The following is a 57,671-nucleotide window of genomic DNA, read 5'->3' on the forward strand; positions in this document are numbered from 1 at the left end:
AAGAAATCAGTGGTGTAGATATTTTCATAAATGAAAGCAATACACCTGCGTTAACCACTACTACAGGGAGCTTCAGTGTGCAATCCGACAGTATCATCTATAAATTAAAGTTTTTAAGAAAAAATTATGCTTTGGAAAGCGTAAATATTACTGCTGAAAATTCAAACAACATATTCGTTAAACTTTCTCAGGAAAAAGTGGAAAGCATTCAGGAAGTTGTCATTCACAACGAGAAACCAAAATATAAGAATAAAAAGGAAAATCCGGCATATGCAATTATGCAGGAAGTCTGGAAAAGAAAAAGAAATAACGGTTTAGATAAATTCGATACATATACTTATAAAGAATATGAGAAAATTCAGTTTGATGCCAACAATCTGGACAGTGCCTTTATGAAGAAAAAAATCTTCAATAAGCTGGATTTCATCTTTGATTATGCAGATTCTACCGCTACGGCTAATGGAAAAGTGGCACTCCCGATATTTCTAAATGAAGCAATCTATGAAAATTACGGGGAAAACAAACCTTCAAAAAGAACAAAAAAACTTTTAATTGCCCAAAAGACATCCGGTTTTCAGGATAACCAGATTGTTACCCTGACTGCCAAAAACCTATATCGGGATATTAATATTTATGATAACACTTTAAATTATTTCGACATTGGTTTTCCAAGCCCTGTGGGAACGGATGGCTTCAGCACATATGATTATAACCTGATTGATACAATTGATGTACGTGGAGAAAAAGCTTATCAAATCAGATATCAGCCCAAAAGAACTGAGGTCTTAGCATTTCAGGGATACCTTTATATTGATACAGACAGCTATGCCGTTTTGGGAGCAACCTTAAAATCGACTCAAAAGATAAACATAAATTTCATTAACAGTGTTTCCACAGAATTGGAATATGACAATCCCGACGACCAGACTTTTTTACCTAAAAAATTCGTCACAGCGATAGAAATGACGCCTTTTTCTAAAAAGAAAACATCAAAAAGTATTATTGCCAGAAGATCTGTTGATTATTCTAATTATGAATTTAATAAACCTCTCGCAGCTTCAGTTTTTACCCGAAAAAAAGAAGAGTATGAAGATAATTTTGCAGATAAAGATGACGCATATTGGCTAAAAGCAAGACCCGATTCATTATCAAAAAGCGAACAGGGTGTTTATGATATGCTTGAAAAACTTCAGCAGACTCCAAAATTTAATCGGATTGTAAAGATTTATGAAACGCTAGGCTCAGGATATTACAATATTACAAAAGGGATAGATCTAGGCCCCATATTTTCAATTTACGGAAAGAATGAAGTAGAAGGAGACAGAATAAGATTAGGAGCAAGAACCTACTTCACACGAAACGATCCCTGGAGAGTACAATTTTATACCGCTTATGGTTTCAAAGACCAGCAGGTTAAATACGGTGTGGAAGGTAAATATATGTTTAACAGAGTTAACCGGTTTACCGTAGGAGCCGGAAACAGAAGAGATATATTACAACTAGGGGTACAGCTTACTAATGACGACGGAATCATGTCCCGCACTTTTGCATCATCTACTGTTTTTGCAAGAGGAGAAAACGCTTCCTTAAGCTCCGTGAATCAAACCAATGTCTTTACTTCCATCGAACCTTGGAAAAACTTCCAGATAAGATTAGACGGAACAATGCAAAGTATTAAGTCCGCAAATCCTGATGGGTTTAATTTAATGTATTATAGAAACAGCGAACTAAGAAAAACACTTAATGACTCACATTTAACGTTCAGTTTAATCGCAAGACCGGGCGCAAAATTTTCGCAAACCGGAGTTGACAGGTACGAGCATGGAACTTTAGCGCCAACAATTGTTTTAAAATACACACGAGGGATTGAGGGTTTATTTAATGCCGATTACAATTATAACAAACTGCAATTTATGTTCTACAAACCTGTTTTGATTGGAAGCTGGGGTAAAACATTAATCAATTTTGAAGCCGGCAAGAATTTTGACACCGTTCCATTGGCTTTACAAAATATTATTCCCGGAAATCAATCTTATGGTTTGGCAGAAAACACCTTTGCACAGCTTAACTATTACGAATTTGTTGCAGATACTTACACAACTCTGCATTTAGAACATCATTTTAACGGGAAAATTCTTTCTTTTATTCCATTAATCAAAAAACTAAAATTAAGGGAAGTAGCATTCATTAGAGGAGCTTACGGAACATTAAGCGATGCTTCTAAAAATATTAATGTTGACAGATTAAAATATTCAGCTCCAAGTGATCATGTTTACTTTGAATACGGTTTTGGAATTGAAAATATAGGTTTCGGAAACCTAAGAATTTTCAGAGTCGATTTTAATTGGAGAGGAAATTATCTTGACAGACCGGACATTTCAGCTTTTGGTGTAAAAGCCGGATTCCAGGTTGGTTTTTAATGTTTAAATCAGATAGAATTTAATTCGTTAAACATAAAATAATAACCCCGGCGGAAACTGGGGTTACTTTTTTTATAAACATCTTAAATATTATTGCAACCACCGCAAATAGGCACTAAAGTTTGTGGAGACAGGCAGACCGGCCGGCTTTCTGCTGGCAGACTGCAGTACCAGTCACATGATATAGCATCACACTTAAATCCTCCTTTTAAAGTCTTAAGTTCATTTCTTGAGAGTTTCTTTAAATTTTTCATATAAGTTTTAATTTGATGTATAATTAAAACGCAGAAAAATCAGGAATATTATTTTTAGCATAAAACAAAAAAAATCCTCAACAAAATGCTGAGGATTTAATTTTTATAAAACGCTTATATTATTATGCGTTTGGCTCTACAGATACGAAAGATCTGTTGTTTGCTTTCTTTCTGAAAACCACTTTACCGTCTACTAATGCAAACAAAGTGTGATCCTTACCGATTCCCACGTTTTCACCCGGGTGGTGTTGAGTACCTCTCTGTCTGATGATGATGTTTCCGGCAATAGCGTCTTGACCTCCGAAAATCTTCACCCCTAATCTTTTAGAGTGAGATTCTCTACCGTTTTTGGAACTACCAACTCCTTTCTTATGTGCCATTTTATTTTAAGGTTTTTTGGTTTAAAATTATTCTGCGCTTTCAGCGTCAGCTTTTTTTGTTGTTTTTTTAGCAGGTTTTTCTGCTTTTTTACCTCCGTCAAATCCTGTAATACCAGTAATTTGAATTTGAGTTAAAGATTGTCTGTGACCGTTTTTCACTTGGTAACCTTTTCTTCTTTTCTTTTTGAAGATGATTACTTTATCAGCTTTTACGTGGTCAAGAATCTCTGCTTCTACAGTGATTCCGCTTACAGCTGGGGCGCCTACAGTGATTGCTCCGTTTACAGTAAGAAGTACTTTATCGAAAGAAACTTTTCCTCCTTTATCTCCTTTTAAACGGTTTACAAACAACTTCTGGTCTTGCTCAACTTTGTATTGAAGCCCTGCTATTTCTACAATTGCAAACATTGTCTATAAATTTTTAGTTATTTCAGGGTGCAAATATAAGAATAATTTCTAATTACTTTACAATCAAACCCAAGTTTTTGTTTAAAAAATTTTTCTGTATGCTTTGAATAATTTTTCACCATAAGGTGATGATATATATCAGATTATTTTATACCTTCGTTTTACCAAAATATTTTATATGAAAAAAAACTTTAATTTCTGCTTATTAGCAGGAGCATTTGCTGCATTCACATTAGCAGCATGTAACGATGACAGAATAGAAGAACCTGTTTTGCCGGAAGCTCAGACAGACAATCTTAAACTTGACCAGCCAAATGATCTGGAGAAAGTTTGTTATTATGTAGATCAATATTGGAGCTCAGCATCGGTATTGAAAACTACATTAAAAACAACAGCCGACACCAACTTTATGAATGCGCAAATGACGAAAATTGCCAGTCTTTGGGGAAGAAGCAATCCGACATTACGCTTCGTAGATGATGCATCTAATCCGAATTCTACTTATAATGCTATTTCCTACTCTACAGGGAAAATATATTATGGGTATGCAATTTATTATGATGCAAAAGCAAAAGGAGGAGATATTGTAAATGCAATGATTTTAGCCCACGAATATGGCCATCAGCTGCAGTATATTTTCGGATTACCTACTGTAAGTGAGTCGACAGCAAGACCGAATGAGTTGGAAGCTGACGGTTTCGCAGGATATTATTTAAGAAGACCCAATGGATATAACCAGACTACATTTGCTCAGATTGCTTCAGCGTATGAGTTTGCACAAAGTATTGGAGATTATCAGACAACAAGCTCAGGACATCATGGAACGCCCCCTCAGAGAAGATCTGCAGTACGTTTAGGGTTCCTTTTAGGTCAATATGATCTTACAGCTTCAGCGTTTGATTATAACTTTTTCTATTATTATCAGGGAGTTTTGAACGGAACTTATAAAATGGCAAAAAATACACAATATCCGGAACTTGACGCTTATATGAGTCAGTATATGGATGAATTGAGAAAAATTCAGACGGGTGAGATTTCTGCTGAAGAGTTCAAAGAACTTAAGTAAACATTCATTTTTAGCATATTACTAAAAAGAGGTAAGCAATGTCTTACCTCTTTTGCTTTTTAGCCAAAAATTCCTAAAGTTTATTTACTTTTGAATCATCATACATAAATAATGAACAGAGATCTCTACATCGATTTTGCAAAAGGATTGGCAACGCTTTCCATCATATTTATTCATACTGCCTTCTGGTCCGGACAATTTTATATCCCTGCGGAAGTCAGAGTCTTTTCTTTGGTTTTTGATGTAGCTTTATTTTATGCTTTAAGCGGAACCACTTCTGGTTCAAATATTGAAAAAACCTTTTACAGACTTTTGAAGCTACAAATCACCTACATGATTTTTGTAACTTTTTTATTTTTCCTTGATTACTTTTTTAAGGTTTTTGGGTTAAGTTTTTTCTCTTTAGAATGGTTACAGAAATTTTATTCAACATTTGGGTCAAAATACGCCACAACGGGTATCTCTACAATACCGCAATGGCAAAATCTGGGCAATTGGTATCTGCATCAATACACCAATGCTGATACTTTTCCTGTGGTAATGGGCAGTTTTTGGTATCTGAAAGTCTATTTTATTTTAACGGTTTTCGGAGTTTTAATTTTAAGATTTTTTCCAAAGCATATCAATTGGTTTATCGGTCTCTGTATTACTCTAACGTTGATATTTAATATTTTTCCTTGGTTCTATCCTACAGGACAAGTTGGTTACGTAGCATTTTATATGGCCATTTTCCTAATCGCTAATAGAATGAGAGGTAAAAAAATCCCTGCCAAAATAATTCCGGTTCTTTACGGATTGGTTGCAGCAGCCTTAATCTGGATGTTTTGGTATTACGGAAATGAAATTTTCTTTAAAATCAATAAAAATAAATTTCCGCCGAAGATTCCTTATATAATATGGACATTATTTTCACTGGTTACTTTATTTGTTTTTTATAACAGATTAAAAATCATAAAAGAAAATTTCGTGACTCACATTGGAAAAAATGCCATATTTTTTTATTTTGCACAGGGAATAAGCTCTTCTTTAGTCTATTTTTTAGTTGTTCCATTAAAAGAAAATATGCCCTGGTGGATTTTGATGTTTTTAATTTATGGTATTAATATCGTTTTAGCATTCCTTATTTCGGCAGGGTTGAAGAAAGTTGATACTTTAGGATGGAATATTTTAGAATTTTTGAGAAAGAAAACAGCTTCTTAAATAAAATAATAGGTCTTATCGCAATTTATTTTAATTTTACAAAAAATTACAAACATGTTTAAGTTGAAACTTCCTACCGATCCTAGGTGGGCAAATATTGCAGAAGAAAACATTGGAGAAATTTTGACAGATCACGCTTGGTGTGAGCAAAAAGCTGCTACAAACGCTATCGGATTGATTACCATGCTTCCGGAATACCCTGAAATCGTGACTGAGCTTTTGGCAATCGCACAGGAGGAACTTGATCATTTTAATCAGGTTCATGAGATCATCAAGAAAAGAGGGTACACTTTTGGACGTACCAGAAAAGATGATTACGTAAATGAACTTGTAAACTTTATCCAAAAAGGAGGAAACAGGGACGATCTGATTGTTGATAAAATGCTTTTCGCTGCTATGATTGAAGCCAGAAGCTGTGAAAGATTTAAAGTTCTTACTGAAAACATCAAAGACGAAGAGCTTAAAGTTTTCTATAGAGAATTAATGATTTCTGAAGCCAATCATTATACAACTTTTATCGGTTTTGCAAGACAATTGGGAGACGAAGAAAAAGTAAACAAACGTTGGGAAGAATGGCTTGAATATGAAGCAAGCATCATAAAGTCTTACGGAAACAAAGAAACAATACACGGTTAAAAAATATCTATAAAAACACAGTGAAAAAACTGACTTTTGAGAATATGGCCAATTTCTTTCTGAAAAACTTTTTTCAGGGATTGGTAATTATTGGTCCTATCGGGCTTACTATTTTTGTAATATGGTATATTATTACTTCTATTGATAACATCATTCCCTCTGTTGCAAAAGAAATTCCAGGGTTAGTTTTTATTTCAACTATTTTAATTACAGCACTTTTAGGATTTTTAGGAAATAAATTTGTAGTCGGGAGATTCTTTTTTGACACAATGGATAGTTTATTGGAAAAAACTCCGGGTGTAAAACATATTTATACTCCAACAAAAGATGTAATGTCTTCATTTGTAGGAGATAAGAAAAAATTCAATGATCCTGTTTGGGTTAAAACAAACGAAAATCCAGAAATATGGAGAATCGGATTTTTAACTCAGAAAGAAATGGCGGATGTGGATAAACACAATTATGTTGCAGTTTATCTTCCTCATTCCTATGCTATTTCAGGTTGGGTAATTGTTACTGAAGAAAAAAACATCAAATCTGTAGTAGGAATGACAGCTGCCTCTGCAATGAAATTTGCCGTAAGTGGTGGTGTTGCAGGTTTCCACTCTGATGATAATATATTTAAAGCTCCTGAATAGCGAAACGTTATTTCTTTAAATATAATTGATGAATTTGAATTTATTTCAAATAGAATTTTTCTTTAAACAATCTAATAAATAATATCATGAATTTACCGTACGCGGAGCCTTTCCGTATTAAAATGGTGGAAGAAATCCGTCAATCAACAAGAGAAGAAAGAGAGCTTTGGCTAAAACAGGCTAACTATAATTTGTTTAACCTAAAATCTTCACAGGTTTTCATCGATTTGCTAACGGACTCAGGTACAGGTGCAATGTCTGACAGACAATGGGGCGCTTTGATGACAGGTGACGAAAGTTATGCCGGCTCACGCTCATTCGAACAATTGCAAAATACTGTTGAGAAAATCACAGGCTTCAAATATTTATTACCTACTCACCAAGGCAGGGCTGCTGAAAACGTTTTATTTTCAGTATTGGTAAAAGAAGGGGATGTAGTTCCGGGGAACTCTCACTTTGACACAACAAAAGGACATATCGAGTTCAGAAAAGCCCACGCTATCGACTGTACAGTTGATGAAGCTTTTGATATCAATGATCTTCATCCTTTCAAAGGAAATATCAATCTGGAAAAACTTGAGGAAGTTTATAAGAGCCATCCTAAAGAAAGCATCCCTTTCTGCTTGATTACCATTACTTGTAACTCTTCAGGAGGACAGCCCGTTTCTTTGGAAAACATGAAAGCTGTAAAAGAGCTTTCTGATAAATATGGAGTTCCTGTATTTTTTGACTCTGCGAGATTTGCAGAAAATGCTTATTTCATCAAAAAAAGAGAAGCAGGACAGGAAAGCAGAAGCATCAAAGAAATCTGTAAAGAAATTTTCTCTTACGGGGATGGTATGACAATGAGTTCCAAGAAGGATGGTTTGGTAAATATAGGAGGATTTATTGCTTTAAACAGTGAAGAAATTTACAGAAAAGCATCTAGCTTCACGATTATCTACGAAGGTTTTATTACTTATGGAGGTATGGCTGGGAGAGATATGGCAGCTTTGGCGGTGGGCCTTGATGAAGCCACTGAATTTGCTTATTTGGAAAGCAGAATTTCTCAGGTTGAATATCTTGGAAACAAATTAATTGAATATGGAATTCCTGTTCAAAAACCAATCGGAGGGCATGCTGTTTTCATTGATTCATTGAACTTTTTACCAAAAGTTTCTCGTGAAGAATATCCTGCACAGACTTTAGGTCTTGAGATTTATAAAGAAGCGGGAATCAGAACTGTTGAAATCGGGACTTTATTGGCAGACAGAGATCCTGAAACAAGAGAAAACCGTTATCCTAAGTTAGAATTGGTACGTTTAGCTATTCCTAGAAGAACATATACAAACAACCATATGGATTATATTGCTGCTGCAATTAAAAACGTATATGAAAGACGTGACGAAATAGCAAAAGGCTACAAAATCACATGGGAACCAGATTTGTTAAGACACTTCACAGTACAATTGGAGGAAGCATAAAAATAAAGCGGTTCGGGCTCAAAACAAAGTTTTGAGCCCGAACCATTAATATATAAAAGACTTATTTTTTAGAAATTTTATATAATTTTCCACTGTCGGTTACTGCATATAGACTGCCATCACTTCCATTCAGCACATCACGAAAACGTTCCTTCTGATCTTCTAAAAGACGTTCCTCCCCCACTACTTTATTATCTTTCATGACAATTCTATTGATATGTTCACCACTAAGACAACCGATAATCAAATTCCCTTTCCATTCATCAATATTTCCCGTGTAAAAAGTTACTCCGCTTGGCGATATTACAGGATCCCAATAATAAACAGGCTGTTCTGTCCCTACTTTTTGAGTTGTTCCGTTATTTATTTTTTCACCGGAATACTCAATTCCGTATGTAACATCACCCCAACCGTAATTCTTTCCGGGCTGAATCAAATTAATTTCATCACCTCCTCTTGGCCCCATTTCCACGTCCCAGAGATTTCCGGTGGGATCAATAGCTAAACCTTGAGGATTTCTGATTCCATATGCGTAAATTTCAGGTTTAAAACCAGCTTTGCCGATGAACGGATTTCCAGGAGCAGGTTTTCCTTCTTTAGTAATTTTAAGAATCTTGCCTAAATAATTATCTGTTTTTTGAGCATAAACTCTTGTTTCCTTATCGGATCTTTCTCCTGTACTTACAAAAAGATTCCCATCTTTGTCAAAAGCTAGTCTGCTTCCGTAATGCTTATCCCCGTCATATGTGGGAGTTGCCCTAAAAATTACCTGTACCTCAGAAATATTCTTCAAATCCTGTGAAAGTTTTCCTTTTGCAACTGCAGTATGATTTCCTTTCTCATAAGGCTCTGAAAAACTGAAATAGATAATATTGTTGGTTTTAAAATCCGGATCAAGTGCCACATCAAGCATTCCGCCCTGCCCTTTTGAATCTACTTTTGGAAAACCTTCGATTTTAGAAACCTGTTTTCCATCATGTGTGACAACATTCATATAGCCTTTTTTATCTGTAATTAAGAATTTTCCATCCGGTAGATTAATAATTCCCCAAGGTCTTCCCAAATCTTTATTTAATACCTCAACATTATATGATGTGGAGGTTTTTACAGCTTTAATTCTTGTCTGCCCAGCAAAGGCAGGTTTATAATCTGAGTTCGGTTTCCCTCTTTCCACACTTCCGTCATTGCCTATTTTTTGCGCATTGACATTATTCTTTTTACATGAAGATAAAATGAGAAGTAAACTTAAAATCGGAACATAAAATTTATTGAATTTCATAGTATTATGATTTGGTGGTTTATCAATTGAATGGAAAAATAATGCCATAAAATTTGGAGATTTAAATTTTTATTTTAGCAGATCAAGAAGTTTTAAAACAAGATTTTAATATAAAAGGTTACCAGGAATTAATTCTTAGTGAAATTATTTCAAGCCAAAACTATTACCTTACCCATACATTCAATTTCAACAACATCAAAAAAACGATTTATTATGATGAACAGAAAAAGATCAAAACTTATTGGGATCAAAAAAGCAGTCAGTGTTCCAATATTGATTATTGCTTTCGGATTATTTATCCAAAAAACGTATGCAGGCGAGAGCAATTTAGCAACAATAAAAATTATTAAGATTATAAAAAGCACAAACAAATGAAACCTCTCGAGGAATTTTTCAGGAAAACAAGAACTTTGATAAAACAACGGAGGTAAAATACACAAGTGATGAAAAAGAAATTTTTAGACACTCTTAGTCCAAAAAGTAAACAACCCACCAAAGAAGTTCAAACAGAACCTTTAAGATCTGAAATTAATTACGTTATTGATGAATCCGGAAATGTTACTGATATAGCAGTAAAAGGTAATAATGAAAACTTCAATAATGAGATAAAAGCTGCTTTTTTAAGAGCAAATGATGGAGTAAAATGGAAGCCGTCAACTAAAAACGGAGCAGTTATAAGCTATACAATGCGACTTTCAATGACCATGAGCTTTCAGTAGATTTTATGAATAAATTTAACAAGAGTCCGATTCAGGACTCTTTTTTATTTCATAAATTTGATATATGAATTTCAAACTTCAATCAGAATATAAACCAACCGGAGACCAGCCCACTGCCATAAAAAAACTTACCGAAGGAATCGAAATCGGTGAGAAATATCAGACATTATTGGGTGTGACAGGCTCCGGAAAAACATTTACCGTAGCAAATGTGGTTCAGAATGTTCAGAGACCGACTTTAGTTTTAGCTCATAATAAAACGTTGGCGGCACAGCTTTTTATGGAATTTAAAGAATTTTTTCCTGAAAATGCTGTTGAATATTTTGTAAGTTATTATGACTATTATCAACCTGAAGCCTATATCGCTACGACAGGAACCTATATAGAAAAAGATCTAAGTATCAATGAGGAAGTGGAAAAACTCCGTCTTTCCGCAACAGCGAGTTTACTTTCCGGAAGAAGAGATGTTTTGATAGTTGCATCAGTTTCATGCATTTACGGTATCGGGAACCCAAATGAATTCCATAAATCATTAATTTCTATCGCCATTGGCGAAAAAGTAACAAGAACCGCACTCCTTCACTCATTAGTTAGTGCATTGTATGCCAGAACATTAAATGAATTCCAAAGAGGTACGTTTCGTGTAAAGGGGGATGTGATTGATGTATTCCCGGCTTATGCAGATAACGCTGTCAGAATACAGTTTTTTGGAGATGAAATTGAAAAAATTCAAAGCTTTGATCCTGTTTCAGGAAACGTTACAGCTAATTTTGACCAGATTCAGATTTATCCCGCCAATCTTTTTGTAACCTCAAAAGAAACTTTAAATGGGGCAATAAGAGAAATTCAGGACGATATGGTGAAACAGGTTGATTTCTTTAATTCAATTGAAAAACCCCTGGAAGCCAAAAGATTACAGGAAAGAACGGAACTCGACCTTGAAATGATAAAAGAACTAGGATACTGTTCGGGAATCGAGAACTATTCACGTTATCTAGACGGAAGACTTCCGGGCTCCAGGCCTTTCTGCCTGATTGATTATTTCCCCAAGGATTTTTTAATGGTTATTGATGAAAGTCACGTTACCATTCCTCAGGTTCACGCTATGTATGGAGGTGACCGAAGCAGAAAAGAAGCCTTGGTAGAGTACGGTTTCAGGCTTCCCGCCGCAATGGATAACAGACCATTAAAGTTTAATGAATTTGAAGATATGCAGAATCAGGTGATTTATGTTTCTGCAACACCCGCTGATTATGAAATGGAAAAAACCGGCGGTGACTATATTGAACAAATTATCCGCCCGACAGGACTTTTAGATCCGATTATTGAAGTAAGACCTACTTTAAATCAAATCGATGATTTAATGGAAGAAATCCGTAAAAGGTCTGATGCCGATGAAAGAGTTTTAGTGACAACATTAACCAAGAAAATGGCAGAGGAGCTGACTAAATATTTTGTCAAATTCGGTATCAGAACAAGATATATTCACTCCGATGTTGAAACTTTAGAACGTATTCAAATCATGCAGGATTTACGTCTTGGTCTTTTTGATGTTTTAATTGGAGTAAACCTTTTGAGAGAAGGTCTCGATTTACCGGAAGTTTCGTTGGTTGCTATTCTCGATGCGGATAAAGAAGGAATGCTAAGAAGCAGGAGATCAATGATTCAGACGGTAGGCCGTGCTGCAAGAAACATCAACGGAAGAGCCATCATGTATGCTGATAAAATTACAAAATCTATGCAGGCAACCCTTGACGAAACCGAATATCGTAGAGCAAAACAGATACAGTACAATGAAGAACACGGAAAAGTTCCTCAGGCTTTAAATAAAAAGATTTCTGAAAATTTAGTCGGAAGAAGCAAAGATTTTCCTGACGAAAAATATACTCAAAAGCAAATTTTACAGAAAGTTGCAGAAGCCAAAGCAACATATGCAAGTGAAGATATTGAAAAAATGATTGTCCAAAAACAAAAAGAAATGGAAGCGGCTGCAAAAAATCTCGATTTTATAAAAGCTGCACAATTAAGAGATGAAATTGCCGCTTTAAGAGATTAATTCAATTAAACAAAAAAACAATTATAAAAAATGAAAAGAGTAACAGGAATTGGAGGTATTTTTTTCAAATGCAAAGATCCAAAAGCATTGAAAGAATGGTACAAAACACACTTAGGAGTTAATGTAAATGATTATGGGGCAACTTTTGACTGGAAAGAAATGTCAGACTCAAATTCAAACGGTTCTTTAACATGGAGCCCATCTCCTGAAACAACTAAATATTTTGAGCCTTCTGCAAGGGAATTTATGATCAACTACACTGTTGATAATCTGGAGGGTTTAGTAGAAGAATTAAAAAAAGAAAGTGTAGAAATTCTGGACGAAATTGCTGTTTATGATTTCGGAAAATTTGTTCATATTCTTGATTTGGAAGGGAATAAAGTTGAGCTTTGGGAGCCTAAAATGAACTAATCAATACTTAATCAATTTGATTACAACTGTCAGATTAAGTATTGACTAATTCAGATTATTTTTCTCGCACTCCTTGTTTTGTACAAGTAAACTAAAATATCATTTCAAAAAAGAAAAAAGTTGATACTTTAAAACCTTTTTTACTACTTCTACGATAGTTTTGATGAAATATAAGATATTAAATATTCAAGCTTTTAGTAAAATATAATCTGATTTAAGCTTTAGTATTACTGCAATACCACTTAGTTATAAATATATGATACTGAATACTAGCACATTGAAATTTTGTCGTGTAATTGTAGTGCCTATAATGAACTGAACTATTAATAAATTTACAAAATAATTTTTTTTCATTCTTTCAATTATTGAAAGAACTTAGTGTTTGAAGACAGGGATATTTCACCCCTGTCTTTTTATTTTATAAATCATTAATCCATTTATTAAGGTCTGTAGAAACATCTAATCCCAATTTCTTTTTAAGCCGATACTTTGTAGTTTCAACACTTCTAAATGTCAAGTTTTTAAATTTAGCAATCTCCTTATTACTGATATTAAGTTTTATATATGCACAAAATCTTATGTCATTGTCTTTTAGATTTGCATTGTGATTAATTAATTTTTCATAAAATTCTGGATATACCTCTTTAAAATAGGAAAGAAAAAAAGGATCATCGTCTTTAGCCATTCGAATGACTTTATCAAAAGAGCTATTATTAACTTGTTTTTTTAATTTTAGAACTTTTAAAGTTTGTTCTTCAAGCAGACGGTCTTTTTTTAACTGCTTAGAAAGATTAATCCTTCGAATAAAATACACAGAAACCACAAATAAAACAATAATGCACGAAATTATAAGATACATTTTATTTTTTTCTTGCCTTTTTTCCTTCGTCTCATCTTCTGAAAGTTTGTTTACAACAATATTAATGGCAGCTTTTTCTTCTTTTTTAATGCTATCATTTAAAGCTTTAAATTTTTCAAGATATTCCTTAGACATTTTTTCATTATTCATCGCATTGTAAACACTTGAAAGTGAATCATAAGCTTTCCTGATAAGAGTTTTAGACTTTCCTTGCTTAAAAGCATCCAGAGATTTCAGGTAATAATGAAGTGCTTTTTCATGATCCCCTTTTACCACATACAGATTTCCATGACTAAATAATGTAATTCCCTTAATTAATATAAAATTTCGATCCGGAGCAAAGAGAGCCTTATTGAGGTAATACTCTGCTGAATCTAACCGGACGTTATTTTCAATGAACCTATCAGCAATTTTAGTATAGGTAATCCCGCTGGGTAGATTGACAAGAGCTTTTCTTTCAATATTTCTCAGTGAATCCGGTTTATCCAAAAAGTTAAGTTGTTTCCATGTATAAATATAGAATAAGAGATATTTTTTCTGTTTTTCTACATGAATATCCTCTGTATACTGAATAGCTTTATCAAAAAAAATGTTGGACTTATCAATCATTCCTAGTCGAGTATAATTTTTAGCGTATTCACTGTAAATTCTAGCCAAAAACAAAGGGTTATCATTAGTTCCCATTTCCGTTTTAGCTTTCTCTAAATAATCAATACTCTCCTGAAGTTTATTATACGAAAAAAGTAGAAACCCTATGTTGGTATAAGTAGTTACGATTCCATCTTTATCACCAGCCTTTTCATATTTTTTCAACGCATTGATATTAAACTCCATTGCTTTTACATACTCTCCTTTATTGTAATAATTAGCTGTCTTTTGTATTGTTTCTGGAAAAAAAGAATAATCCTGAGACTGATACTTAACAATTTGTAGCAGAAAAAATAGAATTAAGGATTTTAATGTAATATGATGAAGAAACATAAACATATTTTATTGTTCGAATTTACGAAAATCAAAAAAAAATAAACCCTGGATTAAGATAAATAATAAAAATTCATAGCAATATTTAAACTACCCAAATACTGCAACATTACTTCACATCAACTATAACTAATTGTTTTCTAGATACTTGAAACTCTGTTGTGTCATTGTAGTGCATTTATTTAATCTGTATGGTTATAATTTTGCAAACAATATGACATCGAAATACTTTTAATAATACTAGTCATTTTTAAGTATGAGATACGGTTCTGAAAACACAAGGATAAAATTTACTAATCAAACAAAACAATTACGAAATGAAAAAAAATACAATTATTTTATTTACTCTGCTAAGCTCAATATTTGCTTTTTCCCAAGTCGGTATTAATACCCCTGACCCAAAAGCAACATTTGATATTACGGCAAAAGAAGCAACAGGAACTTCCAGAAATGTGGAAGGTCTGCTTATTCCCAGAGTAGACAGAGAAAGAGCACAATCAATGTTTGGAGCTCCTGTGTCTACATTAATATATGTAAACGACATCAGTACGGGTTTACAAATGGGTACAGCCATTAATATCGATGATATCGGATATTATTATTTTGATGGAAGTTTTTGGGTAAAACTGAATACTTCATCTCTTGTCAATCCAATGGTAAATATTTATAATACTGACGGTACCCTTGAAAGTGACCGTATAGTAAAGCAGGAAGACAAGACAATCGCTTTTACAGGAACGAGAGTAAACTCATTCTCAGTAGATGGAAATACATTCTCAATAGACGCAGCCAACAACAGTGTTGGGATAGGCACAAATACGCCCACCGCAAAATTAGATATTGTAGGTAACCGATTTGGTATAAAAGCAGCATCAGGAACAGGAAGCTGGGATAATCTTTGGTTTAATGTAGATTCATACTCGCCTTCTATTAATGCATCAGGAGCAGAAAGAGGTATGCTTTTCAATGTAGGGGCTAATGCTACCGGTACTTATGGCGATGGACAAACCCTTACTACCGTTGCAGCAATGCTTCCAAACGGAAATATGGGTGTAGGAACCGCTACTCCAAATGCCAATGCAGTATTAGAATTAAATGCAACCAATAAAGGGTTTCTCCCTCCGAGACTCACAACAGCCCAAAGAAATGCCATTCCGGCAGCCACTAAACCGGCAGGGCTAATGATTTATAACACAACGACCAACTGTATGGATTTTTGGAACTCGTCTGCATGGGTATCTACCTGTGCTGCCACTGCTCCTCCTGCAGGAGCTATTACAGCAGTCACCTGTGCAAGTGCCACCAATAATGGTACTTTAACCAAGGGAATAAATAATTCAGTTACCTCTTCAATTCCTTATACAGGAGGAAACGGAGGTTCCCACGGCGGACAGACTATAGCCTCTACAGGAGTAACAGGGCTTACTGCAACACTGGCGGCAGGAAGTTTTGTCACAGGGAACGGAACACTTACCTATACGATAACAGGAACACCAAGCGCAGTAGGAAATGCAAATTTTGCCATTAATATCGGCGGCCGTACCTGTACTTTAACAAGAGCTGTCATTGCTCCGGTGGGAAGCGTATCAACTTTAAACTGTGCAGGGGCTACCCAGAACGGAACATTAACCAGTAGGGTTGCCGCATCAGGAGTATCATCCGTTGTACCTTATACAGGAGGAAACGGAGGCACTTATACAGCACAGTCCGTAGCTTCTACAGGAGTAACCGGGCTTACTGCAACCTTAGCAGCAGGAACACTGGCCAGCGGAAACGGGACACTTACTTATACCATTACGGGTACCCCAACTTCTGCAGGAACAGCAAGTTTTAACATAAATATAAATGGCAGAGCATGTGTGATTACAAGAACAGTAACGGGAGCAGCTACGCCACCGTCCGGAGCAACTGCCTGTACTACAAGTTCATTCAGTATTCCATACGCAGCGACAAGCGGAACGGTAGTTTCCGGAACAATAAATGGAGTACCAGTAAATGCAACAGTTACTTACACCAATATTGTAAATAATAACACTGCAATTTGTGGAAGTCCTCTAGGCGGAGGGTATCAGATGCGTCCCAATGCCCCAGCAGGAAGTACTGTAAGAATAAGATTTGATAAAAAAATAAGTAATCTTAAGATAAGTATACTCTTTCCTCAAAGTAGTGGAAGTACTGGATTTACCGAAACTTTCAGAAATAATAATACAGTTGTAAATCCAACAAATACATCACTGGGTAGTACTTCTTGTAGTACATTAAGGAATTATGGGGGAGTATGGTTTGATGAGGTTGAAATTAGATTTGCTAATGTAAATCCGACAGCAGGACAAATTTTCAGTTTCTGTGTAGGAGATGTTCAATAAGAAAGTAATCAAGAATTACCGTTGATTTTCAGAGATCATTATTTTCTTGATTTAATTTAGTGTTTTTAGAGCAGGGTTTTTCCCTGCTCTTTTTTAATAATTTCAAAAAATTATGAATATAATAAAAAATTATGCTATACATTTACAATGGTGATAACAGTAGCTTTTGTAGTTGGTTCAGATAATGGTGTCATACAATACAATTACATAGTCTAATTCTACATCAAATCCAATTTCCTTTTCAAATCTTGTATTACTGTTTTATTTTATAGTGTAACCTGAATTGAACTTTTGTTTTGGTATTTATGAATACCTTTTATTTGAATCATAGCTACAATGACATGTCTTTTCTTGATATTATATTCAAAAATTCAATGTCGGATTTGTTCCAACATTTAAGAAATTCAATGAAAAAAATTGAAGTTTCGAAACGTAAATACGAAGTGTAATAAAAACAAAAAACCACTGAAAAAAGCCTTTATTACTCGAAACTTATTTCAACTGTTTTCAAACGTATCAGTATCTTCGATGCTATCACAGATAATTTTATACTAGAATTTGTAAGTCTTTGTTTTAGGCTTTTCATAATCTACCACTCCTCCACGTATCGGAATCAGTAAATCCATCAATCCATTCAGTTTTATTTCATAAATGGTTGAAAGCTGCATTCCAAGCTTTCCGGGAGGCATTCCTTTTCGGTAAAACCATTCCAGGTAACTTATTGGCAAATCCGCCAAGATGGTATCTTTATATTTACCAAAAGGCATTTTTACGACACAAATTTCTTTTAATATTTCCGGGTTTATTCCTTCCACAATTTATAGTATTAAATCAACTTTATTTTCGAGTTCGTCATTTTTATCCAATTTTAAATCAGGTGGTGTATCTTCGTCAGAAAATTCATTTCTATACACTTGAATTAGTAAAAGAGTAAGAGAAATGAGAATAGGACCGAAAATTAGCCCCATAAAACCAAATAAATTCATTCCCATAATAATTCCGAAAACCGTATTTAAAGGATGTATGTCTTCTAACTTTTTCAAAAGAGTAAACCTCAAAAGATTATCTGTCAAACCTACAACAATCAGACAGTAAGCAGCTAATCCAAGCCCGTGGCCGGTATCCCCTTCGGCAATCATATAAATACAGACAGGAACGTAAACAATTGCTGCTCCTACAACAGGAATCATCGATGCGGCAGCCGTCAAAGCAAAAAGCAAAACAGGGCTTGGTGCACCAAAAATGAAATATCCTACGAGCCCCACAATACCTTGACCAAGTGCTACAACAGGAATTCCGATGGCATTGGCCATAATTAATTTTCTCATCTTTTCTCCAATTAAAGAAACATTTGATCTTTTTAAAGGAGCCGATGAGGCAAGAATTTTTTCAAAAAACCTTGGCTGAGCCAACATAAAGTAAAGAATAAAATACATAGATATAATGACTGTCAGCGTGTTGAATGTCCCGCTCAATGCTTTCGTAGAAAACTGTCCGACTGAATTTTTCAGCTTGTCCATATTTTCTTTACTCAAAATATCAAAACCTGTTTTCGAATAAATATAAGAATGTATTTTTTCCAGAAATACATTAAATTTAGCCATATAAGCCTGTGCATTTCCAAGTTTTTCTATCAATAAATCTCCAATGAAATAAAGTGGCAGAATAAGAATTATCAAACTTGCAAGCATCAAAACCAACGATGAAGCCCAAGGTTTCCATTTTTTTTCTTCCTGCAGATAAAAATTATACCTTCTGCAAACGACATAGATGGTAATCGCTCCTAAAACAGACGGTATAAAAAGAGCAAGATTAAAACAGACCAATCCTGCCAACACCAATATAATAGCAAGTAATGATACTTGCTTTATTTTCACACTGCTTATTTGTTCTTCTTTATTCATTATTTATTGTAGGTTATTTGTCTTGGTTTCCCTGAAAAGGCACAATATGTAGAGTACATTACAGCAGCAATAAACGTTCCCGTTACGAGTATTCCTATGCAACATGCAAAAAATCCGCAGAAACTCAATATTAGTCCTAAAAAAGATACACCCAAAAACGTTCCATAGTTATCTTTTGCCATATTATAAGCTTTTCCTAATGCGTCAGTCGCATTGGCATTTTCAAAAAGAAGGATAGGATATCCTAAAAGGAAAAACGGAAAAACAAAAAAGAACGGAATACCACACATAGCCAAAGCGATCCTCAAAATAACATGTGTAATTAAACTATAAATAAGAATATTTACAAAATTCTGTCGGTAACCAATAAATAAATCCGAAATTTCAATCGCCGTTTTTGTGTTGTATTTATTAAAAATGAAAATTAACCCTATGTACAAAGGTGAAAGAAGTGCTCCTAAAATACTCGAAAAGGAATAATATAAAGACAATCCCGGTGCATGGTAATACTTAAAATTTGATAAATCTCCGTCTGAATCTTTCATTTCTCCAACCATATTCCAGGAATGAAACCCTGTGATAGATTGTAAAATAGAATCTGCTATCACGTAAATGATCATTGCTACAACAGCATAAAGAATCACCCCTTTATACATTTCGAAAGCATGCGAAATAATCGCTCCCGTTTCTCTGGACGGAACAGAGCCTTGTTGGTCAAACTCGTTAAATTCAGACATGGTTTAATATTTTATGATTTTATCAAATTTACCTTTTTTTGATAAAAAATCTATTAAAAAGTCTTAAAATTTAATTTTTCTCTGAAAAAACAACCTTGTAAAGTGAATAAATCATTGCATTCCAAAACGGAAAAGTAAACAACCCTCCAATAAGAAATAGTGCAAATCCTACATATTTAAAGAAAAATGCAACGATAATACAAACCGCAATTTCAACAAAATACATTTTCAATGCTTTAAAGTTTAACGAAATAGCTTCAAATATTCTTTTATCTGTAAAAAACATCAGGGGAGCTACAAAAATTGTGACAAATACCCAGATTACAGGAAGAATTATTGTTTGGGCAACCATTAAATAGGTAAAAAACCAAAAGATATAATACCCGATATATTTAAAGAAGTTAAACCCGTTGTACCCTACAAACAAATCACCAAGAACTATTTTTTCTTTTAAATCAATTTTTCTGAAAATCTGAAAAAAACCAAGATTCAAAGGAAAAAGAAAAATCATTGTTCCCAAAATTCCGTACGTGAATTTTTGATAACTGTCTGTAGCGCTTACTTCTGCAATCTTTTTCATGTATTCATTCGTCCCGATTTTGAAAGCATCGGCCAGTTCCTTATTTACCTCCCAAATTCCGTATCTGGAAGCAAAAAAGAAAAAGCCCGTAAAAAATATGGCAAAGTAAATAATGGAAAATATCAATTGAAAAATCAGAGTCTTATTCCAGTAAAAAAAAGCCTGCTTCAGTATAAAGTCTATTCCCGGTTTCTGAGGATATTTGTTCTGCATTAAAAAAATTTAGTGCAAAAGTAAACATCAATAAGTACTTTTGTCGAATGTTTTCGATTATTCATCAAAAATTTATGAAAATGGATGAACTTTCCCGTCAGAAAGTTCCTTATTTTTTCATTATCGACTTCCTTTCAGAGAATGTAGAAATCTTTAGAGAAAATGAAATTGAAAAATCAGGTTTATTAATTGATTTTCAATGCTTTTCAAACTCAAAAAGTAAACATACTTTAAATAAAAAAATAATATGGAAATCATTTCCTGAAAGCTTAGAAAGTTTCAAATCAGGATTTGAAAAGGTTCAGAAAAATATTCGCTTGGGAAATTCTTACCTGGTAAATTATACCAGAAAAACAAAAATTGAAACTAATTTGACGCTTGAAGAAATATTTTATCATTCCAGTGCAAAATACAAGGTTTTTTATAAAGATTTTTTTGTATTTTTTTCTCCTGAAACTTTTGTGAAAATTATTAACGGAAAAATCCTGACTTACCCAATGAAAGGTACTATTGATGCCTCGTTGGAAAATGCAGCGGAAATTTTGAAGAACGATAAAAAGGAAAAAGCAGAGCACTACACTGTCGTAGATTTACTCCGAAATGATCTGAGCATGGTTGCAGACGATGTGAAAGTTGATAAATTTCAACATATCGATTTCATCAAAACACAGCAAAAGGATTTATATGCCATGAGTTCTGAAATTTCAGGTAATTTGAAGCCTGAATTTGACGGAAAAGTAGGAAGTATTATGAAAAAACTGCTTCCCGCCGGCTCTATTTTAGGAGCTCCCAAACCAAAGACACTGGAAATAATATTGGATGCAGAAGGCTATGAAAGAGGCTATTATACGGGAGTTTGCGGCTGGTTTGATGGTAAAAATCTTGACAGCTGTGTAATGATTCGTTTTATTGAAAAAGAGGGCGAAGAGCTTTATTTCAAAAGCGGAGGCGGAATCACTCACATGAGCAAGTTAGAAGACGAGTATCAGGAAATGAAAAATAAAATTTATGTCCCAATTTATTGAAAGTATTAAAGTAGAAGATCAGGAAATTTACCTGCTGGAATTTCATCAAAAACGTGTAAATCAGACTTTCGCTCATTTTGGGAGAGAAGGCTCAATTGATTTGGAAAAAATCTACGATCATTTGGACCACGATGAAGATGGGCTTTTCAAATTAAGAATCGGCTATGATTTAGATAAGAAAGTCCGTACACAAATGATTCCTTATGCTATTCCGGAAATACAAGATTTTCAATTAGTTGAAAACAATAGTTTTGATTATTCTTTTAAATTTGAAGATCGGAAAGAATTGGAAAAAATGAGGATAAAGTCTAAAGCAGAGGAAATCATTATTGTGAAAAACAATCATATTACCGATACTTCTTTTTCCAATATCCTATTTTTAAAGGGCAAAGATTGGTTCACCCCTAAAACCTATCTCTTAAATGGTGTACAAAGACAACATCTTTTGAAACAAAAGAAAATAAAAGAAACAGAAATCACATTACAAAATATTAAACAGTTTTCTCATTTTCAGCTGATTAATGCAATGAATGATTTCGATGACATGTTCATTTACCCAATAGACAGAATTATCAATCTACCGGGTAATGAAGAATATTTAGATCTGTAATTAATTTTCATTCATAAAATTGAAATAAGCCTTCAAAACATCTGCACTGTTTTTACCATAAGTATTGACTTCCAGTATTTTAGGCTGAGCATCCGGTTTGAAGAAATTTTCAAGAACTCTGTCAAGCGTCGGCTCATCTTCTACTTTTGTATAGGCAAATCCGAAATGCTTTGCTAAGTGTTCTGCATTTTTCTTGTGTTTAGTCGCGATAAATTCATCCAATGTATTTGGATTAGCATTTCCAGGTCCCGGAATAATTTTAAAAATATTTCCTTCTCCGTTATTGAAAATGATGATCCTCACAAAAGGCGGAATATATTGATTCCAAAGACCATTGACATCATAAAAAAAACTTAAATCACCTGTAATCAGCAAAGTTGGATTAGCATTTTTAATTGCAAAACCCATGGCCGTAGAAGTAGAACCGTCGATTCCGCTCGTTCCACGATTACAATAGATTTTTCTTTTACCAAAATCAAACAACTGTGCATATCTGATTGCAGAACTGTTGCTAAAGTGAATATTATAATTTTCAGGAATTGTCTGTGAAGCTTTATTAAAGAAATAGAAATCTGAAAACTCAACCATGTTTAAAAATTTATCATGTTTTGCATCTTTTTTATCTCTTAAAACATCCCAAAGATTAAAATATGGTTTAGGCTCCAGGTTTATAAACTTCAACAGTTTAGAAAAGAAAATTTCAGGTTTTACTTCAATTTTCTCAGTTAAGGCAAAATACGTATCCGGCTGCCAGACTTCATCTAAATGCCAATGCTGTTTTGGATGCGCATTTCTTAAAAATTGTTTTACTTTTTTAGATACAACGTTTTGACCGATGGTAATTAATAAATCCGGAGCGTAGGTTTTGTAGTCTTCATCTGTAAAGTTGTAAATGTATCTATCAATATGTTTGAAGAACTTTTCGTGATATAAATTTGAATTCGCTTCACTCAACACCACCACAGAATGGTTTTTAACCAATTGGGACAATTGGTTTTCCAGTTCCGGACTAAAATCTCTTGTTCCTACCAGAAGCATAATTCTTTGAGAAGTATTCCAGTCTGCAACCAAGTTTGACGGAATTTCATATTCTTTCTGTTTGATCGTTTTTTCAACCGTCGGAAAAGTTGGAAGCTCTGAAACTAACTCATAAAGAGGTTCTTCCAATGGGATATTGATATGAACAGGCCCTTGCTTTTCAATACAAAGCTCGATTGCTTTTTTAATTGTATCAAAATTGATATCCTCCGAGTTTTCCCTGCCGTCTTCTAAAAGCTGGAAATCACCATAAGAATGTTGATGAAAAAGACTATTCTGTCTAATAGTCTGCCCGTCAAAAAGATCTACATAATCCGTAGGCCTGTCTGCCGTCAAAATCAAGAGAGGAATATTAGAATAAAAGGCTTCCGTTACGGCAGGATAATAATTTGCCGCTGCCGAACCGCTTGTACAGGTAATTGCCACAGGTTTCTTCTCACAAACAGCCATTCCCATTCCAACAAAAGCAGCACTTCTTTCATCTACAATACTGAAACAGTTGAATGCATCTACCTCCGAAAAATGAATCGCTAAAGGAGCGTTTCTGGATCCCGGTGAAATAACGATATCAGAAATTCCGTACTGCTGAAGAAGATGCGCAAGTATTTGAATACTTCTCTTAGAAGAATATTTTTTCATGTCACAAATTTAGTTTATAAATGCTTAATCTTGAAACCATTCTTTCCCATAATTAATCATTTTTTTTACAATTTCAAAAAGCTCGGGAAAATTTGGTTTTAAAACCTTGGGGCATTTCGAAAAAATATTCTAAACCGATCCCTTTTGTATGCCGGAAAACTTTTTCATTTTATTATCAATCTTTTCAAAAATAATTTAAAAAATGTAATTTAGCAATTCGTAAATTTCTAAAAATGGATAAAATACCTAGTGTAGACCTGCGTGATTTCCTTTCGGGTGAACCGGAACGCAAACAGAAATTTGTAAATGAAATCGGAAAAGCTTATGAAGAAATCGGATTTGTTGCCTTAAAAGGGCATTTTCTTGATGATAAGCTAGTAAGCGAATTGTATGGAGAAGTAAAAAACTTTTTTGAACTTCCAACTGAAACGAAACAGAAATATGAGATTCCGGGAATTGGTGGGCAAAGAGGTTATGTAGGATTCGGTAAAGAAACTGCAAAAGGTTTCAAAAAAGGAGATTTGAAAGAATTTTGGCATTTCGGACAATATGTTTCGGATGATTCAAAATACAAATCTGAGTATCCTGATAACGTAACTGTTGATGAACTTCCAAAATTCAACGAAGTAGGCAAGGAAGCTTATCAGATGCTTGAAAAAACAGGGCAGTATGTTTTAAGAGCTTTAGCATTATACCTTGGTTTAGATGAATTTTATTTTGACGATAAAATCGCAGAAGGAAATTCTATTTTAAGGCCAATTCATTACCCTCCAATTACTCAAGAACCGGACGATGCGGTAAGAGCGGCTGCTCATGGAGACATTAATTTGATTACTCTTTTGATGGGTTCTCAAGGAAAAGGCCTTCAGGTTCAGAATCATAACGGAGAATGGATTGATGCCATTGCAGAACCAGACGAATTAATGATCAACGTGGGAGACATGCTATCAAGACATACCAATAACAAACTGAAATCTACAATTCACAGAGTGGTAAATCCACCAAGAGAATCGTGGGGAACATCAAGATATTCAATTCCTTTCTTCATGCATCCGGTAAGCGGAATGTCTTTAAATGCTCTTGAAAACTGTGTTGACGAAAACAATCCAAAACTATACGAAGACACTACGGCAGGAGAATTTTTGCATGAAAGACTAATAGAATTAGGCTTAATTAAAAAATAACAGCAAAATATACCACAGCCTGTTGAGTTAATAATATTTTAATTATCTTTACATTACTATCAAATTTTTAATTAAAACAATATGAAAAATTTAAAAAAACTAAGTAAAGACCAATTAAAAAGTATTTCAGGAGCAGGAATCAAACTTCCGGAACCGGAATTATGCTTGTATTATTGTAACGGAGTTGTGATTTGTGCAACTTGCAGTAAAGATTTTACATGTCCTGATGACTCAATGTAAGAAATTATCAAACAAATGATAAGAAACCGTTCCCAAAAGGAACGGTTTTTATTTTGCTGATCGGAGCAGAGCTTTAAAACATAACCTTTCTAAAATAAATCTGTAAGAGATTAAATCAGTCAAATAATCTCAACTGCTGAGCTCTTGCGCCGGTAAAGTTAGCTGTTGTCAGCTTGGGGAACTCTTTTCCCTCAAAGAATTTCTTTCTTCCTATTTTAAAAGTATTATGAATCATTTCTGCAATATTCCCTTCTCCTTTTTGTCTGTCAAAAAGTTTTTTTTCGCCAAGCTTCCCACCTCTCATAGAACGGATTAAATTTAAAACCTTCTGGGCTCTATCAGGAAAACTGGCTTCAATCCAATTTACAAAAACAGGTTCTACGGTATCATTTAGCCTCACTAAAGTATATCCAAAACTTTGAGCTCCGGCATCCGAAATTGCCTTTAAAATAGCTAGAGGTTCATCACTGTTTAGTCCGGGGATAATAGGTGCAACCATCACATGAACAGGGATTTTATTTTCTGATAAAATTTCTATGGCCTTCAGTTTATTTTTTGCAGAACTTGTCCTTGGCTCCATTTTTCTTCGCAACTCTTCATTTATTGTCGGAATACTTAAAGAAACAGAAACCAAATCCTGCTCAGCCATCGGTTTTATAATATCCAAATCTCTCAAAACCATCGCATTTTTGGTCAGGATATTAACAGGATGCCTGTAATCAAGACAAACCTGCAGCAATTTTCTTGTAATTTCAAATTGCCTTTCTGCCGGCTGATAACAATCGGTATTTCCGGAAAGTAAAATCGGAGCAGGTTTATAGCCTTTTTTTTGAAAAAATTTCTCTAATAATTCCGGTGCATTTTTCTTCACCATTATCTTTCTTTCAAAATCAATTCCTGCACTATACCCCCAATATTCATGAGTGGGCCTCGCAAAACAATATGAACATCCATGCTCACAACCCTGGTACGGATTCATAGAATATTCCATTGGTAAATCTTCACTTTTTACCTGATTTACAATTGTTTTAGGAAAAACTTCCGTGAAAGACGTCTTTACAGTTTCGAAATCTTCATCGTCGGGCTCATAGGTATACCTGTCAAAATGATTAATCACATTTCGCTGAGCCCCCTGACCTTTTATGATATTTCCGTTCTGCATTTCAAATGTAAAATTAGACTGAAATTTTTACAAAATAATAAAGTTTGGCAATAAAGTTTTCCACAAAAAAATCCAACCCCTTTATAAGCGTTGGATTAAACATAATTAATATATTTTTTTACTACTTCAGTGCATAAAACTCCACTCCGTGATATTCATCGTCGTGGTTTTTTTCATCGAAATGTCTGTGATAATCTGAATAAGTATCACTGTATTTTTTGTCTTTTTTGTATAATATTTTCTTAATGCCTATTATGCTTAACACCGCCAAAAGCCCAACTCCTCCTGCCAGTAAAACGCCAACTTCTTTTTTCATATTTTGTCCGATTTATTAGACTGTATATTGCAAAAAGCATACCTATTCTAATTTTTGCTATTATAAATTTTGTTAACATTAAACCTCATTTCATGAAATATATAATCCTAAAACATTCTATTTTTTCGTAAATTAATGGTTTAATTATTGTATTAATAAATAAAAATATTATTATGGAAAACGCAGACAACATGGATCAAATGACGACCTTAAGCCAGGTAATGACAAAGCTTTCTGAAAGAGGAATACACAGAGAATTCAGAATGAATGAAAGTTGCGAAATGAAGTTGGATAATTCCGAACAAAACTATCAGCCTGCAGATTTGACAATCCTAAAAACATATCGTTTCGAGGGCGACAGTAATCCTGATGACAATGCCGTATTGTATGTTCTAAAAGATAATGCGGGAAATATTGGTATGATCATCGATTCTTATGGAGCAGACAGCAATTATCCCGGTGAAAAGTTTGATGAATTTTTGAGAGATATCCCCGTTCAGGAAAGTGATGAATTTAATTTTTAAAATAACTAAAATAATTATAAAAAGTCCGGATTTATTCAGTTTCGGGCTTTTCTTTTTTCCTGAAAACCCCTTTTAGGAAACCTTTTTTTTCTTCTTTTGGTTTTGGATCTTCCTTTTTAGCTGTATTAGAGGTCTTTATCTCCTGTTTAAGCTCTTTTACAGATTGTTTCATATCCTTCACCGCTTCGACTGTATTCTGTACTTTTTTCTTCGTTTTATCAATATTGATTCCTATCAACGTTTTCTTCAGCCCTTGTTCGATCCCTTTCCAGAAAAGATTAAAGAAAGATTTTGTAGGATCCCGCTCAACATCTTCCACAACAACAGATTCCGGTAAATTTCCCGAATCTGATTTCACCACCAGATTTGCAATAGCTGTCAAAACGCCTTTCTTTTCATTATTATTCTTATCTAAAATGACAACTTTTAAATCTTTATGTTTAAGATTAAAAGTCCCATTAAGACCTTTGGGATTTCCTTTAAAATTAAAAAGCATTTCTTGGATTGTTCCTGTCGCAGTAACATGCAAATATGGCCGAATAAACGGATTAATTCCCTGCGCGGGAAGATTCACCGCACGCCCTGAGATATTAAATACATCATGTTGATTGGCAACATCAAAATTCCAATTAACAGACAACGGCGCCATCTTCATAAAAGAACAGTTAATTTTTATATCAACATGAGTGGACTTTTCTTTCATTTTGGCAGAATTAAGATTTTTAACGTTCATATTAAAATCACTGAACGTAAGCTTTCCCGGTCCGGCGCTTTGAGGAGTATCTTCTTCGTAAACTAAAATTGAGTTTTTCAAATCCAGGTTCTTTACATACATCGGAATTTTTATCGTCCGCAACATTCTAGAGTACAAAGGTTTTTCCTTCGGATCATCTTTTGGAATTTTACTCCTGAAAATATTGGCATCCGCAGACTGAATGACCACATTTGATGCATTGATGGATTTATTTTGAGAAAATAAATCCCAACTTCCATCAACAGTTATCTGGTTTGCCTTCAAATCATACAAATCTCTTTCAACAGGTATCATTTTGATAAACTGAGCCCTTGAAACAAGAGGCTTCATTGCAAATTGAGTAATCTGGATTTTATTTTTATCCAGCTCTAAAAGTCCTACACTCAAATTATAGAATTTGGTTTTATAAGCGAAATTTTTAGTCGTCAGAAAATAATCTTTAACCTTAATGTTGTATCCAAAATTATTAGGCTTAGAAATAGCCTTAATATCATTAACCGTTGCATTTAAATCATTAAAAACCAAAGGTTCACCACCATTATCATAGGTGACATTAGAATTTTTAAGAGAAAACTTCCCTACCAAAATAGACTGCACCTTATTTTCCTTCACTGCTTTTTTGACCTTATTTTTCTCTATCTTAAGAGTCCCGTTGGCATTATCTACCAAAACATCTTTGATATCAAGAGCTAGCTTCCTGTTTATAAATTCCCATTTATTAATATGAAAAGCCACATGATTTACCTTCAAGGCCATTGTTTTTCCGCCTAAATTTGTCTCATTAGGAACAACTGAAAGATTTCTCAGTTCTCCACTTTTTTGATTCAAAGCAAGGCTTTCAACCATAAAATTCTGATGATTTGAATATAAGATATCCCTTCCCGAAAACTGAAAACTTTTGTAACCAATGGGAATTATTTCTTCTGAAGTTTTTTTGTCAAATTTTAGCTGATTAATATTCAGGTTAAGGTTCTTAGCAAATAAAAGTTTATTTCCATCTGGTTTTAAAACCAGAACGGTTGCATTATTCAGTTTAACATCATCCAGATTTACTTCATAATTCAGAGGTTTATCTGATTTTTTTTCAGCAGCATTCGTATTATAAATTGTTAAAACAGGATTTCGGAAATTAGCATTAGCAAGTGAAACAATATTTTTCTTCAATATCACATCCTTGAATTCCATTCTTTGGATATTAAACTGAAAAAGCTTCGTTTTTTTAGGATAAAATCGTTTAAACTGATCAAAAGTCAACAACGGAATCAGTCTAAAGCCATCTATCGCCATCTGTCCGTTTGAGGTTTTTACTTCATTGATTTTTAATGCATAAACATTATCCGGCCGGAAGAAAAAATCTTTCCCTTTGATGTCATATTTGTCAAAAACTATCGGAAGCTTATTTTCAACAGACTCTTCTGTCATCTGAAGATTTTCAACAAATAAATTTAACTGCTGAACAGACAGAAATTTCTGTTTTGTATGCCTGAATATATTTACAGAACCATCATTAATTCTAATATTTTCAAATAAAAAAGGATTTCTTTTTTTTCCTGTTTTTTTATCGACTGGCTGAGCCAGAATTACATTTAAATTTGGTTTTGCCAACAACAAATCTGACGAACTAATCTGCTTATTAAAAATAGCGTCATAAATCCCCAGACGACTGATTTTTAAGGTATCAATTGTTCCTTGAAGACCAATTACATTAGTATTTTGAGGGTTTTTACTATTTATGGAAATTCCTGTTGAGAAAATGTTTCCCGTTCCCAAATCTACCTCCAGCGTTTTGTAGGAAACTTTATAATCCGTATTGTTTTTAATATAATTCGGAAGCTGGGTTTTAAGCCAGATATTTAATCCGAAATTTGCCAACAAAATAATCGCCAACAATATTCCAAAAACTACAAATAGCTTTTTAACCCATTTTCTCATAATTGTGATTTGATATTAACCTATTATAAATATATGGTTAATTTTTTACAATCAACTCAATCAAATACCCTTCATGTCCTCTTACGTTTATAAAATCACTGCTGTCAAAGCTTAAATACTGTCCTTTAATCCCTGTTAATCTACCCGTAAACACCGGCTTTTTATCCAATGTGAAAGAACTTAATTTCTCAGGTTTTTCAAAAGGATAATCAAATTTCCAAAGGTTTTCCCCTTCACTGTAAAATTTTTGGAAATCTTCTGGGAAATATTCTTTTATCTTTTGCTGAAAATCCGCGAGATCTACTTCTCCCTCAAAATCATCCTGCAGCATTTTCCGCCAATTTGTTTTGTCCGGTAAATGCTCTTTTAACGCCACTTCTATCATCCCTGCTTCATAACGGTTCTCGGTTCTGGCAATTGGCAAAGCAAAAGTTGCCCCCTGATCAATCCACCTTGTAGGAATTTGTGTATTTCTTGTTACCCCAACTTTCACATCTCCGGTATAAGCCAAATAAACAGTATGCGGCTGGAGCTGAATTTCTTTTTCAACCTCCAAATCACGTTCTGCAACACCTAAATGAGCTGTAGAAAGTTCCGGCCGAATAATTGTATCACTGGCATAAGGACTTTCAAAAAAACAGTTTTTACAAAATCCCATTCTGTAAACAGGTTTGTTTTCGCCACAATTTACACACTGAAAACCCACATGTCTTATCGTTAATTCTTTTCCAAACAATTCATTCATGTGAATCAAATCCCCGGAAAGATTCAGATAATATTGAATCGGCTGATCGTCAAAACTGATCATCTTTAAAATTTGCCCCTGAAACTGCATATTTAATTTTATATTACTTTTTTAAGTAAATTTAATGATTATATTTTCAAAAAGTAAATTTATATTTTTGCAGTAATAAAAAATCACAGATGATTTATCTTGTAACAGGAGGAAGCGGGTTTATTGGTTCTCACTTAGTAGAACAATTATTAAAAAAAGGACATTCTGTCATAAACATTGACAATTTTGATAATTTCTATCACTATCAGATAAAAATCAAGAATACTTTAGAGTCAATTGACAAAAATTCGGATTTTGAGTATTCTGATAAGGAAAATGATATACAAAAACTGATTTCACTATCAAAGTCAGATAATTACACCCTTTATTATCAGGATATACGCGATAAAAAAGGTCTTGAAGAAATTTGTAAAACCCATAAAATTGATTTAATTATTCATCTTGCGGCACTTGCAGGAGTAAGGCCATCCATTGAAAGACCTTTGGAATACGAAGAAGTCAATGTACGCGGAACGATGAATCTTTGGGAATTATGTAAAGAATTTGACATTAAAAAATTCATTTGCGCCTCATCTTCAAGTGTTTACGGAAACAATGAAAAAATTCCTTTTACAGAAACGGACAATGTTGACAACCCAATTTCACCATACGCTGCAACCAAAAAAAGCGGAGAAATTTTAGGACATGTTTATTATCAATTATATAATATTGACATGATTCAATTGAGGTTTTTCACGGTATACGGTCCAAGACAAAGGCCCGATCTGGCAATACACAAATTTGCAAAGCTAATTTCGGAAGGCCAGGAAATTCCTTTTTATGGTGACGGAACTACAGCAAGAGACTATACTTATATTGATGATATCATTGACGGAATTACAAAATCCATTACTTATTTGGAAAACCATTCCAAGGTGTACGAAATTTTAAATCTTGGTGAAAGCCAGGTTATTAATTTAAATGATATGCTTTGCACCTTAGAAAATAACTTAGGAAAATCTGCCATCAGAAAAAATCTGCCAATGCAGCCGGGAGATGTGCAGAAAACCAATGCAGATATTACAAAAGCTAAAACATTAATAGGCTATAAACCTGACACAAACTTCCAAAATGGCATAAAAAAATTTGTGGAATGGTTTTTGAGAAAATGACATCATGTAAGCCGGCGATATCGCTTCTATGGCGTACGATGAACAAAAATTAATAAAAAGAATTGAAAATCAAGTATAAAAAAGCATATAATATAAGCTAATTTTATACTTTTGCAAAAAATTAGAAAATTATGTACTGGACATTAGAATTAGCTTCATACCTAAGTGACGCACCTTGGCCAATGACAAAAGCAGAGCTTATCGACTATGCAATCAGAACTGGTGCACCTATGGAAGTAGTAGAAAACCTTCAGGCGATCGAAGATGAAGGAGAAATCTATGATGCAATTGATGAGATTTGGAGTGATTATCCTACGGACGAAGATTATCTTTGGAACGAAGACGAATATTAATTAAAGCGATAAGCTTTAGGCCACTTGCTTAGAGCTTTTTTGCCCTTTTTTAAATATCAATTTTACACGATAAGTGTTATTAAAAACGCTTAAAGTATATCACTTTAGGCATAAAGCAAAAAATTTATGAGTTTTTTAAACAAAGTTCTAAAAGGGTTTTTGGGAGACAAAAAAGCGCAGGACCTAAAAGAAGTAAAAAAAGTTGTAACAAAAATCAAAGCTGTTGAACCAACTATTCAGCAATTGTCTGATGATGGTTTGAGAGAAAAAACTGCTGAGTTTAAAGAAAATATTAAATCTGCAACCAGCAAAATAACAGCTCAAATAGAACAGATACAAGAGCAGATAAAAAATTCAACAAACGTTGATGAAAAAGAAGCTCTTTTCACAAAGATTGAGACTCTTAAAAAAGAATCATACGAAATAGAAGAAAAAGTCCTTCTCCAAATTCTTCCTGAAGTTTTTGCATTGGTAAAAGAAACAGCAAGAAGATGGGCTCAGAACGGAGAAATCCGTGTAACAGCATCCGATTGGGACAGACAATTGGCTGCCGCGGGTAAAGATTTCGTAGAAATTCAAGGAGATCAGGCTGTTTGGAAAAACTCATGGGATGCTGCCGGAACCCCGGTAAACTGGGATATGGTTCATTATGACGTTCAGTTCATTGGAGGGGTTATTCTTCACAGTGGTAAAATTGCAGAAATGGCAACCGGTGAAGGTAAAACTTTGGTAGGAACATTACCTATCTTCTTAAATGCTCTTCCGGGGAGAGGAGTCCACGTTGTAACGGTAAACGATTACCTTGCAAAAAGAGACTCTGCATGGATGGGACCATTGTACCAGTTCCACGGAATGTCTATCGACTGTATTGATAATCACCAGCCGAATTCAGACGGCAGAAGAAAAGCATACAATTCAGATATCACTTACGGAACAAATAACGAATTTGGATTCGATTACCTGAGAGACAACATGGTAACTTCGCCTTCAGAATTGGTACAAAGAGAATTAAACTTTGCCATTGTCGATGAGGTTGACTCCGTATTGGTAGATGATGCAAGAACCCCATTAATTATTTCCGGTCCTGTTCCACAAGGAGACAGACAGGAATTTGATGTTCTTAAACCTTCTATCGACAGAATCGTTGAGGTTCAGAAAAAAACCGTTTCGGCAATTTTTAATGAAGCTAAAAAATTAATCGCTGCAGGAAACACAAAGGAAGGAGGATTTAAGTTGCTTCAGGCTTACAGAGGTCTTCCTAAAAACAGACAATTAATCAAATTCTTATCGGAAAGCGGAAACCGTGCATTGCTTCAAAAAACAGAAGCTCAATACATGCAGGACAACAACCGTGATATGCCGATTGTGGATAAGGATCTTTACTTCGTGATTGAAGAGAAAAACAATCAGGTTGACCTTACAGACAAAGGGGTTGAATATATGTCTCAAGGAAACTCAGATGCTAATTTCTTCGTTCTTCCGGATATAGGGACTGAAATTGCAGAATTGGAAGCTAAAAATTTATCTAAAGAAGAAGAATTCGAAGCTAAAGAAAAACTTTTCTCTGATTTTGCTGAAAAATCCGAAAGAGTTCACACAATGAGTCAATTATTAAAGGCGTATACATTATTTGAAAAGGATGATGAATATGTAGTAATTGATGGTGAGGTAAAAATCGTCGACGAACAGACAGGCCGTATCATGGAAGGAAGACGTTATTCAGACGGTCTTCACCAGGCTATTGAAGCTAAGGAGAATGTAAAAATTGAGGCTGCTACTCAGACTTTTGCAACCGTAACACTTCAAAACTATTTCCGTATGTACAACAAACTTGCGGGAATGACGGGTACTGCTGAAACGGAAGCTGGTGAGCTTTGGGAAATCTACAAATTGGATGTTGTAGTAATTCCTACCAACCGTCCGATCCTTAGACATGACAGACAAGATTTAGTTTTCAAAACTAACAGAGAAAAATATAACGCCGTAATTGAAGAAATTGAAAGACTAACAGCAGCGAAGAGACCGGTATTGGTGGGTACAACTTCTGTTGAAATTTCCCAGTTGCTTTCAAAGGCCCTTCAGTTAAGAAAGATCCAACACCAGGTATTAAATGCAAAACTTCACAAGAAGGAGGCTGAAATTGTTGCCGGTGCAGGACAGCCGGGAGTTGTAACGATTGCAACAAACATGGCAGGTCGTGGTACGGATATCAAGCTTACTAAAGAAGTAAAAGAAGCCGGAGGTTTAGCAATTATTGGTACTGAAAGACATGATTCAAGACGTGTTGACAGACAGTTGAGAGGTAGAGCCGGGCGCCAGGGAGATCCTGGAAGCTCTCAGTTTTATGTATCTCTGGAAGACAACTTGATGCGTCTATTCGGTTCCGAAAGAATTGCTAAAATGATGGACAGAATGGGTCATAAAGATGGTGAAGTTATTCAACACTCAATGATCAGCAAATCTATCGAAAGAGCCCAGAAAAAAGTAGAAGAAAATAACTTCGGTATCAGAAAAAGACTTCTTGAATATGATGATGTAATGAACAAACAGCGTGACGTTATCTATAAAAGGAGAAAGAACGCTCTATTCGGAGATCACCTAAAGTATGATATTACCAATATGATCTTTGATGTTGCTAATTCTATTGTAACTAAAGGAAAAGCTACAGGAAATTATAAAGATTTTGAATACGAAATCATTAAAACCTTCACGATGGAATCTCCTGTTTCTGAAAATGATTTCAAAAACAAGACAGTTCCGGATTTAACGAATGTTTTATTCAAAGCAGCTCAGGAAGATTACCAAATGAAATTGAACTTATTAAAAGAAAAATCATTCCCAATTATCGAGAATGTTTACCAAAATCAGGGTTCAATGTTTAAAATGATTCAGGTTCCGTTTACTGACGGCCACAAGACAATGACTATCGTTGCTGACCTTAAAGAAGCATATGAAACTCACTGTGAAAGCTTGGTAAATGATTTTGAGAAGAATATTACTTTATCCATCATTGATGAAAACTGGAAACTTCACTTACGTGAAATGGATGACCTGAGAAGATCTTCACAAGGTGCTGTTTATGAGCAAAAAGATCCGCTTGTAATCTATAAACAAGAATCTTTCCACTTATTTAGTGAGATGGTAGATAAAATGAATAAAGAGATTATTTCATTTTTATACAAGGGAGAAATTCCTGCTTAAAAATTAATTATAATATAAAAACCGCTCCAATACTACTTGGAGCGGTTTTTTGTTATTCAATAGATAATAATTGCATGATAAATATCAAGTCTGTAATTTATTTAGAATAATTAAAAACAATATATTTGCAGAAAATTTGACTTTCATGAAAAATGTACTGATCTGTATCTCGATGTTAGGTTCTATGCTGGCTTATGCGCAGGAAAAAGACACTGTAAAATCTGCTAATATTGAAGAAGTAGTTGTAAACGGTAAATATTACAAAAAATATGTGGAGAAGGAAGGTTCATCTTCATTACGTTTAAATGAAGAACTTATTAAAATTCCGCAAAATATTTCAATAATTACTAATAGAGCTTTAGAAGATCAGCAGGTTACTACGATTTCAGATGGGCTTTTGAGAAACGTTGCAGGAGCTCAAAGATTAGAACACTGGGGAGAAATGTACTCAAGAATCAACATGAGAGGTTCTAGGGCTGGTGCTTTTTTTAATGGAGTAAATGTAACTTCAAATTGGGGACCACTATCCGAAGATATGAGCTATGTTGACCACATTGAATTTGTGAAAGGACCTGGAGGATTTTTAATGTCTGCTGGAGAACCAAGTGGAATTTACAACATCGTTACTAAAAAACCTACAGGAAACCCATTTAACGGTTCTGCAAGAGTTACATTGGGAAGTTTCGATATGTATAGAGCAGAAACAGATTTAGATACAAGAGTTTCCAAGAAAGTTTCAATTCGATTAAACTTAATGGGTTCACAGAAAAACAGTTTCAGAGATTATGAATTCAATGATAGATATGTTATAAATCCTTCGATAAAATTAGAACTTACTGATAAAACAACTTTAGTTGCAGAATATATCTACCAAAAAGCTAAAATGTCAGAAGTTGGTTCGGCTTATGTTTTCTCTACAGAAGGTTATGCTACAAGACCTGTAAATTACACACACACAGATCCAGGAATTATGCCTTCAAATATAGAAGACCATACTGTGAATGTGAATTTGCAACACCAATTTAACAAAAATTGGAAATTAACAACTCAGGTTACTTATCTTAACGATTATACCAATGCAAGTGATATTTGGCCAGACGCTGTAAATGCAGACGGTACAATGATTAGAAGACTTTCTTATTGGGAAGGTTCTAACGTAATGAGATTCGGACAGATTTACTTGAATGGTTACGAAAAAACAGGAAAAGTTTCACATAGAATTTTGGCTGGTTTAGATTTAGGCAGCAAAAAATATTTAGCAGATTGGGGATATTCTCATGTTTTGGATTCTACACCATTCAATACTAATATTCTAACTTACCAACCTGTAACAAACGGTTATGGATATGAAGGATGGATAGAGCGTATCAACGGAACCCCATTAAACCAAAGAGCAACACCAGGAGGAACTATTGAACAAAATTATTCTGGAGTATACTTACAAGACGAACTAGGATTTCTAGAAGACAAATTACGCTTAACAGTTGCTGCAAGATATACTAATATTAAGCAAAACAATTATGGAGATACTTTTAAAGCAGACAAGCTATCTCCGAGAATTGGTTTAAGCTATTCCATTGATGACAATACTTCCGCTTATGCCTTATTTGACCAATCATTCACTCCACAATCAGGTTTATTCAGAGACGGATCTACCGCAAAACCTTTGACAGGAAATAACTACGAAATTGGAATAAAAAGAGATTGGTTCAACGGAAAATGGAACACAACTTTGTCTATTTACAATATCCGAAAAGACAACGCTATTAGTGGAGACCCAACAGACCCAAGCGGTAAATTCTCGATTTTGGACGGAAAAACTGGTGTTCAGGGTGTAGAATTTGATTTAAAGGGAGAAATTGTAAAAGGGTTTAATGCGATCTTTAATTACGCTTATACAGATAATGAATATAAACAAACTATATTTTATAACGATCCTATTACCAATGAAACTGAAACTCTTCACAAAGAAGGAGACAAAGTCGCTGGTTACGCAAAACATACAGTAAATGGTTGGTTAAATTATACATTTACAAATGGTATTTTGGAAGGGTTTGGCCTTTCATTTGGAGGAACTTATTTAGCGGACAGAACATCTTGGACTTGGGATTCAACTGGAACAACAAAACCAATGAACGATTACTTAAAGTTTGATACAGGAGCTTCTTGGGAAAATTCAAAAATCCGCGTAAACCTGAATATTTTCAATGTATTTAACAGATACTTGTATTCTGGTGCAAATTACGGTACTTATTACTATTATCAAGCAGAAGCGCCGAGAAATTGGAGATTCTCTGTTGCATATAAATTCTAACCAATAAAAGTATAGTTATTATTTCCTGAAAATTCAGGAATAGTTTATTTTAATGAAGAAAAAACATCATCATAAAAAGCCTTCATTTACAAAAAAATGGTCCGCCAAACTGCATTTGTGGTTTGGCTTGTCCGTTGGTATTATTGTGTTTATTGTTTCTTTAACGGGAACAATGTATGTTTTTAAGGACGAAATACAGGGTGCCATCCGAAAAGATGCCATGTATGTAAAACCAGAAACGGTAACCCCAACACCTTTACCTATTGAAATTCTGAAAGAAAAAGTTTCTTTAGAAGCTAATGAAAAATACCCAATCAGTTCACTAGAAATTCCTTTAGATAGAAACAAATCTTACGAATTTCTCTATTACGAAAAAGATAAAAAAGGATGGAATTACTTTCAGGAAATAAAAGTTTTCAAATCTGTGTATGTTAATCAATACACAGGCGAAATTTTAGCCATTTATAATGAAAAATATGACCTCTTCCCTATTTTAAAATCTATCCACTGGAGTTTATTATTAAAGGCAGATTGGGGAAAATACGTGATAGGAATTCCAGTAGTATTATTCATTATCATGTTGATTACAGGAATTATACTTTGGTGGCCTCGGAATAAGAAAATGAGAAAGGGCCGTTTTTCATTTGATTGGAAAAACGTAAAAACATGGAAGCGTAAAAACTACGACCTTCATAATGTTTTAGGGTTTTATGCTTCTTTTATTGCCTTACTAATAAGCCTCTCAGGAATTTATTTTGCTTATCCCTGGGTGAAAAATGTTTTTAACTTCACATTGTCAGGTTCGTTGGAACTTCCAAAAGAAAAAGAAATCAAATCTCCCGATTCACTTTTAGCAAAAAACAATTCTGTATTTGATATTGCTGTCCAGGAGACAAAAAAACTGTATCCTGAATCATCAGGTTTCAGAGTTCCATTAAATGGAAAAAATAAAAAAGGAAAAGAATTAAAAAACATTCCTGTTTCAGTTTATCAGCAAGACGGCAGATTCAGTGAAAGAAATCAGCTTACTTTCGATAAATATTCGGGAAAATTATTATCAAATAAACCACATCAACAGCTTAATAACGCAGAACAATATGCCAATGCCAATTATGACATTCATACAGGTTCATACTTTGGATTATTCGGAAAAATCATCTGGTTTTTGACGGGGCTTATCTGCACATCATTACCCGTTACGGGATTTCTGATTTGGTGGGGAAAACAAAAAAAAGGAAAGAAAAAAATATAATGAAAAAGGCTCTTTTATCGGTAGCTTGTTTGGGAGCAGTTACTACTTTTGCCCAAGTTAAGGATACTTTACAGACAAAAAACGTTGAAGAAGTAGTATTAACGGCTTCAAGAAAAAAGGAAAACATCAAGGAAATTCCCAGTTCTATTACGATTGTCGGTGAAAAGCAGGTACAGTCTCAGTTAACTGTCAATTCAGATATTACAAGCATTCTACAATATACAGTCCCGAGTCTGGCAACAAGTTCCGGACAGACTTCAAACACAGGTCAAACATTGAGAGGCCGGCAGGTTTTGGTTTTGATTGACGGTATTCCGCAATCTACCCCACTTCGAAACGGAGCAAGAGACTTAAGGGTAATTGACCCGACTGTTATTGAAAGAATTGAAGTTATCAAAGGAGCATCTTCCATCTACGGAAACGGCGCAGACGGAGGTATCATCAATTATATTACACGAAAAAACAAATCAGATAAAAAGATTTCCGGTATCACTCAAGTTGGTATTACAGGGCAGCCTTATGGAGGAACTTTAGGATATAGGGCGAGCCAACTTTTATCAGGAAATTTTGCTAAAAAATTCGATTATGTAGCTTCTTTTGCGTACGAAAGAACTGGTTATATGAAAGATGCTGACGGAACATATTTAAGCCCTACGTATAGCACATCAAAAATGGATAACTATAACGGAATGTTAAAGTTAGGCTATAACATTAATGATAATCAAAGAATTGAAGCTTCATACATTGGATATGCTTCAAAATCTGATTTAAATTTAGGCTTAAAAACAGGAAAATACGGTGTTACTCCTACTATTGGAGAAGGTTTAGGTCAAGGTCTGGAAACTACACCTCAGGGAACGCCAAGAAACCACAACTATAAATTAAGCTACGACAACAAAAACCTTTGGAACAGAACAGCTTTAAACATAAATCTTTATTACCAAGACTTTAGAACCGTTTACGGGTATAGTGATACTTTCCTGAATGGAGGCCAGTCAAACGTTATTTCTAAAAAAGGCGGTGCGAGGGTTAATTTAGATACTCAACTTTGGAATGCTCAAAATTCTCAGGCTGAAATTATCTACGGTTTGGATGTTTTAAATGACCAAACCGTTCAAAAGCTGGAAGACGGCCGCTACTGGACTCCGGATATGAATATGACAAATATAGCTCCTTTTGCTTTAGTTAAAATTGATTTACTTAAAAAATTAACAATTAAAGGAGGTCTGCGATACGAAAATATGAAAGTTAAAGTTGGAGATTTCAACACACTTTCCACCATTAAAAGTGACGGAACATTTACTCAAAGTATTTTTGTAAAAGGAGGAAATTTAAAGTATAACGCATTTGTTGGAAACATCGGAGTTCGTTATAATATCGAAAATTACATCAATCTATTCGGAAGCTTCTCACAAGCCTACTCTATCAATGAATTGGGTAGAATTTTGAGAACCTCAACGTCTGAAACCATTCAAAATCTTGAAACCAAACCTATCATTGTAAATAACTACGAATTTGGGGCAACAGGGCAGATTACAAAATGGGTAAATTATGAAATTACTTCTTACGTAAGCACTTCGAAGTTGGGCGCAACCTTTATCCAAAGCCCGGACAGAGCTTTAACCATTCAGAGAGCCCCGGAAATCGTTTATGGTGTGGAGGGTTTTCTACATTTCACTCCTGTAAGATGGATAAATTTCGGAGGAAGCTATAGCTGGATGGAAGGTATCACTTCCCTTAAAGACGATGGTGATTACTCAACAAAAATTAACAACAGCAGAATTTCTGCGCCAAAAGTTTTAGCGTATGTTCAGGTGAGACCTACCCAAGCTTTGTCAATCGGGCTTGATATGCTTCACGCTTTTGAGCAAAACAGATTTCAACCGAATACAAAAACTGGTCTGTATGTTTATGGAGAAGGAAGAGCCCCTGAATATACAGTCTTCAACTTCAAATCCAGCTATGATGTAAATAAAAACTGGAAAGTATCTCTAGGTATCGAAAATGTATTTAATAAAACATATCAGCCTGCAATCGCATGGTGGGGAGCAAGAGATGCCGACTTTACCAATGCTTTAGGAATGAGAGGTACATTTATGATTGAATACAAATTTTAAATGATTCTAAATAAAAATTAAAAAATTATCTTTGCTGAACTTTAAAGAATAATGAAGAAAAAACATCACAAAAAGAAACCTAGCGTTTTTAAAAAATGGACAGGAAAACTGCATTTGTGGTTGGGCTTAGGTATTGGTTTTTTAATTTTTATTATATCCATTACCGGTGCACTGTATGTTTTTAAAGATGAAATTGAAAACCTGACCAGAAAAGATGTTATCTATCACAACGAGAAGAATATCGAGCAAAAGCAGGTTCTTCCGATTCGTGTTTTAGAAAAATCTGTCGTTGAGCAGGTAAAGGAAAAATATCCTGTTCACTGGGTAAATATTCCTATTGATAAGAAGATGTCTTATCTTTTTTATTGGTATGAACATAACCCAAAAGGCTGGAATTATTTTGATGAATTCCCCATCTATAAAGTCGCTTATGTAAACCCCTACGACGGAAAGGTTTTAAGAACTTACGACGAGAAAAACGGCTTTTTTCAGATTGTAAAAATGATTCACTGGAGTTATTTATTAAAACAGGACTGGGGAACTTATCTTGTAGGGATTCCGGTAATTATCTTTATTATTATGCTGATTTCCGGTATTATTCTTTGGTGGCCGAAAAACAAAGCAGCCAGAAAACAACGTTTCTCTTTCAAATGGCAAAACGTAAAAAGCTGGAAACGAAAAAATTATGACCTTCACAACGTTTTAGGATTTTATGCATCTATTTTTGCTTTAATCTTTTCCATTACGGGGCTTTTCTATGCATTTTTCATTGTTCAGGCGATGATTTATGTGGTTTTTTCGGGTGGTGAAACAAAATATCCTGACTTTTCACACATCAAAACAAAAGCTCCTATTGAATTGCGAAATGAAGGAACTTTAGATAAAATCAGCAATACCGTAAAAGCAAAATACCCTGATTCTTATGGTTTCTCAATTGATTTGGGACATGAGCACATGGACGATCATGAGCACCCGAATTTTGAAGTATATGTAAAGCACTTATCCTATTCTTATCATAAAAGCAGCAGTTTAATCTTTGATGAAAATTCAGGAGAATTGCTTCACACTCACGACATGAAAGACAAAAATTTCGGAGAAAAAGCAGTTGGAGCCAATTATGATATTCATGTAGGATCTATTTTGGGATTACCTACAAAGATCATTGCTTTTGTTGTGAGTTTGATATGTGCCTCATTACCCGTAACCGGCTTCTTGGTTTGGTGGGGAAGAAGAAAAAAGAAAACGCCGAAAACGGCTTAATTTTTTTTTAAAAATAAATGTCTAGTTAATAATCTATTAATACAATCTTTTTTATAATTTTAACCCTTTAGAATTTAAGAATAGAAATGTCATTACTAGATTTATCAAAAAACGTTGCCCTTGGAATTGATATTGGAGGGACTAATACTAAATTTGGAGTTGTAAATCACCGAGGTGAAGTTCTTGAAAAAGGAAATCTGCGTACAGATGCCTATGAAACTGTAGAACAGTACATCGATGCTTTATACGAAAACATTTATCCTCTAATCGAAAGGCACAGCAAAGAGAGAACTTTTGATGGAATCGGGATTGGAGCTCCCAATGGCAATTATTATACAGGAACAATTGAGCAGGCTCCGAATTTACCATGGAAAGGCGTGATTCCTTTTGGTAAATTGATGACTGAAAAATTTGGTCTGCCTGCAACGGTTACTAATGATGCAAATGCTGCTGCTTATGGTGAAATGCTTTTCGGGGCAGCACGCGGAATGAAAGATTTCATTATGATCACTTTAGGAACAGGTGTAGGAAGCGGAATTGTATCAAGCGGAAAATTAATCTACGGACATGACGGATTTGCAGGAGAACTAGGTCACACGATTGTAAAACCAGGAGGAAGAAAACACTGGAGTACAGGTTCTGAAGGAAGCTTGGAAGCTTATGCATCAGCAACAGGAATTGCTATTACGGCAAAAAAAATGAGAGCTGAATTTCCGGAATCTATGCTAAGTCAATTCCCTGAAGAAGAAATCAATTCTAAAACAGTTCACGAATGTGCTTTAAAAGGTGATTTAATTGCTATTGAAGTATTCAGATATACGGGGCAGAAATTAGGTGAAGCATTGGCAAATTTCGTGATGTTCTCATCACCGGAAGCTATTCTTTTATTTGGAGGAGTTATTAAAGCAGGTGATTTTATTTTGAAACCAGCAAAACTTCATATGGAAAGAAACCTTCTTCCAATTTTCAGAAATAAAGTGAAATTGGTTTTCAGTGAACTGGATGAAGCAGATGCAGCTATTCTTGGTGCAAGTGCTTTGGTTTGGGAAAAATAATTTAAATTTCTTTTAATAATATTGAGCATTCTTTTGAGGATGCTTTTTTGTTTTTATTATTTGTGAAATCTATTAATGCCATTTTCTTTACAAGATTGCTTTCATCATAAAATGGAAAAGTTTTTCATACTTTTGATTAGTTTTTTCAATTTAATAATCAACCTAAAATGGATAACAATAATTTAGAACAAATCACTTTCGGTGGCGGATGTTTCTGGTGTGTGGAAAGCTGTTTTAATATGCTAAAAGGAGTACAATCTGCAGTTTCTGGATATTCCGGAGGTCATAAGGACAACCCAACTTATGAGGAAGTTTGCACAGGTGAAACAGGGCACGCAGAAGTGGTACAAATCACTTATGATCCGGCAATTATTTCTTATGAACAATTAATGGATGTATTCTTTTTCCTTCATGACCCTACTCAGCTCAACAGACAGGGAAATGATATCGGGACGCAATATCGCTCGGTAATTTACTATAAAGATGACACCGAAAAAGCTAAGGCCGAAAAAGCAATTAAAACTTCTCAGGAATCTGGAAGATGGCCTGGAACTTACGTAACAGAATTAACAAAATTCGATAAATTTTGGCCTGCTGAACAGTATCACCAAGGATATTACAACGAAAATCCAACTCAGCCCTATTGTAGTGCCGTAGTTGGTCCGAAAATTCAGAAATTCAAAAAACATTTCGGAGAACTTGGGATGTTGAGTGCTGAATAAAAACAAACAAATTCTATTTATATAAACCACAGGGTATTTTATACTTTGTGGTTTTTTATGCAAAAACTTATTCCTCAATTTCTACTGAATCAGATTGCTGACCAGCATATTTACTAATCATAAAAGGAGTTGATTTTCTCAATTCTTTTCCTGTGCCGGGATCTATTCCGTCTTTTGTAAAAAATTCAACTTCTCCGTTGTATTTTGAATACCAGGTTTTTCCAACAGCATTTTCAACGGTCAATGTATCTTTTCGCAAAATTCTCTTAAAAAATTGTAATTCAACCTCATCTATAGGAATTTTTTTATCAAAAAGAGGGTTCTTATTATTACAATCTACTAATTTATACTCACTTCCATCCCAATACATACATTCCAACGTTGGTAAAATTCCGGCAAAACCATAGGTCTTCTTCTTTGGATGTGAAAAAACAACACTTCCCGTAACAAGGCAAACCAGCAGAGCTATTTCCATAATACCCATTCCGTTTTTCTTCATAAACTCAGGCATTTTGAAGTTTTGCTCATTTGTAATGTTGATAATTATATTAGAAAGCTTTTCAGTAATTGACTCTTCGTCTCTATCAACGCTTATTTTGACGGTTGTTTTGTTAGCTTCTTTATCTTTCTTTACAAATGTTCTGGAGAAATCAGCGAAGTCTTTGTAGCCTAAATATTGACTCAGTTTATCTAGCTTATATGGATCTATTCCAATATCATCATTCTTCTCAACAAAAGCTTCATAATACCTAACTAAAGTTTTTTCCGAAATTTTAAAATCCAATAATTCTTCAAGTTTTCCCCAAAGATAAAATGCTAAACCACTTTTAGTATCTTTTTCAGAATCCTCTTTTGCCTTATTAAAGACCTCATTGATCAATAGTTTTCTTTTGGACATAATTAGTTTTTTAAGGGCAATACAAAATAGATAATTTTTGACCGTGTCGCATTACGGTTTTCCGTAAGACAATTTTTCCATTTTCGTGTCCATCGATGTCCATACTTTGTCTAACACTCGCCTGCCGATTTGTTTCATCTTTGCTTCAGAAATCAGTGATAAACAAAACATTATAAAAACAAATTTACAAAACTGATTTCAAAAAAGCCAGATAAAACGGAGGAAAACTCTGGATTGGGAAGCAGCTGTTTCTCTTCCGTTTTTGATGGTTCACTTCCCTAAAAATTTAAGAAGCGCTTCAAAATTTTAAAAAAAACGTGCAACCCTGCTTGTGATCTGTTTCACAAGGAAGAAGCACCTAAAGCTAACAATTAAATTCTAAGGAAATGATCCAGTTTATATTAATGCTATTAGGTTTAGCATTTTCAAATAATAATGCCAATACAGCGGCATGTAATAACAATCAAACACCATTGACACTGCAAACCAACAATCCAAGTTTAGGAAACGGAGAAGGGGGACCCGGAAGCGGAGGAGGAACAACAGGAGATACGGGGCAAACACCTCCACCTTTCACAACTCCATAATAACAGAAGGACAGATTGTATAAATCTGTCCTTTTCACTACTTTGCATTATAGAACTATAACTATGAAAAAAATAATATTATTAATAATATCACTGGTTTTAACTTCATGTTCAAAAAAGGAACCCTCACAAGAAAACTCTAGACAAGAAAACTCCTTACATGCTCATGCAAGAGAACTTAGAAATAAAAATATTACCGATTCAGCTTTCTACTATTACACATTAGCAAAGGATGAATATATTAAAAACAATGATTCGCTAAGAGCAGGTCAATGTTTAGTAAATATGGCAATTATTGAGACAAAAAAGGGAGATTTCTATGGTTCCATTGAAACCTCAATTGAGGCCAATAAGTTTCTTTCTAATATTAAAGACAGCATTGTGAGCCGAGATCTTGCCGCTAGTTATAATAATATGGGAATAGCATATTACTATATGTATAACTATGATGAAGCAATCAAATGTTATAAAGATGCAATCAGATATTCAATTAATAATAAAACAAAATATACTTATTATAATAATTTAGCTGTTTCTTTATTGAAAGAAAACGATTCAAGGCAAGCATTAGAATATTTAAAACATGCAATTTTAATTAAAGATAGCATAGAGTATGCTAGAGCCCTAAATAATCTAGCTAAAGCAAAATTTATGGAAGATAAAAGTTATAATCCCTTAAATGAATTTTATAAAGCTTTAGAAATAAGACAAAACAATAAAGACACAGAAGGATTAAATTCTAGCTACTCTACTTTATCCGAATATTTTAAAAATAAAGATAAAAGTAAAGCTTTTTTTTACGCACGAAAAATGTTCCAGACAGCTATAATTCTAAAAAATCCGGAAGATAAACTTCAAGCATTAAATAAACTTATAGAAATGGAGCCTAAGAATTTTTCGGAATATTTTAAGGTTTATCAAATTCTTAATGATAGTCTTATTATATCTAGAAATCGTGCAAAAAATCAGTTTGCTTATTTTCGATATGGAATAGAAAAAGAAAAAGCGGAAAATTTGGCTCTAAAAGCAGATGCAATCGAAAAGGAAAACTATATTCTACAACAATATTTTCTTTTAGTAGGTTTAATTATAGCCATAATCATCATTATAATTTGGTACAGAAGAAGACAGATAAGACTAAAACAAGAAAAAGAACTCGAAGTAAAAAACACAGAATTAAAGATGTCTAAAAAAGTTCATGATGTAGTTGCTAATGGAATTTATCAGGTGATGACAAAGATTGAGAATCAGGAACACTTTGATAAAGACGAAGCGCTTGACGAACTGGAATTTGTCTATGAAAAATCTAGAGACATTTCTTACGAAAAGATCAATTCTAAAGAAGAAATAGCTTTTGAACAGAAAATTTCTGAGCTTATTGGTTCTTTTAAAAATGACATCGTAAATACTTATATCGCCGGAAACAACAAAAATATTTGGATTGGCTTAAGCTCCCCAGCAAAAGAAGAACTTTACCAAATCATACGTGAACTTTTGGTGAATATGAAAAAACACAGTCAGGCAGACAGGGTAGTTTTTAAATTTGAAAAAATTAATAACAGTATAGAAATCCAGTATACAGACAATGGAATAGGCATTTCCGGAGATATTATCCGCAAAAACGGACTCACAAATACGGGATCCCGTATTGAAAATCTGAATGGAAAAATTATTTTTGACACCACAACAGAAAAAGGGCTGAGAATCACCCTCTCAATTCCTACATCTTAAAAAAAAGACTAAAAATGTTCAAAAAAATTTTAATAGCCGAAGACCACGAAAGCATTAGTATTTCAGTTCAGAAAACATTAGAAGAACTCAACGTTCCAAATGTTGACTATGTATATTATTGTGATGATGCATTAGCCAAAGTACAAAGATCCATCAGGGAAAAAGAGCCTTACGATTTATTGATTACCGATCTCTATTATGAAGATGACCATCGGGATCAAAATATTAAAGACGGGAAAGAACTTGTAGATGAAATCAGAAAATTACAGCCAGAATTAAAAGTGATTGTTTTTTCCGCCGAACATAAATCCGGTATTATTGATTCCCTTTTCACTGAGACAAAAATCAATGGTTATGTTCGAAAGGCACGAAATGACTCAAAAGACCTGAAAAAAGCTATCGCTTCTGTTTATGTGAATGAAAATTATCTCTCTCTGGATCTGAAACAAGACGTAAAAAGACTTAACAGTTATGAGTTTACCTCCTATGATATCACTCTGGTTTCTCTTTTATCTCAAGGCGTTTTACAAAAAAATATTCCCGCTTACCTTAAAGCAAATGACATCAAACCCAATAGTTTAAGCAGTGTCGAAAAAAGATTAAACAGCTTAAAAGAAGACCTTGAAGTCACAAGTAACCAACAATTGGTTGCTTTTTGCAAAGATTTGGGTATTATTTAAACCTTTATCAATATATATTTTATACAAACCTTTCAGCTTTTTTGAAAGGTTTTTTTGTTTTACGGTTTCCCGTAAGGATTGGCTTTTAAAGGGTTATACTTTTGGAGTATTAAAATTAAAAACAATTATGGGAAAATTCATTATCACACGAAGAGTTAATAACGAATATCAATTCAACCTAAAAGCCGGAAATGGAGAAATTATTTTAACCAGCGAAGGTTACGTTCAAAAAGCATCTTGTCAAAAAGGAATTGAGTCTGTACGAGTAAATTCTCAGGACGATTCAAGATACGAAAGAAGAATTTCGGTAAACAACAAAGATTATTTTGTTTTAAAAGCGAGAAATGGAGAAATCATTGGTAAAAGTCAGCTTTACAATTCGAAATCAGGCATGGAAAACGGAATTGAGTCTGTAAAAAAAAATGCTCCGCTTGCGGAAGTTATTGATGAAACTATTTAAAAAACAAACAATGGATCTTAAAATTAAACTTGAGCAATTACACCAGCGAGTAGTTGGACTAAAAGACCAGATTTCGACAGAAGAAGCTACAAAAAATGCTTTTGTAATGCCTTTTATACAGATTTTGGGATATGATATTTTTAATCCTACGGAAGTCGTTCCAGAACATATTTGTGATATCGGAACCAAAAAAGGAGAAAAGGTAGATTATGTGATCAAAAATGATGACAACCCTATTTTAATCATCGAATGCAAGCACTGGAAAGAAAGTGCAGATGCACATAATTCCCAGCTTCACCGCTATTATCATGTCTCGAAAACCCGATTTGGAATTCTTACCAACGGTATCATTTACAATTTTTATACTGATCTTGAGAAACCTAATATTATGGATGAAAAACCATTTCTTACCATAAATCTCGAAGATTTAAAAGACAGCGCTATCAAAATTCTTGAAAGCTTTACCAAAACAGGTTACAATCTTGAAAGTATTTTAGATTCTGCGGAAGCATTAAAATATATTAAAGCCATTCGGAAAGAGTTTGAAAAAGAAATAGAAAATCCTTCCGATGAAATAGTCAGGCTGCTGGTAAATCGTTTTTTTGATAAGCCATTGACTGCAAATAGAATGATTGCTTTTAAAGAATATACTAAAAAGGCTTTGACTACATCAATCAATGAATCGATTAGTTTCAGATTAAAATCAGCTTTAAGCATCAATGAACAGATCGAGAAGCACGATGATAAAAATATCAAACCTGTTGATGAAAATATTGAAATCCCAAAATTTGTCACAACAGAAGAAGAAACTGAAGGGTTTCAAATTGTAAAAGCCATCTTAAGAGAAAAAATTCCTTCTGAAAGGATTGCACCAAGAGATACGCAATCATATTTTGGAGTTTTGTTGGATGATAACAACAGAAAACCTATTTGCAGACTACATTTTAATACTACTAACAAATATCTGGAACTATTTCACAACGGAAAAGATTCCGGAGAGAAAATGCAGCTGAATACTCTTGATGAAATATATAACTTCCGAAACGAACTTCATCAAACATTAGAAATTTATAATTAACAAAATCTTTTTTATCCATGAAAAAACTACTATTTACAAGCCTGTTGGGTCTAGGCTTATTATTACCTGTATCATTTTCGGCATCTACTAACAGTACAACTTCTGCAACTGAACTTTCAGCGAAGAAAAGCAAGAGTAAAAAAAGCAGAAAAGCCAAAAGAAATAAAGCAAAATCTAAATCTTCAAGATCATATTTCCAAAGTGGAGGATGCTCTTATAACGGTCATAAATTATATGTTGGTGAAAGAGGTGGATGCTATTATATGGCTGGAAGCAGCAAAGAATATGTAGACCGATCATATTGCTCAAGCTGTAGATAAACCTTAAAGCCCGACTAAAAACTAATAACCATGAAATATCTTATCATAGTGGCCGCACTCTGCTGCTTCGCCGGAATTATAGATTTACCTTTCGGTTACTATACTTTCCTCAGAATTTTAGTTTCATTGATGGCGCTCATCATCATTTTCAATGAATTCAGGAGCAGAAGTTTTTGGCTGATTGCTTTTACCCTCATTTTTATCCTTTTCAATCCAATTATCCCGATTTATTATTATTTAAAGCCGTTTTGGATTATTATTGATATTCTCGTCGGGCTTTTATTCTTCTATTATTTTTCCACTTTGATCCCAAAAAAGAAAGTAAAAGAACCCGAAATCATCGACATCGAATCCAAAGAAGTCCCATCAAGGACCCGGGACCGAATAATTAAATAAAAACCTATGGAAACAATACAAATACCCGAAAAACTCAAAGCACATTTTCTAAGATTATACCAAATGGCGATCTGCGATGACGATTTCAGCACACAAGAACTTAAAATGCTTTATAAATCAGCGGAAGAACGAGGGATTTCTTCAAAAGATTTAGATGAAATTCTTTTAAACCCCCTTAATTCAAAATCATTAGTTCCGGAAACCGTAGAAGAAAAAGTAGAATCCCTCTACGACCTTACCGTAATGGTTTGGGCAGATGGTGTGGTTTCTGAAAATGAATATTCCACGTTGGAAAAATATGTTACAATGTTTGGTTTCATGGAAGAAAATACGAAAGACATCGTTGATTATTTCATTGAAGCGGTAAAGCAGGGAAAAACTAAAACCGACATTCTTAATGACCTAAAAAATTAATAAACCATGAATACTATGACATCCAATATTAAAAACCTATTCCGATTAAAGCCCGTTCCAATTGATAATTCCAAAGATAATTCTGTAAAGTCTGATTTCGAACCCAATTCTGAATCTACGGAAGAAAGCAGGAAAAGAACATATCATGAATCCGGTTATCGGGACAGTTCCAGAAACAGCGGAAATCATACAGCCTTATCAATTTGCCTTGATGCCATTTATTCCAAATTTCAAAATGAGGAAAAGGAACTCGTTGAAAAACAGCATAAACTAAAAGAACCTTATCTCAACGAACAAAAGAATAAAGAAACAGAAATCAAAGGACTGACTGTTTCTCTGGACAACAAAGAAGACCAGCTAAAAAACATCGGGGAAGACATTGAAAATGTTCAGCGTAAAATTGAAAAAATAAAATTTGAAATTAATGATTTGCCCCGAAATCCAGAAGCCTATAATGTAAAAGCAACAAAAGGAGCTTCTACAAAGTTTTGGATTGGTTTAATTATTCTGATTCCGATAAGCCTGTATCTCTTCACCTTTTATATTTCGACATCGTATTCCGCTTTTTTCAAAAGCTTTGATGCCAATGGAAATATTATTCAAAGCGTTTTGGATGCGCAGGCTTTCAACAAAGCTTGGGACGAAGGTCCTTTGGAGGGAGCTTTCGTTACATTGATTCCGTTTGTGTTTTTAGGATTAGGATATTTGATTCACATGTTTGGAGAAAATAAAAGCTTTACCAATTATTCTAAAGTTGCCTTACTTTTTATCATCACATTCGTTTTTGACGCTATTTTGGCTTACGAAATCGAATCAAAACTATACGAATTAAACAAAACCTTCGACTCTCCTCCTTTTGATCTTTCAATTGCTTTCACTAAAAATCAATTTTGGGGGATTATTTTCGCCGGATTTATTGTTTACATTATCTGGGGGCTCGTTTTTGACTTTGTGATGAAAGAAAATAAAGAAAAAGATAAAATCAAACACGAGCAGTCAAAGAGGCAGAAAGACATTTTGATTCATCAGGAAAAAATTCAGGATTTTGAAAAACAAAGAGATGAAACAAGAAATAACATCGGAAACATCAAAGAACTGATAGCCAAAGCAAAAGGAAGGATTGAAGAGCTACAGAATATTATTGACGGGACCATTATTCCTACGAAAGACTACAAGTTATATGCTTCGGAATATATGCAGGGCTGGATTACATTTATCAGTGAAAAACTGGCGATTTCTTATCCTGTAAAACAGGAAATGATTGAAGAATGTAAGAAGCAATATACGTATAATCTCAATAAAGTGGGAGCTAATTCTGACAGTCAAAACTCCGTGTACATGTCTATTCTTTAAAAAACTGTTATGAAAAAAATATTTTATTTATTAATTTCTTCCGCCATTTTCATCCAATGCGGAAAACCAAAAGAACAGGCTTCGGGAGGTTCTGTTCCTGTCAATAACCCATCTAATTCGAAAAATTTAAACGTCAGCGTTTTAATTGATCTTTCAGACAGAATTGATCCTGAAAAAAATCCCAATCCTACAATGGAATATTTTCAACGAGATATCGAATACATTAAAGCTATTGATAAAGGATTTTTGGAACATATAAAAGGTAAAAAAGTAATTCAGCTTGATGATCAGATGCAGGTTTTCTTCAATCCTGAACCTTCTGACCCAAAAATGAATGAACTCACAAAAGAGTTGAAAGCCTCCTTTGATAAGAATACAACAAAGGATAATATTGATTTGGTTGATAAAAAATATTCATCATTGCCTTTACAGATTTATCAGTCGGCAATTAAAGACAAACAATATGTCGGCTCCGATATTTGGGAATTTTTTAAAAATAAAGTGAAAGATTACTGCATAAAAGATGATCACAGAAATATTCTTTTCATCTTGACAGACGGATATATTTATCACAAAGATTCTAAGTTTTCCGAAGGCAGAAAAACATCTTATCTGACTCCTGAATTGGTAAAATCATTAAAACTAAATTCTTCAGACCTTAAAATAAAAATTCAGGATAATGGTTTAGGCTTTATTAAAGCCAATGATGATTTAGATAATCTGGAAGTGATTGTTTTGGGCATCAATCCAGTTAAAGGAAATCCTTTTGAGAGCGATGTTATTAAAGAGTATTGGGAAAATTGGTTTAAAGAAATGAAAATCAAAAACTATCAGATAAAATCTGCAGATCTTCCGTCGAATCTGGAACCTATTATTTTAAAAGCGATTTCAAATAAAAACTAAAAAACTCTCTATATAACTATCAAAAAAGCGAAGATAAATTCTTCGCCTTTTTTATTTCCTTAACATTTCCGTATGTGGAATATCGTCTTCCAGATATTTATTTCCTGTATCTTCAAACCCAAATTCAGAGTAAAATTTTAATAAATAATCTTGTGCAGAAATTCTGATTTCAGAAGTATGAAAACGGTTTTCTATCGTTTCAACAGCATATTTTATAAGCTGTCTTCCTAAATTTTTTCCTCTCGCCTTTTCAGTTGTTAAAACCCTTCCTAAAGAAGCTTCGTCATATTTTATTCCTTTATCGAAAACTCTGCAGTTTGCCAAAACCTCTCCATCTTCCTCCGCCCAAATGTGAATTGCCTTTTGATCATAATTATCCAAATCAGGATAAGGGCAATTCTGTTCAATGATAAAAACATCCACTCTGGCTTTCAGGACATTATATAATTCAGGAACGGTAAATTCATCGAAAGTTTTAATCTTCCAAATAATATTACTCATCGAAATTCACATTATTTTGTATTAAAAAATCATTTGTTTTCTGTATAAAATTCAGAATTTCTCCACAGCCTTCTTTTTTTTCAGCTGAAGTTACATAGAGTTCCGGTAAGTCCTCCCATGTTTTGTGAAGCTCTGCTTTGTAATCTTCTACATTTTTAATCGCAATATTGGGTTTTAATTTATCAACTTTTGTAAAAACAATAGAAAACGGAACTCCACTTTCTCCACACCATTGAATGAACTCCAAATCAATTTTTTGTGGAGTATGCCTTGAATCTACCAAAACAAAAAGATTGACCAGGTTTCTCCTGTTTAATATATAATTGGTAATCAGCTTTTCAAAATCTTTTCTGATCGATTTAGAAACTTTTGCATAACCATAGCCCGGCAAATCCGTCAGATACCAGCTTTCATTAACTAAAAAATGATTAATAAGTTGAGTTTTTCCGGGAGTTCCTGATGTTTTAGCCAAATCTTTGTGATTCATCATTGCATTAATCAATGACGATTTCCCGACATTAGACCTTCCAATGAAAGCATATTCAGGAATTGTAGGTTCGGGACATTCTTGCCATTTTCCGCTACTCTTTACAAAATTTGCTGTTTTAATAACCATTTTTAGAATATTTTTTAGAATATTTTTTAGAAAAACAAACCATTAAGAGCTTTCTTAATGGTTTGTTCATTTATTTTTTTAAACTTTATCTTTTACCCAGCTATATAGAATTTCGTTAAATTCATCCGGTTTTTCCATCATCGCAGCATGACCGCATTTATCAATCCAGAACAGATCTGAATTCGGGATAAATTTGTGCATATCTTCTGCAACCTCCGGAGGTGTAACATTATCCTGTTTTCCCCAAATCAAGCAAGTAGGTGTCAAAATTTTAGGTAAATCATGCAACATATTGTGTTTGATAGCGCTTCGTGCAAGCATGACGGTTTTAATTCCCTTCATTCTATCATTCACAACTCCGAAAACTTCGTCCACCAAATCTTCTGTTGCGATAGCGGGGTCATAAAAAACCTCCTCCGTTTTCTTCCTTATATAGGAACGGTCATTTTTTCTAGGAAAACTATCCCCGAAAGTCCTTTCGTATAAACCCGAACTCCCTGTAAGGACAAGGTTTTTAACTAAATCCGGTCTTGCCAACGTTAAAATAAGCCCGACGTGACCTCCCATTGAATTTCCGACAATCGTTACCGGTCCTTCAATATGACTCTCTATAAACTTGATAATATATTTTGCAATCGTGGTAAGATTAGTATTGAGCACCGGCAAATCGTAGATTGGCAATTGAGGAACATATACTTTGAAACCTCTGTCTGAAAAAAAATCTACCATCTTATCGAAATTACTCAAACCACCCATTAAACCGTGCAATAGCACCAATGGATGTCCTTCTCCCGCCTCTACAAAGGTATATTTCTTTTCTTTTTTTGTACTAAATATCATATAATGCCTTTAATAAAGCCTTGCAAAAATACAAATTAAACCTCAAAAATATTTTGATTACCCTAATTTAAAATAAAAATAATATAATAATCTATTTTTTAACTCTTTTTTTGAAAATCTATTTATTATGGTCTAAATAACATATTGTACAAAGTACAACATATCAAATATTTACGCCCCAAAATTTCAATCTTTAATAAAACTTACCAACATTAAGGGAAAAAGTGGGAAAAAGTGGGAATTTTTGGAAATTATTATATAAATTTGTTCCAAATGAAAAGTTTCATTGGAACATATGAGTGTAAAATTGACGACAAAGGCCGTCTAAAAGTTCCTTCATCTCTTATCAAGCAGATGGAAAACTTCGATGATAAGGCGTTTGTAGTCAAGAGATCCGTGTTCCAGCCTTGCCTGGAAGTTTACCCTATGAACGCATGGGACAAAGTGATGGGCAAGATAAATAAACTAAACAGATTCATTAAAAAGAATGCTGATTTCATTAGAATGTTTACGGCAGGAGTAAAAACTGTAGAATTGGATAACGCCGGAAGATTACAGATTTCGAAAGACCTTACGCATTTTGCAAATCTTCAAAAAGATATTGTAATAACAAGTGCAGGAGAATTATTTGAAATCTGGGATAAAGAAGCCTATGAAAAGGTAATCTCCACCAACGAAGCAGATTTTGCAAGCCTCGCTGAAGATGTAATGGGCTCTTTCGATGAAGAATAATAATGCTGAAAAGCGAGAAAAAACACAATTTAAACATGTATCATAACCCCGTTTTGTTGAAGCAAAGTGTTGATGATTTGGTAACGAATCCAGACGGAACATACGTGGACTGTACTTTTGGTGGCGGCGGCCATTCAAGAGAGATATTGAGCAGACTTTCAGATAAAGGTAGATTATTTAGTTTTGACCAGGATTTAGATGCTCTTAAAAATACAATTGATGACCCTAGATTTACATTAATCAATCAGAATTTCAGATTTCTGGAAAACTCGTTATTAATGTACGGTATTTCTCAAATCGACGGAGTTTTGGCAGACTTGGGAGTTTCGTCTCACCAGTTTGACGAAGCAGACAGGGGTTTCTCTACGAGAAGTAATGCTCCGTTAGATATGAGAATGAATGTAATGCAGGGGCTGGATGCAAAAAGAGTAATTAATGATTACGATGAAGAACAGCTTGCAGATATTTTTTACTATTACGGCGAATTGAGAGAAGCCAGAAAACTAGCAAGAGACATCGTGCATCACAGAAAAAATAAAAGTATTAATACAACGGAAGATCTGAAAAAATTATTCAGTTATCTTCCTCCGCATAAGGTTAATAAATTTTATGCCCAATTGTTTCAGGCAATAAGAATTGAGGTAAATCAGGAATTGGAAGTTTTAAAAGAAATGCTTGTTCAGGCATACAATGTTTTAAAACCTGAAGGCAGGTTAGTTGTCATTTCTTATCACTCTTTAGAAGACAGGTTGGTAAAAAGATTTTTGAAAAACGGAATGTTTGAAGGGGAACCTCAAAGAGACATTTACGGCAATTATAAAAAAGCATTTGAATTGGTAAAAAGTAAAGCGATAATTCCTGATAATAAGGAAATCGAAGAAAACTCAAGAGCCAGAAGTGCAAAAATGAGAACAGGAATTAAAGTATAATAAAAATCAGACAAAGTCTGTGGCAAAAAGAACAACAAATCGCCCTCAGAAGAGATTAACTTTTATAGATATTATAAAAGGGAATTTCCTGAATCGTGATGAGGTAAAAATACACTACAAGTATTTTCTCCTGTTGTTTATATTGATGATGGCGATGATTTACAGTAATCATCTCGTCAACAAAAAAATAAGGATTGTTAATGATTTAAAAGAAGAAACAGAAGAATATAAATCAAGAAACGCTTACGCTCAAAGTAAGCTGATAAAGGTAAAAATGGAATCAGAATTGGGGAAAGAAGTTGCAAGAGATTCCTTAATGACCTTGGAAAGCCATCCTCATAAACTGCTAATAAAACTGGACAGTACAGATGCAAAAGCAAAATGAATACGATAACAAACGTAAAAAAACGTTAAGATGGGGCTATCTCTTCGCAGTGGTAGCTTTGTGCGTGTTTGTAATGTTTCTTGCAAGGATTGTAATCCTGCAAAATACTAATGTTCAGGAGATTAAAGATGATTACATTAACAAAAATTATCGCGAAGCTACCTTAAAGGCTGCTCGTGGAAACCTATTCGCTTCAGACGGTTCTATTCTGGCAACAACCGTAATGCGTTATGATATCTATCTTGATTTCAAAACGATGAAAGACACCGTTTACACCAACAATATTGGTGCCCTGACAGATTCTTTAAGTAAAATGTTTGGAAAACCAAGGGGTGAATTCAGAAAGAAATTTGACGAACAGAGAAAAAAGAAAAACCAATATTATACATTGGTAAAAGGGCTTGATTTTGACCAGTACGACAGAATCAGACAATTTCCAATCTTTAAAAGAGGCAAAAATAAAGGAGGTTTCATTGTTGACAGGAATTATAAAAGAGAGTTGGCAACCTCCGAAATTGGAGCGGGAACCATCGGTATGGATAACGGAGAATTCAGCTCAGGACTTGAAGGTGCTTTCTCAAAATATTTAAGAGGAACCGACGGGAAAAGATTAGAACAAAGAATCAATTCTTC

The 57,671-nt window shown here is 34.1% G+C and carries 56 protein-coding genes (2 of these 56 running past the window's edge); 38 read left to right on the top strand and 18 right to left on the bottom strand.

What is annotated here, in order from left to right:
- Positions 1 to 2,420: the 3' portion of a DUF5686 family protein gene (locus ACM39_RS00855; protein WP_117590713.1), read on the top strand. It extends 112 nt beyond the left edge of the window; the window shows 2,420 of its 2,532 coding nt (coding positions 113–2,532); its start codon lies off the left edge, out of view; it ends in the stop codon at positions 2,418 to 2,420.
- Between the two features lie 83 nt (positions 2,421 to 2,503).
- On the opposite strand, the gene ACM39_RS19580 is transcribed toward ACM39_RS00855, so the two are convergent.
- The 3 genes from ACM39_RS19580 to rplU all read right to left on the bottom strand — a co-directional run bounded on the left by ACM39_RS19580 (position 2,504) and on the right by rplU (position 3,462).
- Positions 2,504 to 2,674: a bacteriocin-like protein gene (locus ACM39_RS19580; RefSeq protein WP_410470236.1), complete on the bottom strand. Its 171-nt coding sequence runs from the start codon at positions 2,672 to 2,674 to the stop codon at positions 2,504 to 2,506.
- Between the two features lie 122 nt (positions 2,675 to 2,796).
- Positions 2,797 to 3,054: a 50S ribosomal protein L27 gene (gene rpmA, locus ACM39_RS00860; protein WP_027383144.1), complete on the bottom strand. Its 258-nt coding sequence runs from the start codon at positions 3,052 to 3,054 to the stop codon at positions 2,797 to 2,799.
- Positions 3,055 to 3,081: 27 nt separating this feature from the next.
- On the bottom strand, positions 3,082 to 3,462 hold the full coding sequence (rplU, locus tag ACM39_RS00865) for a 50S ribosomal protein L21 (protein ID WP_048509129.1): 381 nt from the start codon (positions 3,460 to 3,462) through the stop codon (positions 3,082 to 3,084).
- Between the two features lie 178 nt (positions 3,463 to 3,640).
- On the opposite strand from rplU, the gene ACM39_RS00870 reads away from it, so the two are divergent.
- From ACM39_RS00870 to ACM39_RS00890, 5 genes are all read left to right on the top strand, one after another.
- Positions 3,641 to 4,528, top strand: a complete 888-nt coding sequence (locus ACM39_RS00870; RefSeq protein ID WP_048509130.1) for a metalloprotease — start codon at positions 3,641 to 3,643, stop codon at positions 4,526 to 4,528.
- Between the two features lie 111 nt (positions 4,529 to 4,639).
- On the top strand, positions 4,640 to 5,728 hold the full coding sequence (locus ACM39_RS00875) for an acyltransferase family protein (protein WP_048509131.1): 1,089 nt from the start codon (positions 4,640 to 4,642) through the stop codon (positions 5,726 to 5,728).
- 54 nt (positions 5,729 to 5,782) lie between these two features.
- A complete protein-coding gene (locus ACM39_RS00880) occupies positions 5,783 to 6,364 on the top strand; it encodes a tRNA-(ms[2]io[6]A)-hydroxylase (protein ID WP_048509132.1) in 582 nt (193 codons plus the stop codon).
- A gap of 20 nt (positions 6,365 to 6,384) precedes the next feature.
- Positions 6,385 to 7,002: a DUF502 domain-containing protein gene (locus ACM39_RS00885; RefSeq protein ID WP_048509133.1), complete on the top strand. Its 618-nt coding sequence runs from the start codon at positions 6,385 to 6,387 to the stop codon at positions 7,000 to 7,002.
- Between the two features lie 86 nt (positions 7,003 to 7,088).
- Positions 7,089 to 8,465: a tryptophanase gene (locus ACM39_RS00890; protein WP_048509134.1), complete on the top strand. Its 1,377-nt coding sequence runs from the start codon at positions 7,089 to 7,091 to the stop codon at positions 8,463 to 8,465.
- A gap of 61 nt (positions 8,466 to 8,526) precedes the next feature.
- On the opposite strand, the gene ACM39_RS00895 is transcribed toward ACM39_RS00890, so the two are convergent.
- Positions 8,527 to 9,744, bottom strand: a complete 1,218-nt coding sequence (locus ACM39_RS00895) for a PQQ-dependent sugar dehydrogenase (protein ID WP_048509496.1) — start codon at positions 9,742 to 9,744, stop codon at positions 8,527 to 8,529.
- Positions 9,745 to 10,184: 440 nt separating this feature from the next.
- Here ACM39_RS00895 and ACM39_RS00900 point away from each other — a divergent pair, with 440 nt between their 5' ends.
- From ACM39_RS00900 to ACM39_RS00910, 3 genes are all read left to right on the top strand, one after another.
- Entirely contained in the window at positions 10,185 to 10,463 is a 279-nt protein-coding gene (locus ACM39_RS00900) for a hypothetical protein (RefSeq protein ID WP_131701384.1), read from the top strand.
- A gap of 64 nt (positions 10,464 to 10,527) precedes the next feature.
- Entirely contained in the window at positions 10,528 to 12,519 is a 1,992-nt protein-coding gene (gene uvrB / locus ACM39_RS00905; protein ID WP_048509136.1) for an excinuclease ABC subunit UvrB, read from the top strand.
- Positions 12,520 to 12,549: 30 nt separating this feature from the next.
- Positions 12,550 to 12,930 carry a VOC family protein gene (locus ACM39_RS00910; RefSeq protein ID WP_048509137.1) on the top strand — a complete coding sequence of 127 codons (381 nt, stop codon included), beginning with the start codon at positions 12,550 to 12,552 and terminating at the stop codon, positions 12,928 to 12,930.
- A 418-nt stretch (positions 12,931 to 13,348) separates the two neighbouring features.
- Here the strand turns inward: ACM39_RS00910 and ACM39_RS00915 are convergent, their stop codons facing one another.
- Positions 13,349 to 14,770, bottom strand: coding sequence for a tetratricopeptide repeat protein (locus ACM39_RS00915; RefSeq protein ID WP_048509138.1), 1,422 nt, complete (start codon positions 14,768 to 14,770; stop codon positions 13,349 to 13,351).
- A 317-nt stretch (positions 14,771 to 15,087) separates the two neighbouring features.
- Here ACM39_RS00915 and ACM39_RS00920 point away from each other — a divergent pair, with 317 nt between their 5' ends.
- Complete coding sequence (locus ACM39_RS00920) at positions 15,088 to 17,136, top strand: hypothetical protein (RefSeq protein WP_048509139.1); 2,049 nt, start codon at positions 15,088 to 15,090, stop codon at positions 17,134 to 17,136.
- 551 nt (positions 17,137 to 17,687) lie between these two features.
- Here the strand turns inward: ACM39_RS00920 and ACM39_RS00925 are convergent.
- From ACM39_RS00925 to ACM39_RS00940, 4 genes are all read right to left on the bottom strand, one after another.
- Positions 17,688 to 17,942 carry a DUF3820 family protein gene (locus tag ACM39_RS00925; RefSeq protein ID WP_048509497.1) on the bottom strand — a complete coding sequence of 85 codons (255 nt, stop codon included), beginning with the start codon at positions 17,940 to 17,942 and terminating at the stop codon, positions 17,688 to 17,690.
- A gap of 12 nt (positions 17,943 to 17,954) precedes the next feature.
- Positions 17,955 to 19,040 (bottom strand): AI-2E family transporter, encoded by a 1,086-nt coding sequence (locus tag ACM39_RS00930; RefSeq protein ID WP_048509140.1) that lies wholly within the window; start codon positions 19,038 to 19,040, stop codon positions 17,955 to 17,957.
- Positions 19,040 to 19,777, bottom strand: a complete 738-nt coding sequence (locus ACM39_RS00935) for a hypothetical protein (RefSeq protein WP_048509141.1) — start codon at positions 19,775 to 19,777, stop codon at positions 19,040 to 19,042. Before ACM39_RS00935 ends, ACM39_RS00930 begins: the two co-directional genes overlap by 1 nt.
- Before the next feature lie 70 nt (positions 19,778 to 19,847).
- The gene (locus ACM39_RS00940) at positions 19,848 to 20,570 is read right to left on the bottom strand and encodes a hypothetical protein (RefSeq protein ID WP_048509142.1); all 723 of its coding nucleotides are present in this window, start codon (positions 20,568 to 20,570) and stop codon (positions 19,848 to 19,850) included.
- Between the two features lie 47 nt (positions 20,571 to 20,617).
- On the opposite strand from ACM39_RS00940, the gene ACM39_RS00945 reads away from it, so the two are divergent.
- Together ACM39_RS00945 and ACM39_RS00950 are read left to right on the top strand one after the other, a co-directional pair.
- Positions 20,618 to 21,595: an aminodeoxychorismate synthase component I gene (locus ACM39_RS00945; RefSeq protein WP_048509143.1), complete on the top strand. Its 978-nt coding sequence runs from the start codon at positions 20,618 to 20,620 to the stop codon at positions 21,593 to 21,595.
- Positions 21,579 to 22,205 (top strand): aminotransferase class IV, encoded by a 627-nt coding sequence (locus ACM39_RS00950; RefSeq protein WP_048509144.1) that lies wholly within the window; start codon positions 21,579 to 21,581, stop codon positions 22,203 to 22,205. The genes ACM39_RS00945 and ACM39_RS00950 overlap by 17 nt, the downstream gene beginning before the upstream one ends.
- On the opposite strand, the gene menD is transcribed toward ACM39_RS00950, so the two are convergent.
- The gene (menD, locus tag ACM39_RS00955) at positions 22,206 to 23,882 is read right to left on the bottom strand and encodes a 2-succinyl-5-enolpyruvyl-6-hydroxy-3-cyclohexene-1-carboxylic-acid synthase (RefSeq protein WP_048509145.1); all 1,677 of its coding nucleotides are present in this window, start codon (positions 23,880 to 23,882) and stop codon (positions 22,206 to 22,208) included. It abuts the gene before it with no gap.
- Between the two features lie 233 nt (positions 23,883 to 24,115).
- Between menD and ACM39_RS00960 the strand changes: the two genes are divergently transcribed.
- Both ACM39_RS00960 and ACM39_RS19120 read left to right on the top strand, forming a co-directional pair.
- The gene (locus tag ACM39_RS00960) at positions 24,116 to 25,066 is read left to right on the top strand and encodes an isopenicillin N synthase family dioxygenase (RefSeq protein ID WP_048509146.1); all 951 of its coding nucleotides are present in this window, start codon (positions 24,116 to 24,118) and stop codon (positions 25,064 to 25,066) included.
- 81 nt (positions 25,067 to 25,147) lie between these two features.
- Entirely contained in the window at positions 25,148 to 25,306 is a 159-nt protein-coding gene (locus tag ACM39_RS19120) for a bacteriocin-like protein (RefSeq protein ID WP_165585075.1), read from the top strand.
- Positions 25,307 to 25,421: 115 nt separating this feature from the next.
- Here the strand turns inward: ACM39_RS19120 and ACM39_RS00965 are convergent, their stop codons facing one another.
- The gene (locus tag ACM39_RS00965) at positions 25,422 to 26,468 is read right to left on the bottom strand and encodes a PA0069 family radical SAM protein (RefSeq protein ID WP_048509147.1); all 1,047 of its coding nucleotides are present in this window, start codon (positions 26,466 to 26,468) and stop codon (positions 25,422 to 25,424) included.
- A 121-nt stretch (positions 26,469 to 26,589) separates the two neighbouring features.
- The gene (locus ACM39_RS00970; protein ID WP_048509148.1) at positions 26,590 to 26,784 is read right to left on the bottom strand and encodes a hypothetical protein; all 195 of its coding nucleotides are present in this window, start codon (positions 26,782 to 26,784) and stop codon (positions 26,590 to 26,592) included.
- Positions 26,785 to 26,957: 173 nt separating this feature from the next.
- Between ACM39_RS00970 and ACM39_RS00975 the strand changes: the two genes are divergently transcribed.
- Positions 26,958 to 27,308 carry a hypothetical protein gene (locus ACM39_RS00975; protein WP_048509149.1) on the top strand — a complete coding sequence of 117 codons (351 nt, stop codon included), beginning with the start codon at positions 26,958 to 26,960 and terminating at the stop codon, positions 27,306 to 27,308.
- Between the two features lie 31 nt (positions 27,309 to 27,339).
- Here ACM39_RS00975 and ACM39_RS00980 read toward each other — a convergent pair whose 3' ends face one another.
- Together ACM39_RS00980 and ACM39_RS00985 are read right to left on the bottom strand one after the other, a co-directional pair.
- Positions 27,340 to 29,994, bottom strand: a complete 2,655-nt coding sequence (locus ACM39_RS00980; RefSeq protein ID WP_048509150.1) for a hypothetical protein — start codon at positions 29,992 to 29,994, stop codon at positions 27,340 to 27,342.
- Between the two features lie 37 nt (positions 29,995 to 30,031).
- A complete protein-coding gene (locus ACM39_RS00985; protein ID WP_048509151.1) occupies positions 30,032 to 30,829 on the bottom strand; it encodes a DUF2797 domain-containing protein in 798 nt (265 codons plus the stop codon).
- Between the two features lie 89 nt (positions 30,830 to 30,918).
- Here ACM39_RS00985 and ACM39_RS00990 point away from each other — a divergent pair, with 89 nt between their 5' ends.
- The 9 genes from ACM39_RS00990 (at position 30,919) to msrA (ending at position 44,215) form a co-directional block, all read left to right on the top strand.
- The gene (locus tag ACM39_RS00990) at positions 30,919 to 31,941 is read left to right on the top strand and encodes a GDP-mannose 4,6-dehydratase (RefSeq protein ID WP_048509152.1); all 1,023 of its coding nucleotides are present in this window, start codon (positions 30,919 to 30,921) and stop codon (positions 31,939 to 31,941) included.
- A 131-nt stretch (positions 31,942 to 32,072) separates the two neighbouring features.
- Entirely contained in the window at positions 32,073 to 32,294 is a 222-nt protein-coding gene (locus ACM39_RS00995; RefSeq protein WP_027382805.1) for a DUF2795 domain-containing protein, read from the top strand.
- Between the two features lie 126 nt (positions 32,295 to 32,420).
- Positions 32,421 to 35,495: a preprotein translocase subunit SecA gene (gene secA, locus ACM39_RS01000; RefSeq protein ID WP_048509153.1), complete on the top strand. Its 3,075-nt coding sequence runs from the start codon at positions 32,421 to 32,423 to the stop codon at positions 35,493 to 35,495.
- 145 nt (positions 35,496 to 35,640) lie between these two features.
- Positions 35,641 to 37,809, top strand: coding sequence for a TonB-dependent siderophore receptor (locus ACM39_RS01005; RefSeq protein WP_053073283.1), 2,169 nt, complete (start codon positions 35,641 to 35,643; stop codon positions 37,807 to 37,809).
- Positions 37,810 to 37,861: 52 nt separating this feature from the next.
- On the top strand, positions 37,862 to 39,061 hold the full coding sequence (locus ACM39_RS01010) for a PepSY-associated TM helix domain-containing protein (protein ID WP_048509154.1): 1,200 nt from the start codon (positions 37,862 to 37,864) through the stop codon (positions 39,059 to 39,061).
- Entirely contained in the window at positions 39,061 to 41,178 is a 2,118-nt protein-coding gene (locus ACM39_RS01015) for a TonB-dependent receptor (RefSeq protein ID WP_048509499.1), read from the top strand. The genes ACM39_RS01010 and ACM39_RS01015 overlap by 1 nt, the downstream gene beginning before the upstream one ends.
- A 51-nt stretch (positions 41,179 to 41,229) precedes the next feature.
- Positions 41,230 to 42,438: a PepSY-associated TM helix domain-containing protein gene (locus ACM39_RS01020; RefSeq protein ID WP_048509155.1), complete on the top strand. Its 1,209-nt coding sequence runs from the start codon at positions 41,230 to 41,232 to the stop codon at positions 42,436 to 42,438.
- Positions 42,439 to 42,524: 86 nt separating this feature from the next.
- On the top strand, positions 42,525 to 43,493 hold the full coding sequence (locus tag ACM39_RS01025) for an ROK family protein (protein ID WP_048509156.1): 969 nt from the start codon (positions 42,525 to 42,527) through the stop codon (positions 43,491 to 43,493).
- Between the two features lie 167 nt (positions 43,494 to 43,660).
- The gene (msrA, locus tag ACM39_RS01030; protein ID WP_048509157.1) at positions 43,661 to 44,215 is read left to right on the top strand and encodes a peptide-methionine (S)-S-oxide reductase MsrA; all 555 of its coding nucleotides are present in this window, start codon (positions 43,661 to 43,663) and stop codon (positions 44,213 to 44,215) included.
- A gap of 67 nt (positions 44,216 to 44,282) precedes the next feature.
- Here the strand turns inward: msrA and ACM39_RS01035 are convergent, their stop codons facing one another.
- Complete coding sequence (locus ACM39_RS01035; protein ID WP_048509158.1) at positions 44,283 to 45,113, bottom strand: hypothetical protein; 831 nt, start codon at positions 45,111 to 45,113, stop codon at positions 44,283 to 44,285.
- A 386-nt stretch (positions 45,114 to 45,499) separates the two neighbouring features.
- On the opposite strand from ACM39_RS01035, the gene ACM39_RS01040 reads away from it, so the two are divergent.
- The 10 genes from ACM39_RS01040 (at position 45,500) to ACM39_RS01085 (ending at position 53,035) form a co-directional block, all read left to right on the top strand.
- Positions 45,500 to 45,700, top strand: a complete 201-nt coding sequence (locus ACM39_RS01040) for a hypothetical protein (RefSeq protein ID WP_131701386.1) — start codon at positions 45,500 to 45,502, stop codon at positions 45,698 to 45,700.
- A gap of 63 nt (positions 45,701 to 45,763) precedes the next feature.
- Positions 45,764 to 47,431, top strand: coding sequence for a tetratricopeptide repeat protein (locus tag ACM39_RS01045; RefSeq protein WP_048509160.1), 1,668 nt, complete (start codon positions 45,764 to 45,766; stop codon positions 47,429 to 47,431).
- 14 nt (positions 47,432 to 47,445) lie between these two features.
- Positions 47,446 to 48,111: a response regulator gene (locus ACM39_RS01050; protein WP_048509161.1), complete on the top strand. Its 666-nt coding sequence runs from the start codon at positions 47,446 to 47,448 to the stop codon at positions 48,109 to 48,111.
- Positions 48,112 to 48,238: 127 nt separating this feature from the next.
- Complete coding sequence (locus tag ACM39_RS01055; protein ID WP_048509500.1) at positions 48,239 to 48,571, top strand: YegP family protein; 333 nt, start codon at positions 48,239 to 48,241, stop codon at positions 48,569 to 48,571.
- A gap of 10 nt (positions 48,572 to 48,581) precedes the next feature.
- Complete coding sequence (locus ACM39_RS01060) at positions 48,582 to 49,649, top strand: type I restriction endonuclease (protein WP_048509501.1); 1,068 nt, start codon at positions 48,582 to 48,584, stop codon at positions 49,647 to 49,649.
- A gap of 17 nt (positions 49,650 to 49,666) precedes the next feature.
- Positions 49,667 to 49,969: a hypothetical protein gene (locus ACM39_RS01065; protein WP_048509162.1), complete on the top strand. Its 303-nt coding sequence runs from the start codon at positions 49,667 to 49,669 to the stop codon at positions 49,967 to 49,969.
- A 30-nt stretch (positions 49,970 to 49,999) separates the two neighbouring features.
- Complete coding sequence (locus ACM39_RS01070; RefSeq protein WP_048509163.1) at positions 50,000 to 50,365, top strand: DUF6804 family protein; 366 nt, start codon at positions 50,000 to 50,002, stop codon at positions 50,363 to 50,365.
- Between the two features lie 6 nt (positions 50,366 to 50,371).
- Complete coding sequence (locus tag ACM39_RS01075) at positions 50,372 to 50,779, top strand: hypothetical protein (RefSeq protein ID WP_048509164.1); 408 nt, start codon at positions 50,372 to 50,374, stop codon at positions 50,777 to 50,779.
- Positions 50,780 to 50,785: 6 nt separating this feature from the next.
- Positions 50,786 to 52,132, top strand: coding sequence for a beta-carotene 15,15'-monooxygenase (locus ACM39_RS01080; protein WP_185097440.1), 1,347 nt, complete (start codon positions 50,786 to 50,788; stop codon positions 52,130 to 52,132).
- A gap of 9 nt (positions 52,133 to 52,141) precedes the next feature.
- Entirely contained in the window at positions 52,142 to 53,035 is an 894-nt protein-coding gene (locus ACM39_RS01085) for a hypothetical protein (RefSeq protein ID WP_048509165.1), read from the top strand.
- A gap of 51 nt (positions 53,036 to 53,086) precedes the next feature.
- Here the strand turns inward: ACM39_RS01085 and ACM39_RS01090 are convergent, their stop codons facing one another.
- The 3 genes from ACM39_RS01090 to ACM39_RS01100 all read right to left on the bottom strand — a co-directional run bounded on the left by ACM39_RS01090 (position 53,087) and on the right by ACM39_RS01100 (position 54,992).
- The gene (locus tag ACM39_RS01090) at positions 53,087 to 53,536 is read right to left on the bottom strand and encodes a GNAT family N-acetyltransferase (RefSeq protein WP_048509166.1); all 450 of its coding nucleotides are present in this window, start codon (positions 53,534 to 53,536) and stop codon (positions 53,087 to 53,089) included.
- Positions 53,529 to 54,152, bottom strand: a complete 624-nt coding sequence (gene yihA / locus ACM39_RS01095) for a ribosome biogenesis GTP-binding protein YihA/YsxC (RefSeq protein ID WP_048509167.1) — start codon at positions 54,150 to 54,152, stop codon at positions 53,529 to 53,531. Before yihA ends, ACM39_RS01090 begins: the two co-directional genes overlap by 8 nt.
- 78 nt (positions 54,153 to 54,230) lie before the next feature.
- Positions 54,231 to 54,992: an alpha/beta fold hydrolase gene (locus ACM39_RS01100; RefSeq protein WP_048509168.1), complete on the bottom strand. Its 762-nt coding sequence runs from the start codon at positions 54,990 to 54,992 to the stop codon at positions 54,231 to 54,233.
- A 273-nt stretch (positions 54,993 to 55,265) separates the two neighbouring features.
- Between ACM39_RS01100 and mraZ the strand changes: the two genes are divergently transcribed.
- The 4 genes in view from mraZ to ACM39_RS01120 are tightly spaced (at most 35 nt apart) and all read left to right on the top strand, a layout consistent with a single transcriptional unit that may run on beyond the window.
- Complete coding sequence (gene mraZ / locus ACM39_RS01105; RefSeq protein WP_039371845.1) at positions 55,266 to 55,724, top strand: division/cell wall cluster transcriptional repressor MraZ; 459 nt, start codon at positions 55,266 to 55,268, stop codon at positions 55,722 to 55,724.
- Positions 55,725 to 55,759: 35 nt separating this feature from the next.
- Positions 55,760 to 56,653, top strand: coding sequence for a 16S rRNA (cytosine(1402)-N(4))-methyltransferase RsmH (gene rsmH, locus ACM39_RS01110; RefSeq protein ID WP_048509503.1), 894 nt, complete (start codon positions 55,760 to 55,762; stop codon positions 56,651 to 56,653).
- Positions 56,654 to 56,672: 19 nt separating this feature from the next.
- The gene (locus tag ACM39_RS01115; RefSeq protein ID WP_048509169.1) at positions 56,673 to 57,038 is read left to right on the top strand and encodes an FtsL-like putative cell division protein; all 366 of its coding nucleotides are present in this window, start codon (positions 56,673 to 56,675) and stop codon (positions 57,036 to 57,038) included.
- On the top strand, positions 57,022 to 57,671 hold the 5' portion of the coding sequence (locus ACM39_RS01120) for a penicillin-binding transpeptidase domain-containing protein (protein WP_048509170.1). The gene runs 1,342 nt beyond the window's last position; the window shows 650 of its 1,992 coding nt (coding positions 1–650); it begins with the start codon at positions 57,022 to 57,024; its stop codon lies beyond the right edge, outside the window. Before ACM39_RS01115 ends, ACM39_RS01120 begins: the two co-directional genes overlap by 17 nt.

The organism is Chryseobacterium sp. FH2 (genome assembly GCF_001045455.1).
Lineage (GTDB): Bacteria > Bacteroidota > Bacteroidia > Flavobacteriales > Weeksellaceae > Chryseobacterium.

Coding starts and splice junctions, on each gene's coding strand:
- ACM39_RS01050 (WP_048509161.1), top strand. CDS start 47,446: ATGTTCAAAAAAATTTTAATAGCCGAAGACCACGAAAGCATTAGTATT.
- ACM39_RS01020 (WP_048509155.1), top strand. CDS start 41,230: ATGAAGAAAAAACATCACAAAAAGAAACCTAGCGTTTTTAAAAAATGG.
- ACM39_RS00980 (WP_048509150.1), bottom strand. CDS start 29,994: ATGAGAAAATGGGTTAAAAAGCTATTTGTAGTTTTTGGAATATTGTTG.
- ACM39_RS01065 (WP_048509162.1), top strand. CDS start 49,667: ATGAAAAAACTACTATTTACAAGCCTGTTGGGTCTAGGCTTATTATTA.
- ACM39_RS01090 (WP_048509166.1), bottom strand. CDS start 53,536: ATGAGTAATATTATTTGGAAGATTAAAACTTTCGATGAATTTACCGTT.
- ACM39_RS00975 (WP_048509149.1), top strand. CDS start 26,958: ATGGAAAACGCAGACAACATGGATCAAATGACGACCTTAAGCCAGGTA.
- ACM39_RS01085 (WP_048509165.1), top strand. CDS start 52,142: ATGAAAAAAATATTTTATTTATTAATTTCTTCCGCCATTTTCATCCAA.
- rplU (WP_048509129.1), bottom strand. CDS start 3,462: ATGTTTGCAATTGTAGAAATAGCAGGGCTTCAATACAAAGTTGAGCAA.
- ACM39_RS01070 (WP_048509163.1), top strand. CDS start 50,000: ATGAAATATCTTATCATAGTGGCCGCACTCTGCTGCTTCGCCGGAATT.
- ACM39_RS00965 (WP_048509147.1), bottom strand. CDS start 26,468: ATGCAGAACGGAAATATCATAAAAGGTCAGGGGGCTCAGCGAAATGTG.
- ACM39_RS01015 (WP_048509499.1), top strand. CDS start 39,061: ATGAAAAAGGCTCTTTTATCGGTAGCTTGTTTGGGAGCAGTTACTACT.
- ACM39_RS00985 (WP_048509151.1), bottom strand. CDS start 30,829: ATGCAGTTTCAGGGGCAAATTTTAAAGATGATCAGTTTTGACGATCAG.
- ACM39_RS00970 (WP_048509148.1), bottom strand. CDS start 26,784: ATGAAAAAAGAAGTTGGCGTTTTACTGGCAGGAGGAGTTGGGCTTTTG.
- ACM39_RS00935 (WP_048509141.1), bottom strand. CDS start 19,777: ATGTCTGAATTTAACGAGTTTGACCAACAAGGCTCTGTTCCGTCCAGA.
- ACM39_RS01025 (WP_048509156.1), top strand. CDS start 42,525: ATGTCATTACTAGATTTATCAAAAAACGTTGCCCTTGGAATTGATATT.
- ACM39_RS01075 (WP_048509164.1), top strand. CDS start 50,372: ATGGAAACAATACAAATACCCGAAAAACTCAAAGCACATTTTCTAAGA.
- ACM39_RS00915 (WP_048509138.1), bottom strand. CDS start 14,770: ATGTTTCTTCATCATATTACATTAAAATCCTTAATTCTATTTTTTCTG.
- ACM39_RS00960 (WP_048509146.1), top strand. CDS start 24,116: ATGGATAAAATACCTAGTGTAGACCTGCGTGATTTCCTTTCGGGTGAA.
- yihA (WP_048509167.1), bottom strand. CDS start 54,152: ATGGTTATTAAAACAGCAAATTTTGTAAAGAGTAGCGGAAAATGGCAA.
- ACM39_RS01045 (WP_048509160.1), top strand. CDS start 45,764: ATGAAAAAAATAATATTATTAATAATATCACTGGTTTTAACTTCATGT.
- ACM39_RS00910 (WP_048509137.1), top strand. CDS start 12,550: ATGAAAAGAGTAACAGGAATTGGAGGTATTTTTTTCAAATGCAAAGAT.
- rpmA (WP_027383144.1), bottom strand. CDS start 3,054: ATGGCACATAAGAAAGGAGTTGGTAGTTCCAAAAACGGTAGAGAATCT.
- ACM39_RS01060 (WP_048509501.1), top strand. CDS start 48,582: ATGGATCTTAAAATTAAACTTGAGCAATTACACCAGCGAGTAGTTGGA.
- ACM39_RS01005 (WP_053073283.1), top strand. CDS start 35,641: ATGAAAAATGTACTGATCTGTATCTCGATGTTAGGTTCTATGCTGGCT.
- ACM39_RS19580 (WP_410470236.1), bottom strand. CDS start 2,674: ATGAAAAATTTAAAGAAACTCTCAAGAAATGAACTTAAGACTTTAAAA.
- ACM39_RS01040 (WP_131701386.1), top strand. CDS start 45,500: ATGATCCAGTTTATATTAATGCTATTAGGTTTAGCATTTTCAAATAAT.
- ACM39_RS00890 (WP_048509134.1), top strand. CDS start 7,089: ATGAATTTACCGTACGCGGAGCCTTTCCGTATTAAAATGGTGGAAGAA.
- ACM39_RS00945 (WP_048509143.1), top strand. CDS start 20,618: ATGTTTTCGATTATTCATCAAAAATTTATGAAAATGGATGAACTTTCC.
- menD (WP_048509145.1), bottom strand. CDS start 23,882: ATGAAAAAATATTCTTCTAAGAGAAGTATTCAAATACTTGCGCATCTT.
- mraZ (WP_039371845.1), top strand. CDS start 55,266: ATGAAAAGTTTCATTGGAACATATGAGTGTAAAATTGACGACAAAGGC.
- ACM39_RS00930 (WP_048509140.1), bottom strand. CDS start 19,040: ATGAATAAAGAAGAACAAATAAGCAGTGTGAAAATAAAGCAAGTATCA.
- msrA (WP_048509157.1), top strand. CDS start 43,661: ATGGATAACAATAATTTAGAACAAATCACTTTCGGTGGCGGATGTTTC.
- ACM39_RS01010 (WP_048509154.1), top strand. CDS start 37,862: ATGAAGAAAAAACATCATCATAAAAAGCCTTCATTTACAAAAAAATGG.
- rsmH (WP_048509503.1), top strand. CDS start 55,760: ATGTATCATAACCCCGTTTTGTTGAAGCAAAGTGTTGATGATTTGGTA.
- ACM39_RS00870 (WP_048509130.1), top strand. CDS start 3,641: ATGAAAAAAAACTTTAATTTCTGCTTATTAGCAGGAGCATTTGCTGCA.
- ACM39_RS01055 (WP_048509500.1), top strand. CDS start 48,239: ATGGGAAAATTCATTATCACACGAAGAGTTAATAACGAATATCAATTC.
- uvrB (WP_048509136.1), top strand. CDS start 10,528: ATGAATTTCAAACTTCAATCAGAATATAAACCAACCGGAGACCAGCCC.
- ACM39_RS00995 (WP_027382805.1), top strand. CDS start 32,073: ATGTACTGGACATTAGAATTAGCTTCATACCTAAGTGACGCACCTTGG.
- ACM39_RS01035 (WP_048509158.1), bottom strand. CDS start 45,113: ATGTCCAAAAGAAAACTATTGATCAATGAGGTCTTTAATAAGGCAAAA.
- ACM39_RS00990 (WP_048509152.1), top strand. CDS start 30,919: ATGATTTATCTTGTAACAGGAGGAAGCGGGTTTATTGGTTCTCACTTA.
- ACM39_RS19120 (WP_165585075.1), top strand. CDS start 25,148: ATGAAAAATTTAAAAAAACTAAGTAAAGACCAATTAAAAAGTATTTCA.
- ACM39_RS00950 (WP_048509144.1), top strand. CDS start 21,579: ATGTCCCAATTTATTGAAAGTATTAAAGTAGAAGATCAGGAAATTTAC.
- ACM39_RS00880 (WP_048509132.1), top strand. CDS start 5,783: ATGTTTAAGTTGAAACTTCCTACCGATCCTAGGTGGGCAAATATTGCA.
- ACM39_RS01100 (WP_048509168.1), bottom strand. CDS start 54,992: ATGATATTTAGTACAAAAAAAGAAAAGAAATATACCTTTGTAGAGGCG.
- ACM39_RS00940 (WP_048509142.1), bottom strand. CDS start 20,570: ATGCAGAACAAATATCCTCAGAAACCGGGAATAGACTTTATACTGAAG.
- ACM39_RS00875 (WP_048509131.1), top strand. CDS start 4,640: ATGAACAGAGATCTCTACATCGATTTTGCAAAAGGATTGGCAACGCTT.
- ACM39_RS01080 (WP_185097440.1), top strand. CDS start 50,786: ATGAATACTATGACATCCAATATTAAAAACCTATTCCGATTAAAGCCC.
- secA (WP_048509153.1), top strand. CDS start 32,421: ATGAGTTTTTTAAACAAAGTTCTAAAAGGGTTTTTGGGAGACAAAAAA.
- ACM39_RS00920 (WP_048509139.1), top strand. CDS start 15,088: ATGAAAAAAAATACAATTATTTTATTTACTCTGCTAAGCTCAATATTT.
- ACM39_RS00895 (WP_048509496.1), bottom strand. CDS start 9,744: ATGAAATTCAATAAATTTTATGTTCCGATTTTAAGTTTACTTCTCATT.